At 65.0% G+C, this 56,211-nt stretch carries 51 protein-coding genes (2 of these 51 running past the window's edge); 20 read left to right on the forward strand and 31 right to left on the reverse strand.

The window, feature by feature from the left end; genetic code table 11:
* The 5 genes from ASD76_RS02780 to ASD76_RS02800 form a co-directional block, all read right to left on the reverse strand.
* Nucleotides 1-523: the 5' portion of an AEC family transporter gene (locus tag ASD76_RS02780; RefSeq protein ID WP_055918175.1), read on the reverse strand. The gene continues 425 nt to the left of window position 1, outside the view; the window shows 523 of its 948 coding nt (coding positions 1-523); it begins with the start codon at nucleotides 521-523; its stop codon lies off the left edge, out of view.
* Nucleotides 524-659: 136 nt separating this feature from the next.
* Nucleotides 660-1,397, reverse strand: a complete 738-nt coding sequence (locus ASD76_RS02785; protein ID WP_055918178.1) for a molybdopterin-binding protein — start codon at nucleotides 1,395-1,397, stop codon at nucleotides 660-662.
* Complete coding sequence (locus ASD76_RS02790) at nucleotides 1,384-2,070, reverse strand: cytochrome b/b6 domain-containing protein (protein ID WP_055918181.1); 687 nt, start codon at nucleotides 2,068-2,070, stop codon at nucleotides 1,384-1,386. The genes ASD76_RS02785 and ASD76_RS02790 overlap by 14 nt, the downstream gene beginning before the upstream one ends.
* Nucleotides 2,067-2,831, reverse strand: a complete 765-nt coding sequence (locus tag ASD76_RS02795) for an SDR family oxidoreductase (RefSeq protein WP_055918185.1) — start codon at nucleotides 2,829-2,831, stop codon at nucleotides 2,067-2,069. The genes ASD76_RS02790 and ASD76_RS02795 overlap by 4 nt, the downstream gene beginning before the upstream one ends.
* Nucleotides 2,832-3,062: 231 nt before the next feature.
* Nucleotides 3,063-3,473, reverse strand: a complete 411-nt coding sequence (locus ASD76_RS02800) for a MerR family transcriptional regulator (protein WP_055918188.1) — start codon at nucleotides 3,471-3,473, stop codon at nucleotides 3,063-3,065.
* A 47-nt stretch (nucleotides 3,474-3,520) separates the two neighbouring features.
* Between ASD76_RS02800 and ASD76_RS02805 the strand changes: the two genes are divergently transcribed.
* From ASD76_RS02805 to chrA, 3 genes are all read left to right on the forward strand, one after another.
* Nucleotides 3,521-4,300, forward strand: a complete 780-nt coding sequence (locus ASD76_RS02805; RefSeq protein WP_055918191.1) for a MauE/DoxX family redox-associated membrane protein — start codon at nucleotides 3,521-3,523, stop codon at nucleotides 4,298-4,300.
* 10 nt (nucleotides 4,301-4,310) lie between these two features.
* Nucleotides 4,311-5,735 carry a hypothetical protein gene (locus tag ASD76_RS02810; protein WP_055922846.1) on the forward strand — a complete coding sequence of 475 codons (1,425 nt, stop codon included), beginning with the start codon at nucleotides 4,311-4,313 and terminating at the stop codon, nucleotides 5,733-5,735.
* A gap of 122 nt (nucleotides 5,736-5,857) precedes the next feature.
* Complete coding sequence (chrA, locus tag ASD76_RS02815) at nucleotides 5,858-7,174, forward strand: chromate efflux transporter (RefSeq protein ID WP_055918193.1); 1,317 nt, start codon at nucleotides 5,858-5,860, stop codon at nucleotides 7,172-7,174.
* A gap of 172 nt (nucleotides 7,175-7,346) precedes the next feature.
* Here chrA and ASD76_RS02820 read toward each other — a convergent pair whose 3' ends face one another.
* The 7 genes from ASD76_RS02820 to ASD76_RS02850 all read right to left on the reverse strand — a co-directional run bounded on the left by ASD76_RS02820 (nucleotide 7,347) and on the right by ASD76_RS02850 (nucleotide 16,489).
* Nucleotides 7,347-8,045 carry a hypothetical protein gene (locus ASD76_RS02820; protein WP_055918198.1) on the reverse strand — a complete coding sequence of 233 codons (699 nt, stop codon included), beginning with the start codon at nucleotides 8,043-8,045 and terminating at the stop codon, nucleotides 7,347-7,349.
* On the reverse strand, nucleotides 8,045-8,626 hold the full coding sequence (locus tag ASD76_RS02825; protein WP_055918201.1) for a hypothetical protein: 582 nt from the start codon (nucleotides 8,624-8,626) through the stop codon (nucleotides 8,045-8,047). Before ASD76_RS02825 ends, ASD76_RS02820 begins: the two co-directional genes overlap by 1 nt.
* 137 nt (nucleotides 8,627-8,763) lie before the next feature.
* Entirely contained in the window at nucleotides 8,764-10,791 is a 2,028-nt protein-coding gene (locus ASD76_RS02830; RefSeq protein WP_055922849.1) for an NAD(+) synthase, read from the reverse strand.
* A 551-nt stretch (nucleotides 10,792-11,342) separates the two neighbouring features.
* Nucleotides 11,343-12,554, reverse strand: coding sequence for an amidohydrolase family protein (locus ASD76_RS02835; protein ID WP_055918204.1), 1,212 nt, complete (start codon nucleotides 12,552-12,554; stop codon nucleotides 11,343-11,345).
* 154 nt (nucleotides 12,555-12,708) lie between these two features.
* Complete coding sequence (locus ASD76_RS02840; protein ID WP_156457520.1) at nucleotides 12,709-15,168, reverse strand: PhoX family protein; 2,460 nt, start codon at nucleotides 15,166-15,168, stop codon at nucleotides 12,709-12,711.
* Nucleotides 15,169-15,373: 205 nt separating this feature from the next.
* Nucleotides 15,374-15,748 carry a glycine zipper 2TM domain-containing protein gene (locus ASD76_RS02845; RefSeq protein ID WP_055922853.1) on the reverse strand — a complete coding sequence of 125 codons (375 nt, stop codon included), beginning with the start codon at nucleotides 15,746-15,748 and terminating at the stop codon, nucleotides 15,374-15,376.
* Nucleotides 15,749-15,865: 117 nt separating this feature from the next.
* Nucleotides 15,866-16,489, reverse strand: a complete 624-nt coding sequence (locus ASD76_RS02850) for an FMN-dependent NADH-azoreductase (RefSeq protein ID WP_055918210.1) — start codon at nucleotides 16,487-16,489, stop codon at nucleotides 15,866-15,868.
* A 40-nt stretch (nucleotides 16,490-16,529) separates the two neighbouring features.
* On the opposite strand from ASD76_RS02850, the gene ASD76_RS02855 reads away from it, so the two are divergent.
* Nucleotides 16,530-16,967 (forward strand): winged helix-turn-helix transcriptional regulator, encoded by a 438-nt coding sequence (locus ASD76_RS02855; RefSeq protein ID WP_082553571.1) that lies wholly within the window; start codon nucleotides 16,530-16,532, stop codon nucleotides 16,965-16,967.
* Here the strand turns inward: ASD76_RS02855 and ASD76_RS02860 are convergent.
* Together ASD76_RS02860 and rlmN are read right to left on the reverse strand one after the other, a co-directional pair.
* On the reverse strand, nucleotides 16,906-18,189 hold the full coding sequence (locus ASD76_RS02860) for an SAM-dependent methyltransferase (protein ID WP_055918213.1): 1,284 nt from the start codon (nucleotides 18,187-18,189) through the stop codon (nucleotides 16,906-16,908). The genes ASD76_RS02855 and ASD76_RS02860 overlap by 62 nt on opposite strands.
* Nucleotides 18,190-18,245: 56 nt before the next feature.
* Entirely contained in the window at nucleotides 18,246-19,490 is a 1,245-nt protein-coding gene (gene rlmN, locus ASD76_RS02865; RefSeq protein ID WP_055918216.1) for a 23S rRNA (adenine(2503)-C(2))-methyltransferase RlmN, read from the reverse strand.
* Between the two features lie 232 nt (nucleotides 19,491-19,722).
* Here rlmN and ASD76_RS02870 point away from each other — a divergent pair, with 232 nt between their 5' ends.
* Nucleotides 19,723-20,385 carry an outer membrane protein gene (locus ASD76_RS02870; protein WP_055918219.1) on the forward strand — a complete coding sequence of 221 codons (663 nt, stop codon included), beginning with the start codon at nucleotides 19,723-19,725 and terminating at the stop codon, nucleotides 20,383-20,385.
* Between the two features lie 54 nt (nucleotides 20,386-20,439).
* On the opposite strand, the gene ASD76_RS02875 is transcribed toward ASD76_RS02870, so the two are convergent.
* The gene (locus tag ASD76_RS02875) at nucleotides 20,440-20,964 is read right to left on the reverse strand and encodes a hypothetical protein (protein ID WP_321164415.1); all 525 of its coding nucleotides are present in this window, start codon (nucleotides 20,962-20,964) and stop codon (nucleotides 20,440-20,442) included.
* Between the two features lie 349 nt (nucleotides 20,965-21,313).
* Here ASD76_RS02875 and ASD76_RS02880 point away from each other — a divergent pair, with 349 nt between their 5' ends.
* Both ASD76_RS02880 and ASD76_RS02885 read left to right on the forward strand, forming a co-directional pair.
* Complete coding sequence (locus tag ASD76_RS02880) at nucleotides 21,314-21,928, forward strand: OB-fold-containig protein (RefSeq protein ID WP_055922860.1); 615 nt, start codon at nucleotides 21,314-21,316, stop codon at nucleotides 21,926-21,928.
* Nucleotides 21,929-21,949: 21 nt separating this feature from the next.
* Nucleotides 21,950-23,674, forward strand: coding sequence for a flotillin family protein (locus ASD76_RS02885; protein ID WP_082553572.1), 1,725 nt, complete (start codon nucleotides 21,950-21,952; stop codon nucleotides 23,672-23,674).
* A gap of 64 nt (nucleotides 23,675-23,738) precedes the next feature.
* On the opposite strand, the gene ASD76_RS02890 is transcribed toward ASD76_RS02885, so the two are convergent.
* The 4 genes from ASD76_RS02890 to ASD76_RS02905 are packed head-to-tail and all read right to left on the reverse strand — an operon-like array spanning nucleotide 23,739 to nucleotide 26,600.
* The gene (locus tag ASD76_RS02890) at nucleotides 23,739-23,942 is read right to left on the reverse strand and encodes a hypothetical protein (protein ID WP_055918222.1); all 204 of its coding nucleotides are present in this window, start codon (nucleotides 23,940-23,942) and stop codon (nucleotides 23,739-23,741) included.
* Nucleotides 23,942-24,121, reverse strand: a complete 180-nt coding sequence (locus ASD76_RS02895; protein WP_055918225.1) for a DUF4169 family protein — start codon at nucleotides 24,119-24,121, stop codon at nucleotides 23,942-23,944. Before ASD76_RS02895 ends, ASD76_RS02890 begins: the two co-directional genes overlap by 1 nt.
* Nucleotides 24,121-24,609, reverse strand: a complete 489-nt coding sequence (gene greB, locus ASD76_RS02900) for a transcription elongation factor GreB (RefSeq protein ID WP_055918228.1) — start codon at nucleotides 24,607-24,609, stop codon at nucleotides 24,121-24,123. Before greB ends, ASD76_RS02895 begins: the two co-directional genes overlap by 1 nt.
* A 59-nt stretch (nucleotides 24,610-24,668) precedes the next feature.
* A complete protein-coding gene (locus tag ASD76_RS02905; RefSeq protein WP_235506480.1) occupies nucleotides 24,669-26,600 on the reverse strand; it encodes a lytic transglycosylase domain-containing protein in 1,932 nt (643 codons plus the stop codon).
* Between the two features lie 103 nt (nucleotides 26,601-26,703).
* Between ASD76_RS02905 and dapA the strand changes: the two genes are divergently transcribed.
* The gene (dapA, locus tag ASD76_RS02910; protein ID WP_055918231.1) at nucleotides 26,704-27,585 is read left to right on the forward strand and encodes a 4-hydroxy-tetrahydrodipicolinate synthase; all 882 of its coding nucleotides are present in this window, start codon (nucleotides 26,704-26,706) and stop codon (nucleotides 27,583-27,585) included.
* 6 nt (nucleotides 27,586-27,591) lie between these two features.
* On the opposite strand, the gene ASD76_RS02915 is transcribed toward dapA, so the two are convergent.
* Both ASD76_RS02915 and ASD76_RS02920 read right to left on the reverse strand, forming a co-directional pair.
* A complete protein-coding gene (locus tag ASD76_RS02915) occupies nucleotides 27,592-29,541 on the reverse strand; it encodes an alpha/beta hydrolase family protein (protein ID WP_235506483.1) in 1,950 nt (649 codons plus the stop codon).
* 90 nt (nucleotides 29,542-29,631) lie between these two features.
* Nucleotides 29,632-30,819 carry an acyl-CoA dehydrogenase family protein gene (locus ASD76_RS02920; protein ID WP_055918237.1) on the reverse strand — a complete coding sequence of 396 codons (1,188 nt, stop codon included), beginning with the start codon at nucleotides 30,817-30,819 and terminating at the stop codon, nucleotides 29,632-29,634.
* Nucleotides 30,820-30,909: 90 nt separating this feature from the next.
* On the opposite strand from ASD76_RS02920, the gene ASD76_RS02925 reads away from it, so the two are divergent.
* Nucleotides 30,910-31,329 carry a plastocyanin/azurin family copper-binding protein gene (locus ASD76_RS02925; protein ID WP_055918240.1) on the forward strand — a complete coding sequence of 140 codons (420 nt, stop codon included), beginning with the start codon at nucleotides 30,910-30,912 and terminating at the stop codon, nucleotides 31,327-31,329.
* A 90-nt stretch (nucleotides 31,330-31,419) separates the two neighbouring features.
* On the opposite strand, the gene ASD76_RS02930 is transcribed toward ASD76_RS02925, so the two are convergent.
* Nucleotides 31,420-32,916, reverse strand: a complete 1,497-nt coding sequence (locus ASD76_RS02930; protein WP_200943032.1) for an alpha/beta hydrolase family protein — start codon at nucleotides 32,914-32,916, stop codon at nucleotides 31,420-31,422.
* Between ASD76_RS02930 and ASD76_RS18520 the strand changes: the two genes are divergently transcribed.
* The 10 genes from ASD76_RS18520 (at nucleotide 32,905) to alaS (ending at nucleotide 47,952) form a co-directional block, all read left to right on the forward strand.
* On the forward strand, nucleotides 32,905-33,234 hold the full coding sequence (locus ASD76_RS18520) for a hypothetical protein (protein WP_200943033.1): 330 nt from the start codon (nucleotides 32,905-32,907) through the stop codon (nucleotides 33,232-33,234). The two genes, ASD76_RS02930 and ASD76_RS18520, sit on opposite strands and share 12 nt — an antisense overlap.
* Before the next feature lie 274 nt (nucleotides 33,235-33,508).
* Nucleotides 33,509-33,991: an SsrA-binding protein SmpB gene (smpB, locus tag ASD76_RS02935; RefSeq protein WP_055918244.1), complete on the forward strand. Its 483-nt coding sequence runs from the start codon at nucleotides 33,509-33,511 to the stop codon at nucleotides 33,989-33,991.
* A gap of 107 nt (nucleotides 33,992-34,098) precedes the next feature.
* Complete coding sequence (locus ASD76_RS02940) at nucleotides 34,099-34,680, forward strand: DUF2062 domain-containing protein (RefSeq protein ID WP_055918247.1); 582 nt, start codon at nucleotides 34,099-34,101, stop codon at nucleotides 34,678-34,680.
* On the forward strand, nucleotides 34,677-37,154 hold the full coding sequence (locus ASD76_RS02945) for a response regulator (RefSeq protein WP_055918250.1): 2,478 nt from the start codon (nucleotides 34,677-34,679) through the stop codon (nucleotides 37,152-37,154). The genes ASD76_RS02940 and ASD76_RS02945 overlap by 4 nt, the downstream gene beginning before the upstream one ends.
* A gap of 103 nt (nucleotides 37,155-37,257) precedes the next feature.
* On the forward strand, nucleotides 37,258-38,772 hold the full coding sequence (locus ASD76_RS02950) for a DUF4139 domain-containing protein (protein WP_055918253.1): 1,515 nt from the start codon (nucleotides 37,258-37,260) through the stop codon (nucleotides 38,770-38,772).
* Nucleotides 38,773-38,783: 11 nt separating this feature from the next.
* Nucleotides 38,784-40,388, forward strand: coding sequence for a DUF4139 domain-containing protein (locus ASD76_RS02955; protein WP_156457521.1), 1,605 nt, complete (start codon nucleotides 38,784-38,786; stop codon nucleotides 40,386-40,388).
* 199 nt (nucleotides 40,389-40,587) lie between these two features.
* Entirely contained in the window at nucleotides 40,588-43,011 is a 2,424-nt protein-coding gene (locus tag ASD76_RS02960) for an EAL domain-containing protein (protein ID WP_235506485.1), read from the forward strand.
* 123 nt (nucleotides 43,012-43,134) lie between these two features.
* Nucleotides 43,135-44,199 (forward strand): recombinase RecA, encoded by a 1,065-nt coding sequence (gene recA / locus ASD76_RS02965; RefSeq protein ID WP_055918260.1) that lies wholly within the window; start codon nucleotides 43,135-43,137, stop codon nucleotides 44,197-44,199.
* A gap of 148 nt (nucleotides 44,200-44,347) precedes the next feature.
* Nucleotides 44,348-45,190, forward strand: coding sequence for a class I SAM-dependent methyltransferase (locus tag ASD76_RS02970; RefSeq protein WP_055918263.1), 843 nt, complete (start codon nucleotides 44,348-44,350; stop codon nucleotides 45,188-45,190).
* Nucleotides 45,191-45,282: 92 nt separating this feature from the next.
* On the forward strand, nucleotides 45,283-47,952 hold the full coding sequence (gene alaS, locus ASD76_RS02975) for an alanine--tRNA ligase (protein WP_055918266.1): 2,670 nt from the start codon (nucleotides 45,283-45,285) through the stop codon (nucleotides 47,950-47,952).
* A 9-nt stretch (nucleotides 47,953-47,961) separates the two neighbouring features.
* Here alaS and ASD76_RS18125 read toward each other — a convergent pair whose 3' ends face one another.
* Together ASD76_RS18125 and ASD76_RS02980 are read right to left on the reverse strand one after the other, a co-directional pair.
* A complete protein-coding gene (locus ASD76_RS18125; RefSeq protein WP_156457522.1) occupies nucleotides 47,962-48,135 on the reverse strand; it encodes a hypothetical protein in 174 nt (57 codons plus the stop codon).
* A 98-nt stretch (nucleotides 48,136-48,233) separates the two neighbouring features.
* Complete coding sequence (locus tag ASD76_RS02980) at nucleotides 48,234-49,997, reverse strand: cation:proton antiporter (RefSeq protein ID WP_055918269.1); 1,764 nt, start codon at nucleotides 49,995-49,997, stop codon at nucleotides 48,234-48,236.
* Nucleotides 49,998-50,020: 23 nt separating this feature from the next.
* On the opposite strand from ASD76_RS02980, the gene ASD76_RS02985 reads away from it, so the two are divergent.
* Nucleotides 50,021-51,235, forward strand: a complete 1,215-nt coding sequence (locus ASD76_RS02985) for an FAD-dependent oxidoreductase (protein WP_235506488.1) — start codon at nucleotides 50,021-50,023, stop codon at nucleotides 51,233-51,235.
* A gap of 47 nt (nucleotides 51,236-51,282) precedes the next feature.
* Here ASD76_RS02985 and ASD76_RS02990 read toward each other — a convergent pair whose 3' ends face one another.
* The 7 genes in view from ASD76_RS02990 to ASD76_RS03015 are tightly spaced (at most 57 nt apart) and all read right to left on the reverse strand, a layout consistent with a single transcriptional unit that may run on beyond the window.
* Nucleotides 51,283-52,506 carry an NADP-dependent isocitrate dehydrogenase gene (locus ASD76_RS02990; protein ID WP_055918275.1) on the reverse strand — a complete coding sequence of 408 codons (1,224 nt, stop codon included), beginning with the start codon at nucleotides 52,504-52,506 and terminating at the stop codon, nucleotides 51,283-51,285.
* 47 nt (nucleotides 52,507-52,553) lie between these two features.
* On the reverse strand, nucleotides 52,554-53,672 hold the full coding sequence (locus ASD76_RS02995) for an NAD(P)/FAD-dependent oxidoreductase (RefSeq protein ID WP_055918278.1): 1,119 nt from the start codon (nucleotides 53,670-53,672) through the stop codon (nucleotides 52,554-52,556).
* Nucleotides 53,651-54,337, reverse strand: coding sequence for a methyltransferase domain-containing protein (locus ASD76_RS03000; protein WP_055918281.1), 687 nt, complete (start codon nucleotides 54,335-54,337; stop codon nucleotides 53,651-53,653). Before ASD76_RS03000 ends, ASD76_RS02995 begins: the two co-directional genes overlap by 22 nt.
* Nucleotides 54,327-55,400, reverse strand: a complete 1,074-nt coding sequence (locus tag ASD76_RS03005; protein WP_055918284.1) for a type III polyketide synthase — start codon at nucleotides 55,398-55,400, stop codon at nucleotides 54,327-54,329. The genes ASD76_RS03000 and ASD76_RS03005 overlap by 11 nt, the downstream gene beginning before the upstream one ends.
* Nucleotides 55,401-55,457: 57 nt before the next feature.
* Nucleotides 55,458-55,841 carry a hypothetical protein gene (locus ASD76_RS18450; protein WP_162249633.1) on the reverse strand — a complete coding sequence of 128 codons (384 nt, stop codon included), beginning with the start codon at nucleotides 55,839-55,841 and terminating at the stop codon, nucleotides 55,458-55,460.
* Nucleotides 55,744-56,067 (reverse strand): hypothetical protein, encoded by a 324-nt coding sequence (locus ASD76_RS03010; RefSeq protein ID WP_055918287.1) that lies wholly within the window; start codon nucleotides 56,065-56,067, stop codon nucleotides 55,744-55,746. The genes ASD76_RS18450 and ASD76_RS03010 overlap by 98 nt, the downstream gene beginning before the upstream one ends.
* Nucleotides 56,060-56,211 carry the 3' portion of a hypothetical protein gene (locus tag ASD76_RS03015; RefSeq protein WP_055918290.1) on the reverse strand. Its footprint extends 205 nt past the window's final position, so the window shows 152 of its 357 coding nt (coding positions 206-357); its start codon lies beyond the right edge, outside the window; the stop codon is at nucleotides 56,060-56,062. The genes ASD76_RS03010 and ASD76_RS03015 overlap by 8 nt, the downstream gene beginning before the upstream one ends.

Below are 56,211 nucleotides of genomic sequence, written 5' to 3' on the forward strand. Positions count from 1 at the left end.
CCAGGATCAGCGGCATTTTCAGCAGGTTGACCAGCGTTCTTGACAGGATGACGAGGATTCTGGCGCCGCGGTGTTCGGTCACTTCGGCGACGGCCAGCGCGAGCGGGATCACGATCAGGTTCTCGATCACCATGGTGTGAGCCAGCGCGACGGCGGCAGAGCTGCCGACGAGTTGGAACACGATCGGATAGCCCATGAAAGCGCTGTTGGATGAACTGGCGCCGAGCGCCAGAATGGCGGCGCGACCGGTGTCTTGCCGGGCGGCAAAGCGGATCACGAGGAGCGCCAGCAGGAACATGGCCACTGAGCCCAGACCGTACGCCGCGAGATAGGCCGGCTCGAAAATCTCCGCCAACGGCCTGCGCGCCAGAGTGTCGAAGGTCAGCGCGGGCAACGCGAACTGCAAAACGAACTTTCCCATGCCGCGGAACTGGTCGGCCGAGAACAGGACCGCCCGCCCGGCGCCAAAGCCAAGCGCGACGATGACAAAGACCGGAATTGTTAGGGCGAGGATGGAGAGCACGCAGACCTGAGGGGCAGAGAGGGGGCTGACTTTCGGACGCGATGGAGTCCGAGATAATTGACTATGACACCGGTTACCTAAGAACCTGATCGAGCAATTACAAGGGGCGGTAAGGCAGCGATTTATTGAGAGGGGGTTAGACCCCCGCGTACCACTGGTACCCTTTGTCTTCCCAGTAACCGCCACCGCCGTTGCCGATGCCCTCGAGGGTATCGACGGCTTCGATCGCGGTCAGGTACTTGGCGTGCTTGTAACCCAGCTGGCGTTCGATCCGCATCCTCAGTGGCGCGCCATTGGCCACCGGCAGGGCCTCCCCGTTGAGCTGGTGAGCGACAATGGTTTGCGGATGCATCGCATCGTTGAGGTCGCAGCTCTCGTAGTATGGCGTGTCCCCGAAGCTGTCGGCGCAGCGGAAGACGATGTAGCGTGCCTCCGGCTTGAGCCCGGCCTGTTCGAGGATCGCCGAAAGCTGCGGTCCGGTCCACTGGCCGATCGCGCTCCATCCCTCGACGCAGTCGTGGCGGGTGATCTGGGTTCGTTGGGGCAGGGCGCGAACGTCTTCGAGCGTGAGGCTGAGCGGCCGTTCGACGAGCCCCCCGACGTTCAGCCGCCAGTCGGCGAACCCTGCCGCGAGATGGGCGCGATAATCGTCGCTATCGACTTCGGTATTGCCGTTGCCGCGGAACGAGGGGGAGATGTCGGCGAGGGTATATTCCCGCGCCAGCGCCTGAGCGCCGCCGAGCATCCGTTGCGCGCCCTTGTGAAGCTTCTCGGCGCCATCGACGAGGCCGGTGAAGGTCTCGCTCTTGCTGATCTTGGTGCAGCCCGCGGTAATGAACGCGGCGAGGCCTACGAGGACGTTACGCCGTTCCATCGGCCGTCCCTCCGGTAATCATCTCGCCCACGTTCTTGGCGGGCTTGTTGAGCAGAACCAGTATCACATGCACCACGAAGAATCCGAACAGCGTCCAGGCGATGATGAAGTGGATCGAACGTGCGCTCTGTCGTCCTCCGAACATTTCGCTGAGGAACGACCAGGCGGCGTCCATGCCCGGACTCATCGCCATACCTGTCACGATCATTAGCGGCAGCAGGATGAACATGACCAATCCGTAGGCCAGCTTCTGCAGGAAATTGTACTTCGCCCCGGCGTGGTCGAACTGGAGCCGCAAGTGAGCACGCACGTCGGCCCAGATCGCATTAGGGCGCCAGTCCCTGGGGCGGGTCACGATGTCGCGCCTGAAGTGGCCGTTGAGGACCCCGACCAGCAGGAACAGTAGCAGCGAGATCGAGAAGACCCAGGCGAACAGCACGTGCCATTCCCGCGCGATGGCCAGGCTGTAGTAGCCGGGGATCGTCGCCCAGCCGGGGAACTTGGGGATGAACGCCCAGGCCTGCTCCGGCGCGAAGCCCCATTCGCCCCAGTAAAGGCGACGGTGGGCGTTCGAGATGTTGAGGCCAGACATGAACAGCACGATCACACTGAACGCGTTGACCCAGTGCCACAGACGCGTGCTGAGCAGGTGCCGCTTCCTTGGACGGGTCATGCGGCGGGATCTTCCATGCCGGCCAGATACATCACGTCGCGCGGCTGGGCGAGGAGATGCTGGCCGGAATCGACGAATATCGACTGTCCGCTGGCGAGGGGGCCGGTGGCGAGGAACAGCGCCGCATCCGCGACTTCGCTAGCGTCAGTGCGGCGGCCGAGCAGGTTGAGACGGTGAGTCATTTCGGCCTGGTCTTCGGATTGTTCGTGGCTGGCAAGGATGGCTCCTGGGGCGAGGCCGTAAATGCGGTCGCCCGGTTCGGCGGCCATGGCCAGGATCGGGATGGTGGCGGCGAGAGCATGCTTGCTCATGGTGTAGCTGAAGAAGTCGGGGTTCGGGTTGGCGACTTTCTGGTCGGTGACCTGGATCACGCGCCGGCCGGTCGAAGAGCGGGCGAGGCGAAGGTAGGCTTGGGCCATCATCGTGGGAGTGACGGCATTGACCTGCATCGCTTCCCAGTTGGTCCCTACATCGATCATCGCGACATCGTCTGGCCTGAAGACCGAAGCCGAATTGACCAGCACGCGCCAGTCTTCGAGCCGGGCGGCGAGGTCTTCGATCATGGCCAGGGCCGCGTCGCCATCTGCCAGGTCGCAGCGGACCACTTCGGCGCTTGGCAGTTCGTCAGCCAGCGCTTGCGCCTCCGTCCACGAGCGGCAGCAGTGGATCACCACATGCCAGCCGGCCTCGGCGAAGCGGCGCGAGATCACTGCTCCGATACGCCGCGCGCCGCCGGTTACAAGGACCGCAGGGCGGGTCACCAGCTGGGCTTACGCTTGCTAGGGGTGATGACTTGAAGAGAAGGCCATAACCTTCTGGATTTATATAAGAATGTTCCGAACTTCCGCCGCATGAGAGCAATCAAGCACATCAGGTCGGTGTAGGAAAGCGGAATGGCTGCGTTCTGCCGAAGAGCCGCAACGAGGAAAGGCCCTCTCCCCTTGGGAGACGGTTGGGTGAGGGCGAGTGGCGCAACCCCGCCGACCCTCGCCTTACTCTCGATGTCCCGCGCCCTCGAACGACGCGATGATCGGACAGGGCCCGTCACCTCCGCCAGCGCACTCCTTGGCCAGCTTCGACAACGACTGCCGCGCAGCCTGCAACCGCGCGATCTGCTCATCGAGGGCGGCTATCCGCGTACGGGCCATCTCACGGGCGCGTGGCCGGTCATCGCTGGAATCCAGCCGCAGCAGTTCCCCGATTTCCTCCAGGGTGAACCCGGCGTCCTGCGCCGAGCGGATGAAGCGCAGCCGCCGCGCTTCGTCCGGGCCATAGTGACGGATCCCGCCCGCACCGGTCTTCTGCGGCCGCGGGTCCTCCAGCAGTCCGCGCCGCTGGTAATAACGTACCGTTTCCACGCCGACTCCGGCGCCGCGGGAGAGTTCGGAAATACTCATCGCCATCACGCTTGACTCCGTACCATAGTACGGACCTTATATAGTCATTCATCATGACCGAACAAACCCGAATCCAGGCCGCCGCACCGGCTGGCGGCAGCAAGTTTGCCATTCTCCATCGGATGGTGATGCCCGGGCACGTCTGCCCCTATGGTCTGAAGGCGAAGCACTTGCTCGAAAGCCAGGGCTACGTCGTCAAGGATTGCTGGCTGACGACCCGCGAGGACGTTGACCGGTTCAAGGCTCAGCACGGGGTCAAGACGACCCCTCAGGTCTTCATCCGCGGCGAACGCGTGGGTGGATATGATGACCTGCGGCGGTTCTTGGGCCTCAAGGTCGCGGACCCGAACGCGATCTCCTATACCCCGGTGCTCGTCGTCTTCGCGGCTACGGCTGCGCTGGCCTTGGCTGCGAGCCAGGCGGTCTACGGAACGCCGTTGACGGTTCGTGCCGGCGAATGGTTCGTGGCCTTCTCGATGGTCATCCTGGCCATGCTCAAGCTGCAGGACGTCGAGCGGTTCTCGACCATGTTCCTGGGCTATGACCTGCTGGCCAGGCGCTGGGTGCCCTATGGTCGCATCTATCCCTTTGCCGAGTTCACCGCGGGTGCCTTGATGGCGGCTGGGGTGCTGAACTGGCTGTCGATCCCCGTGGCGCTGTTCATCGGCACGGTCGGCGGCGTCTCGGTGTTCTACGCCGTCTACATCCAGAAGCGCGAACTCAAGTGCGCCTGCGTCGGCGGGTCGAGCCGAGTGCCGCTCGGGTTTTTGTCCCTGACCGAAAATGTGTTCATGGTGGCGATGGCCCTGTGGATGCTCTTCTCCCATGCTTGAAGGATCCCTGATGAAGTCCCTGTTGGTACTGGCCGCGACGGCGCTTTCCACCGGTCTCGCGACCCCGGCCTTCGCGCAGGATCATGCCGGGCACGGCGATCACACGCCGGCCCCTGCGCCCGCTCCGGCACCGACGGAGACGCATGACCATTCGCAGATGGATCATGGGGCCATGGATCACTCGCAGATGGATCATGGCCAGCACCCCGGCACCTATATCGGGCCCGACCCGCGCTTTGTCAGCGGCTGCCGGTCCGCCAGCGGAGTGCTCGAAGATGGCGGTATGGTCGACGGCGTAGTCTGCCGTCCCACGGAAGCTTCAGGCACCTCGCGTCTGCCCGCGGCCGAGGGCATGATGCCCGGCCAGCATTTCGATATCGGCGGCGGCTGGATGGGGATGGCGCACGGCTATCTCTGGGGTGTCTACACCGACCAGACCGGACCGCGCGGCGACGACAAGCTCTACGTCCAGTCGATGGCCATGCTCATGGCCGAAAAGCAGTTCGGCGGCGCGCGCCTGCAGTTCCGCTCGATGATGAGCGCCGAGCCGCTGATGAACAACCGCGGCTATCCCAACCTCTTCGCCACCGGCGAGACCGCTGATGGTGAGCCCTTGGTCGATCGCCAGCACCCGCACGACTTGTTCATGGAGCTGGCGGTGCGGGCGGATGTCGACATTGGCGAGGGGACCAAGGCGTTCTTCTACGGCGGCCCCGTCGGCGAGCCCGCGCTCGGCCCGCCTGCGTTCATGCACCGCGCCTCGGCCAAGTTGAATCCCGAAGCGCCGATCACGCACCACTGGTTTGATTCCACCCACATCACTTACGGCGTGGTGACGGCGGGCGTGGCCGGCAAGGTCTGGCAGCTCGAAGCCTCGGCCTTCCGTGGCGAGGAGCCCGATGAAGACCGTTGGGACATCGAGACCCCGCGCCTCGACAGCTGGAGCGTCCGCGCCACGCTCAACCCGTCAGACAACTGGGCAATGCAGGTGAGTTACGCCCAGCTCGACCAGCCCGAGCCGATGCACCCGGGCCAGGACGAGAAGCGCACTACCGCCAGCGTGCACTACAATTCCGGCAACGGCCTCGCTGCCACGGCGGCATTCTCCGCCAAGGATCGCGTTCCCGGCCCGACGCTGATCGCCTGGTTGGCCGAGGCGAACTGGGACCTGACCGAACACCACACGCTGTTCGGCCGGATCGAAAACGTCGAGAACGACGAACTCTTCCCCGACCACGATGACCCGCTGCACGATCAGCTGTTTCAGGTGACCAAGCTACAGGCGGGTTATGCCTATAGCCTGCCGCTCGGTCCGTTCGGGCTCTCGCTGGGCGGCAGCGTGGCGACGTTCCTCAAGCCTGAGGCGCTCGACGCGGTCTATGGCAACAACCCGATGGGCTACACGGTGTTCGCCAAGTTGAACCTGGTGCGTTGATTTTAAGGTCCCGGTGCAGCTAGAGAAAGCTCACCGGGGCAAAGCAACCTCCCGGTCAGGCCCCCGCGCCCAAGTGTTGCCTTCTCGACCCCGCTACGGCGGGCCAGGAGGTATTGGACGGAATGGCCGACAGTGACTTGCACCACCCCTCATTCTCGGAACTGACGCGCGTTTCGGCGCGGATCGGTTTTCTCAGCTTCGGCGGACCCGCCGGGCAGATCGCGCTGATGCACCGCGAACTGGTCGACGAGCGGCGCTGGGTGGAGGAGGACGACTACCTCCAGGCGCTCAACTTGTGCCACTTGTTGCCGGGGCCCGAAGCGCAGCAGCTCGCCACTTGGATCGGCTGGAAGCTGCACGGCTGGAAGGGCGGCGTGATTGCAGGGGCGCTGTTCGTCATCCCCGGCGCGCTGGTCATGCTGGCGCTGTCGATGCTCTATGCCTTTGCCGCCAACCTCGACTGGTTCGCAGCGCTGTTCCTCGGGATCAAGGCGGCGGTGCTGGCGATCATCGTCCAGGCGCTGCTGCGGATCGCGGGGAGGGCGCTCAAGACGCCGATCCAGAAGGGCATGGCCGTCGCTGCGTTTGCGGCGCTGTTCCTGTTCAACGCGCCGTTTCCGCTCGTGGTGCTGGCAGCGCTGGCGATCGGTGCGTGGATCGGGGCCAAGCGGCCGGACTTGCTCGCGCTCAAGCCGGTGAGCAAGCCGGGCGAGGGACACCCGAGCCCGTGGCGCGCCAGCCTGATCGCGGTCCTCGCCTGGAGCGTGATCTGGGCCGCGCCGATGGTGGCGGTACTCGTATTCCTCGGCCGCGAGCATGTGCTGTGGGATATCGGCGTGTTCTTTTCGCAGCTGGCGGTGGTCACCTTCGGGGGAGCCTATGCCGTGCTCGCCTACATGGCGCAGGAGGCGGTGACAGGTTTCGGCTGGCTTAGCGCGGGCGAGATGGCCGACGGGCTCGGTCTCGCCGAGACCACGCCGGGGCCGCTGATCATGGTGACCCAGTTTGTCGGCTACCTCGCTGCGTTTCGCGCGCCCGAGCCGTTCAGTCCGCTGGTTGCCGGAGTGCTGGGCGCAGTGTTGACCACCTGGGTCACTTTCGCGCCGTGCTTCCTGTGGATCTTCGCTTTCGCCCCGTGGATGGACCGCTTGCAGCGAGCGCCGGCGCTTAAGGGCGGTCTGGCCGGGGTGACGGCGGCGGTCGTCGGCGTCATCGCCAACCTGGCGCTGTGGTTCGCGCTGCATGTGCTGTTCGCGGTGGTCGATCCGGTGGCCTTGGGACCGATCGTGCTGCAGGTGCCCGAATGGGCCACATTCGACTGGCGCGCGGCGCTGATCGCGGTGGTCGCGGCGGCGCTGATCTTCCGTTTCAAGTGGGGCATCATCCGCACGCTCGGCGTGGCGGCGGCGATGGGTTTGGCGCTGGGGAGTTTGGTCTAGGTCCCGCAGCGCTTTGCCAAACGTCCTTTGACAAGCTCAGGACGAACGGGGAGATACAAATCTGACCCGATCATGGTGAGCCTGTCGAACCACGAGCTCAGGACGAACGGGTTTAGAGAAACGTCCGTTCGTGGTGAGCTTGTCGAACCACTTTTGGCGCTGTGGCCGGATCCTAACCCGCCCGCTCTTCCGGCACGACATTGTACCGCCGCACTTCCTCCTGGCTCAGGCAATAGCGCGTGCTCGGATTGTCGGCGGTTTTCACCGCCTGCTGACGGTACATGATGTCGGTCAGCAGCTTGCGGCTGACGCCCATGCGGATGAGGAAGTCGTTGTCCTCGCTCGCCAGCAGCGCGCTCTGCTGCTCGATGTCGGCGATCAGGCGCACGGTTTCGGCCGTGCCTTCCTCGGCGGCGAGGTAGATCGCCTCACGATCACCGGTGTGGGTGAACATGTGGACCATGAAGAACCCGCCATCGTCGACAAACCGGCGGTCGCCGCCCATGAACAGGAAGTTGCAGGCCGAGAAGCAGGTCCAGCCGGCGGGGATGCGGGTGACCATGCCGGGGAACGAGCGGATGATCTTGCCGGCCTCGTTCCCGGCGCGCGCGTCACCGCCCCGCGAGCGCATCCAGACCTCGGCCAACTTGTCGTCCTTGTCGATCGCCGCCTTCAGGCGTTCGGGCAGGGTGGCGTCGATGATCCCTTCGGCGACCAGGACGTGGGTGCCGTCGACAGTGCGCGTGGTAAGAGACATGGCCTTTGCTGGGCCCCAGTCGGGTTCGGCTGGACACGTCGGGTTGCTGGGGTCGGTCGCCCCAACCAGCAAAGCCAGGGCGGTAATCGCAGTCGCAGTACGGGCGAGGCGCATCAGGCGACGATCGCGTAGCGTACCGCAGGCGGCTGGCGGCACATGCGCTTGTCGGCGCGGGTCTCCTCACCTTTGACGATCACAACATCGGACACGGTGATGCACTGACGTTCGCCTTCCGCGGCCTCATCGCGGGCGACCACGGTTGAGCTGCCCGACACGTCCTCGCGCGTGTTGGAAGTCCATTCGGAGGTTGAGCCGACTTCGGCCGCGGTCGTCTCGTCGCCGCCGCGGGTCGCTTCGAGCGTGGCGTTGGCGGCCTGCTCCTGCTCCTTGGGATCGAGCTTGCAGGCGATCGAGGCGGTGATCACGTCGGTGAAGGCGGCTACCGGCACATAGGCGATCAGCCCGCCCGCACTCCCCGCCGCGCTGCCGGCGATCGAGCCCAGGATGCTGCCCGCGATCTGCGAGCCGCTGCTGCGCGACTTGCCCTTGGGGCAGCCACTGGTCTCTCGATCGGAGTTCGACGAGCGCGAAGAGCCCCCGAGCAGGCCGCCGAACTGCGCCTGGACCGGGGCCGACAGCGCCGCCAGCGCCAGCGCGCTCGCGGCAAACCCTGCGAAACGAATTCGAGCGTCCATCAACCCTATCCCCAAGACCGTGGGACCTTTCCGAGGAAGGGCACCACCATGCGCATTCTTCCGCGCAGTTCAAAAATTACGCGCCGGTAGAGGCGAGGTCAATCGCTCCCGGGAAGCTGTCCCAGCCAGGGGCTTGTTTAATCGGGGACTTTTGTGAGCAATTCTTCGAGCCACACATCGGCCACCGCGTCGCTCGGCGCGCGCCAGTCCCCGCGCGGGCTCAATGCGCCGCCTGTGCTGACCTTGGGGCCATTGGGGATCGCGCTGCGCTTGAACTGGCTGAACGCGAAGAAGCGCCGCACGAAACTCTCGAGCCAGCGCTTGATCGTGGCGAGGTCGTATTCGTTCTTCGCCGCGTCGGGGAAGCCAGCCGGCCACGCGCCGCGCGTCTTGTCGCGCCAGGCATGCCAAGCGAGGAACGCGACTTTCGAGGGCCGCTGGCCGTAGCGGACGACGTGGTGAAGATAGAAGTCGCTTAGCTCATAAGGTCCTATCTTTTGCTCCGTCGACTGAACTTCGCCGTTCTCGCCCGGCGGGACCAGCTCGGGGCTGATCTCCTGGCCGAGTATCGCTTCGAGGATCGTATCGGCTGACTTGTCGAACTGGTCGGTGCGGGTGGTCCAGCGGATCAGGTACTGGATGAGCGTCTTGGGCACGCCCGAGTTGACGTTGTAGTGGCTCATCTGGTCGCCGACGCCGTAGGTGCTCCAGCCGAGCGCCACTTCGCTGAGGTCCCCCGTGCCGATCACGAAGCCGTTGTGCTGGCCGGCCAGGCGGAACAGGTAATCGGTCCGCAGGCCTGCCTGCACGTTCTCGAAGGTCACGTCATAGACCGGCTCGCCCTTGCCATAGGGGTGGCCGATATCCTCGAGCATTCGGGTCGCGGCCGGGCGGATGTCGATCTCCTCGGCGGTGATGCCGAGCGCCTTCATCAGCTTCCAGGCGTTGGACTTGCTGCCCTCCGAAGTGCCAAAGCCGGGCATGGTGTAACCGCGGATCGTGGTGCGGGGCAGGCCGAGCCGGTCGCAGACTTTGGCCGCGACGATCAGCGCGTGGGTGGAGTCGAGCCCGCCCGAAACCCCGATCACCATCGAGCCGCCACCGGTCTGCTCGAACCGGCGCATCAGGCCGTCGACCTGGATGTTGAACGCCTCGTAGCAATCGTCGTCGAGCTTGTTCGGCCGGTTGGGGACGAACGGGAAGCGGCGGATCGGGCGGATCAGGCCGATGTCACCCCCGGCGGGCCGGTGGTCGAAGCGGATGGCGCGGTAGTGATCTTCGGGCCGTCCGGCAGCCTCGGCGGAATCGCCAAACGTGGGCAGGCGCAGGCGGTCGCCGAGGATGCGGTCGGTGTCGATGTCAGCGATGGCCAGTTCCGGCCGAAGCGCGAACCGTTCGCTTTCCGCCAGAAGGTCGCCGAGTTCGTAGATTATCCCCTGGCCGTCCCAGGCCATGTCGGTCGTGCTCTCGCCGTGTCCGGCGGCCGAATAGAGATAGGCACTGGCGGTGCGGGCGCTCTGGGCGCGGCAGAGCATGTGGCGTTCGTCGGCTTTGCCGATGACGATGTTGGAGGCTGAGAGGTTGGCGAGGATCGTCGCTCCGGCGAGGGCGCCGGCGGTGGAGGGCGGATTGGCGGCCCAGAAGTCCTCGCAGATCTCCACGCAGAGCTTGAAGCCGGGGATCTGGTTGGAGGCGAACAGGAGATCGACACCGAAGGGGATCTCGGCCTCGCCGACGCGGATCGACTGGCCGCGGATGGTGATGCCCGAGGCGAACCAGCGCTTCTCGTAGAACTCGCGGTAGTTGGGCAGGTAGCTCTTGGGCACCGCGCCGAGCAGCTTGCCGTTCGCGATCGCCAGCGCGCAGTTGTAGATGCGCCCGTTGTGGCGCAGCGGTGCGCCGATCAGCAGGACCGGAGAGAGGCCCGCGCTGGCCTTGGCGATTTCGACCACCGCCGCCTCAGCCGCGTCGAGCAAGGCGGACTGCATGTGCAGGTCGTCGATCGCGTAGGAGGAGACGCAGAGCTCGGGATAGACCAGCAGGTCCACATGCGCGGCGTGCGCGCGGCGGGCCTCCTCGATGATCGCGTCGCGGTTGAAGGATACGTCGGCGGTGCGGACTTGCGGGGTGCTCGTGGCAGCGCGGACGAAGCCGTGGCTGTGCATCGCGTAGAACGGATGCCCGCGGTCGCCGCGCGGGCTTGTCGCGGTGTCTTCGTCGGAGGCAGGGAGCAGCCAGTCCTCGGGTTGGCAGATGCCCAGCTCAGCGAGCCTGCGCTGAGCAGCCGCGCGGGGGACTTTGCCCTTGGCTTCCCAGCCGTAGATCGTGCGGCTTGGCCACGGTCCGGGGGCGCCATAGCGCTCGCCGAATTCGCTCGCGGAAAGCGGTGGGACGTGAGCTTCGCGCCAAGTGCGTATCTTTTGACCGGCCTTATGCATCGCGTGACTGTATCCCTAAAGGATACGACGAGCAAGAAACGTCGCTGCCAAGTGTGGTTTTTACGGCCCTTATCGCAAAGCAAGAGCGTGCACGCGCAACTCTTGTGTCCGAAAAAGGCCAAAGCGCTTGGAGAAGTGCTGCCAAGATCCCAACCCTTCGTCATCCCCGCGAAGGCGGGGACCCAGTCGGCTCTATGCGCCGCTACGCCCTGGGTTCCCGCCTTCGCGGGAATGACGAAGAGAAGAAAGGAATTCAGCGTGCGATGCGCTAACCCGGTTCAGGCCGCTTCCTTGCTCTGCCCGATCGGCAACTTGGCCCGCAGGGTCGCCTTGGTCAGGTCGAGGCCATAGAGCTTGGCCGCGTTACCGCCGACGAGCCCGCGAACCACGTCGGGGTTCATATGCCCCATCGTCTCGCCAATCGTGCGAACACTGTTCGGCCAGATCGAGTCCGGATGCGGATAGTCGCTCGCCCACAGCATGTTCTCCGGCCCCCAGAACTCGAGCAGCCGCATCGCGGTCGGGCTCTGCTGGAAGGTGCCGTAGACCTGGCGCTGGAACACTTCGCTCGGCTTCATCTTGTGCGGGATGCCGCCCTTGTCGGCCCAGTAATCGGCGCATTCCCACAGGCGAAAGTGACGATAGTCGAGTTCTTCGACGACCCAGGGGACCCAGCCAATGCCGCTTTCGGCGATGACGATCTTGAGCTTGGGGTGGCGCTCAAGGATGCCCCAGGCGAACAGGTCGACGAACGGGTCGAGGAACTGTTCGATGAACATCTTGGCGTGGAGGAACGTCGCGCCCGGGCTGCCCTTGTACTTGTCGAACGCGTCGCCGGCCTTGGGGAACACAGTGACGTGGAAGCTGAGCACGATGCCCGATTGTTCGAGCAAGTCGAACAACGGCTCCCACCGCTTGTCCTCAAGCCGCGGTTCGGCGACGGCAATCTGCAGGTTGGCCTGCCGCACGCCGCCCTTTTTGGCGAGGCGCTGAAGCTCCTCAAAAGCCGCTTCGGGGTGGGGCGGGAGCATCGCGACACCGATCAGCCGGTCAGGCGCGACGCTGCAGAAGTCTTCATACAGCCAGTCGTTATAGGCGGCGTAGCAGGCGCGCATGAACGCCTCGTCCTTGGTCTTGATTGAGGTAACCGGCCCGAACACCACGTGCGCCCATACGTTGTCGCGGTCCATGTCCTGCAGCCGCAGGACGGGATTGCCGGCGCGCAGTTCGGTCAGATCCTCGATCCCGCCGCGATCGTAAGCCGTCAGGATCGGCTTGGGCCCATCGCCGAACGGGCTGGGACCCTTCTTGCCCGACCAGAAGCCCCAGCGCTCGCCGTCGGCGATCCACGCAGCCGCTTGCCCCTCGGGCGCCTCGATGTGCGGCGCACGCTCGCCCCATTTCGCGGACATGCGCTTCTGGAGCACGTCGGCGGGCAGCATGTTGAGGTCGAGATGGTCGTCGCAGGAGACGAGGGCGGCTTCGATCATGGGACTCTCCGGGAATATCGTTAGCTTGCTAATAGAATGGCCGGGCCGGTTGGGCAATCCGCTAGCATGCACTTCAATTACCGACGAGAACGAAAAAGGGCGCCTCCCGAAGGAGACGCCCAGAGCTCGCATTTCTAGGGAGGTGCGAGCGGGGTTAGAGTCCGACGACGCCGCCGTCGTTGCGGGTAATGGCCACGATGGCCGAGCGCGGGCGGCCCGAGTTGGTGCCGCCCTGGCTTTGCGGCCAGTTGCTGCTCGGTGTTCCTGCGGTACCGTTCTCGCCCGGGTGCTGGATGCCGACGAACAGCGTGCGGCCGTCTGGTGTGCTGTCGACGCCGGTGAGTTCGCACTCCTTCGGTCCGACGAGGAAGCGCTTGAGTGTCGCAGCGGTGGCGGCGGCACCGACACGGGTGGCTTGCGTGGCCGTGGCGCCGCCCGTGCCGACGTTGGTGATGGTCTTGGTGCCGCCATCGCCGACCGTGCCCGGAAGGGCCGCCAGCATCTGGTTGTTAGTGCGGTCGGTGAAGGCGCCGTCGTCGGTCTGGAGCCACAGCAGCGGCTTGACGAGACCGGCCGGGTTCTGCGGACGTGAGAACCACAGGCCGTCGGGGCTCGAGAAGTCGTTGTCGGCGGTCAGGCCCGAGAGGTTGACGTTGTTCGGGTCGGAGTCGGCAGAGTCAGCCCCGAACAGGTAGATGTCCCACGCGAAGCCGGTTGCCGCCGGATCGTCGCCGTTTTCACGCAGGCGAATGATGTGGCCGTTGGAGTTGCCGAACTGGGCGGTGTTGGCCGCGCCGCGCGGGTCGTTGTAGTGGCGCGGGTTGGCAGCGTCGGTCCCAGTGAGCGGGCGGCCGGCGGCGTTGTTGTTGGTCAGGGTGAGGTAGATTTCGCCGGTGACGTTGTTGGTCGCGGTCCATTCCGGCCGATCCATCGGGGTAGCGCCAACGGCGTCCGCGGCCAGGCGGGTGTTGACCAGAATGTCGATCTGGCTGGCAAACACATACTCCGGCTCCGTCCCCGTGATGGGACGGTTCGGCACGCTGCCGAACACCAGCGGCAACCAGGTACCGGTGCCGTCGGCGCTGAACTTGGCGACGTAGAGCGTGCCGCTGTCGAGGTACTTGTCGCCGATAGCCAGCCGGTCGGTGGCCTGGGCGTCATTCGGATCCCAGTTCGCTGAGGAGACGAACTTGTAAAAATACTCGCGGCGGGAGTCGTCGCCGAGGTAGACCGCCAGCTTCTTGCCGGCGGTGAGCTTGCCGGCCCAAGCTCCCTCGTGGCCCAGACGGCCGAGCGCGGTACGCTTGCGGGGTGCCTTGGCCGGATCATAGGGATCGATTTCGACCACCCAGCCAAACTGGTTGGGCTCATTTCGGTAGTCGGCAAGGGCGTTGGCACCGCTAGCGCGCGCGTCCCAACGGCGGAACATCGGATCCGAGCCAGCGCTGGCCCAGGCGTAGTTGCCGGTCGCGCTGGTGACACCATAGCGGCGCAGCGCGGTCAGTTCGCGGGGCGTACGAGCGGCATCGTCACCGCTGCGGAGGAAGTAGCCCGACCAGTTTTCCTCGCAGGTCAGGTTGGTGCCCCACAGGGTGTGGCCGTTGGCGCAGTTGTTGATCGTGCCGCGCCCGGTCGTGCCATCGGTCGAGGCGATGGTCTTGAGGAAGTCGCTGCCGCGCACAGGGCCGTTGAACACGATCGGGGTGTTCGGGGTGATGCGGCGATTGAACGAGCTGGTCTGATCCCAGGTCCAAGTGCGATTGCCGGTGTCGCGGTACTCGGTCACGCTGACGCCGTGAGCCTCGATCTCCTTGGTCGCTTCCGCCGCGGGGCGGGGGCCGCTCGCCACGTTGGTCGGGCCATTGGGGTGCAAGTACTGGATGTTCAGGTTCTCATGGTTCTGCACCATCAGACCGCGAGTGGAGCTGTTGTCGTCGCGGGTCGCCGTGGCGCTGAGGCCGTACCAGTAGAGCGCGTCGCCATGGTCGCCGATGCGCTGGGCGAAGTTGGTGTCGGTACCGTCGTTGGCATAAGTGGCGACACCCGCGGCAAGCGGATCGCCGAGCCGGGTCATTACCGTGACCGAGTAGCCGGCGGGCACTGTCACGATGTCGTTGAGGTTCTTGGGAACCGCGGTGAAGCCGAGCACGGCAGGGCTGACAGTGACTGTGGTTTCGTCGGCTTTGGTACCGAAGATATCGGAGACCTGGAAGCGAAACACGAGATCGGTCGTTGCGCTGACTGCCGGGGCAATGAAGCTCACCGTGCTGCCGCTGCCGATCAGTTCGACGGGGTTACCGGAGACCTGGGTCCAGCTCGGCCCCGTAGCGGTGCCAGAGGTCGCTGTGCCGGTCAGAGTGACCAGGCGGCCCGTCGTCGTCGTGGCATCGTTGCCCGCGCTCACGGTAGTGGCGCCGCCGCCACCGATAGTGTCCTCGTCGCAAGCGGCGAGCAGGCTGGTGCCGAGCAGGGCCGCGACGGTGGTGGTGAAGCCGCCGATCAAGGTGCCGCGGCGCGAATAGCGATCGGCCACGATCGAGTTGAGATGCCGGTTTTCGGAGCGGTTGGTATCGACGTCGCCGTCCGAATAGCCGTGCGTTAGTTCGGTGCTCATTAGAGAATCCCCCATGCGAGAAGCTGCGAATGGGGAGGGGACTATCGGCCCAGTGTGACCTGCAGAGGCGATTCAGGTGGCGATGTGGTGACCCTGCGGTGACCACCCCGTCAGATCGCCGCCACCAAACTGTAATCATTGGGCCCGAACGCAAAAAGGGCGCCCCATGCGGGACGCCCTTCGCGCTGCGATGCAAGGGCTCGGCTTAGCGGCAGCGCAGGCCGCTGGAATCGATTTCCTTGCCGATCAAGGCACCGCCCGCGGCACCGAGAATGGTGCCGAGCGTGCGGCTCTGGCCGCCATCGAGCGCCCGGCCGAGCAGAGCGCCCGCGGCGCCACCGATGATCAGGCCGGTCGTGCCGTTGTCGCGCTTGCAGTGGTACTGGCCGTCGTTGCCGCGCCAAACGCGATCGTTGGCGCTCAGTCGGCGGGGTTCGACGTAGCGTCCGTAGCGGTCATAACGTGCCGCATCGTGAGCTCGCTTGCCGTGGGCCGGAGCCCAGGGTGGCGGATCAGCCATCGCCGGAGCAGCGGTTACTGCCATCGCGGCGGCAGCGAGGGCGAGCAGTGACTTACGCATTGTGCGAACCTTTCCGTCGTCGTTTTCTTGCCTCAACAACGGAAAGGTTCGTTCAGCGATCCCCAACCTCAGATGAACAAAACGAGGCAAGGGAAAAGGCGCGACGAGTCGCCCCGATCATGCGGCCAAGCGAGGACTGACCCCATCGAGTGTCGCGATCTGCTCATTGGCTGCGGTCAATGACGCCTCTCGTGCTTCGGGACCGAACCCGATCCGACCCGCGCGGACGAAGACCGGATCGGTCACGCCGACGAAGGCGAAGAAGTCGCGCAGCAGGCTTTCGTGATGCTCGAACGGAGCGTCGAGTTGGTAGTCCCCGCCTTGGGAGGAAGCGACGATCACCTTGCGGCCGCCGGCCAGTCCCTGGGGGCCGGCCTCGGAATAGCTGAAGGTCACGCCGGGTACGCCCAGCCGGTCGAGCCAGGCCTTGAGCTGGCTGGGGATGGTAAAGTTGTACATCGGCGCGCCTACCACGACGACATCGGCGGACAGGAACTGGTCGAGCACGGCGCGCTCGGCTGGAGCGGCCGCCTGCATCGCGTCGTCGTGCTTGTCGGCCGGAAGACGGATCGCGCCCATCGTGACCGGGTCGATGTGCGGCAGCGGGTTGGCGGCGAGATCCAGTTCAACGACCTCCGCCTCGGGGTGAAGTGTGCGGAAGTGGTCGGTGATCGATTGAGTCAATTGGCGGCTCACCGAGCCTTCGCCCGTGACGGCGCTGTCTACGCGGAGGATCTTCATCTCTGGTATTCCCTGGTTACGATTGATAACTAGGGGCCATATGGAAACTATCCCCACACCCGCGCAAGAAGGCACATTTTCGTCCGATGGGCACACCGATGTGACCGTGCACGTCCCCTCGGCCTGCCAAACCGTGACCGAGGTGCTGTCGCGCGTGGGCGACAAATGGTCGATGCAAGTGATCATGAGCCTGGGCAATGGCGCCTTGCGCTTCAACGCCTTGCGGCGCGGGATCGCCGGGATCAGTCAGCGAATGTTGACGCGCACGGTCCGCAACCTCGAGCGTGACGGTCTCGTCAGCCGGACGGTAACGCCAACGGTCCCGCCGCGGGTCGACTATGCGCTGACGCCGCTTGGCCGCTCGCTGGTGGCGCCGGTCGGGGTCCTGGGAGCGTGGGCCGTGGCCAACCGCGAGGCTATTTCTGCGGCGCGAATTCGCTTTGATGAACTGGATGCGGCGCAGGCTCAGGCGTTCTGAGTTCGCTTTCGCCGAACCGGGTCTCGTCGTCGAGCATGTAGTTGCGCGTGATCGGGGTCGCTCGGCGATTGCGCAGATACTGCAGCTGGTAGACGACCATTCCGCCATCGGTGAACATGGTCATCGAGGCGGCGAGGTAGAACGCATAGAGCCGCCAGAACCGCTCGTCGTGCAGTTCCACAATCGCGTCGTGGTTGGCCTTGAACCGCTCGTACCAGGCGTGGAGCGTGTAGACGTAGTGCATCCGCAGCGCTTCGCAGTCGGCCATGATCAGCCGCTCGCGCTCGCTCGCCAGGATGATCTCCGACAGGGCAGGGAGGTAGCCGCCGGGGAAGATGTGCTTTTGCATGAAGCGGTCGGTCGTGCCCGGCTTGCCCATGCGGCCCATGGTGTGGATCAACGCCACCCCGTCGGGGGGCAGCAGCTCCTTCACTTTCGCGAAGAAGGTCTGGAAGAAGCGCGTGCCCAGGTGTTCGAACATGCCGATCGAGACGACGCGGTCGAACGGCCCTTCGAGGTCGCGGTAGTCCATCAGCTCGAACTTCACCCGGTCGGACACGCCCGCCGCCGCGGCCCGCTCCCGCGCCACCGCGAGTTGTTCCTTCGACAGCGTCACGCCGAGCACGTCCACGTCGGCCACCCGGTTGAGATAGAGCGCCAGCCCGCCCCAGCCGCAGCCGATGTCGACCACCTTCTGCCCCGGCTGGAGATAGAGCTTCGAGGCGATGTGCGCCTTCTTGTCGAGCTGCGCCTGCTCGATGCTGTTCGAGGGATCGGTGAAGTACCCGCAGCTGTACTGCATGTCCGGGTCGAGGAACTGGCGATAGAGGTCGTTGCCGACATCGTAATGATGGGCGACGTTCTTTCGCGAGTTCACCTTGCGATTGTAGGTGTTGAGCAAGTGGCGCAGGCGGTTGGTCTTCTTGAGGAACCCCGCCGGCCGATCGAGCTCCTCCCACCGCCGGTTGCGGCGAATGAGCAGGCACAAGTCGACGATCTCGCCTTCGACCAGCTGTAGCCGATCGTCCATCCAGGTCTCGACTGTGCCGAGCGCTGGATCGCGAGCAATATCGAAAGCGGCCCTGCCGTCCTTCAGCCAGACTGTAACGGGCTTGAGTTCGGGGTCGGGCGAGCCGTACCGATAGGTTTTCCCGTCATTCCCGACAATAGTCAGCTCCCCGCGCTTGAGGAGCTTTCTAAGCATCGGGTCGAGAAGCCTCATACGGACAGAATATACGTAAAACTACGTAGTGCAACCTGCCGTAATGAAGGGACGTTTCAGCCTAGCGCGGCCTGCTTTTCTTCGGCCAGGCGATCGAGTTCGGCGCGGCTCTTCTTTTCGGCTGCGGTCTTCAGCTGTCCGCAGGCCGCATCGATGTCACGCCCGCGCGGGGTGCGCACGGGGGCGGAGATGCCGGCTTCGAACACGATCTCGGAGAAGCGCCGAATCCGCTCCGGGGTCGAGCATTCGTAGGCGGCGCCGGGCCAGGGGTTGAACGGGATCAGGTTGACCTTGGCCGGCAGCTTGAAGTGCTTGATCAGCCGGACGAGTTCGCGCGCGTCTTCGTCGCTGTCGTTCTTGTCCTTGAGCATCACGTATTCGAACGTGATGCGGCGCGCGTTCGACGCGCCGGGATAGGCCGCGCAGGCTTCGAGCAGTTCCTCGATCCCGTACTTGCGGTTGATCGGCACGATTTCGTCGCGCACTTCCTTGCTCACCGCGTGGAGGCTGACCGCGAGGTTGACCCCGATCTCCTCACCGGCGCGAGCCATCATCGGCACTACACCGCTGGTCGAGAGCGTGATCCGGCGGCGCGAAAGGCCGAGGCCATCGCCGTCCATCACCAGCTTGAGGGCGTCGCGGACGTTGTCGAAGTTATATAGCGGCTCGCCCATGCCCATCATCACGATGTTGGTCAGCAGGCGGCCATCAGCGGTATATTCGGCCGCCGTCTCTTCTTCGGGGATGTCCATCCGGCCCTTCGGCCACTCGCCCAGCGCATCGCGGGCGAGCATGACCTGGCCGACGATTTCGCCCGGCGTCAGATTGCGCACCAGCCGCATGGTGCCGGTGTGGCAGAAGCGGCAGTTGAGCGTGCAGCCGACCTGGCTTGAAACGCACAGCGTGCCGCGGTCCGCATCGGGGATGAAGACCATCTCGAAATCGTGGCCATCCGCCGTCCGCAGCAGCCACTTGCGGGTGCCGTCGGTGCTGTGCTGCGCCTCGATGATCTCCGGCCGGCCTATGACGAAGCGTTCGGTGAGCCACGGGCGCATGGTCTTGGCGATGTCGGTCATCGCCTCGAACTCGGTCACGCCGCGGTGATAGAGCCAGTGGTAGACCTGCTTGGCGCGCAGTTTGGCTTGCTTCGCATCGAGCCCGGCTTCGGCGAACAATTCGGAGATCGCCTGCTTGGGCAAGCCGAGCAAATCCACGCGCCCATCGGCACGCGGTGTGATGTCGCGCGCGACGGGGACGGGATCGATCTGTCCCGGAATAGGCATCAGTGCTGTGTTGGACATTTGCCGCGCATATAGTGCGTATGGAGCAGAAGGGCAAAGCCTCGCGCGAACGGCAAATCGCGCCACGTGTTCCTGCTGTTCGACGGGCTCCCTAAACCGTTCATCGAAGTAACTGTTGCCGAAAATCCTCAGCCTTTTCGTTGTGTTAGGTTCATGAAACCAGCCCGGGGTGCGCACCATTCTACCGGTCCACGGCCATTGTTGCCGTGGTTTGAAGTGAATGGAGCATAAAATGAAAAAGGGTTTCGCAGTCCTGCTTGCCGCCTCGACGGCAGCTTTCGCCATCCCCGCCATTGCGCAAGAGGATTCGGGTTTCTCCGGTCCGTGGGTGGCCGGTGTCGCAGGCTACGACATGAACAACGCGGGTAGCTCCCAAGACGATGGGGTCAACGTCGACCTCGACCAGAACGCTGAAGGATTGGTCTACGGTATCGGCGCGGGTTACGACATGGACCTGGGCAGCGTGGTCGTGGGTGGCGAAGTTGAGCTGACCGACTCCACCGCCGATTCCGACTACACCGATCCGTACACCAACTTCGGGCTCGGAGCGGTCAACACCGGGCGCGACATCTATGTCGGTGCGCGTGTAGGCTTCAAGGCGACGCCGAGCACGCTGGTCTATGCGAAGGGCGGCTACACCAACGCGCGCTTCAACTTCATCGGCACCGACGGCACCACCAACTACGACCAGAACCTCGATACGGACGGTTGGCGCGTAGGTGCTGGTGTCGAGCAGAAGCTCGGCCGCAACGCCTTCGCCAAGGTCGAGTATCGTTACTCTAACTACAGCCGGGGCGAGATCGACTTCGAAGCGAACAATGTCGCCGACAGCGACCGTTTCAACATCGATACCGACCGTCACCAAGTCATGGTCGGCGCCGGCTGGCGCTTCTAACCTCTAGCGAGGTACGTCACGCGGGCCGGAGGGGAAACCTTCCGGCCCGTTTTCCTAGGTCAGCTTGGCGCAACCTACCGTCGCGGCGTCCATTGCGGTCGCGGCACCTGCCAGGTTGTAGCGGTCGGTGAAGCGCCGCCCCGACACATCGCGAGCGGTGACGCTCAAGTTTGGGGCCGAGCGCATGGCAGCCACGACCGCCGCATCCATCTTGCGGTCCTTGGCCCAGGCGTCGCCGCCCGCCCCGATCAGCTCAAAACGCTGACCGCCGATGGTTAGAGAGATGACGGCGTTGGCTGGAACCAGCCGCGACAGTCTGACATGCAACTGACTACGTACCCCGCGCTTCGGCCAAGTTCCGATGCTGGCGAAAGCCGCCTGGGTGGGGCGGTTGGCACGGTTCGAGCGAACTTCGGGCGACGCAGCCGAAATCGCATAGCAGCGCGGCACCTGCCCGTCGCGGAAGGCTCCCCAATCGTCGAACACGCCGAGGCTGTCCTTCGCTGCGGCGGGGGCGGCTAAGACGAGGAGCGGGATGAGCAACAGCGCTAGGCGGCGCATGGCAGGCTCGAATTCCACATAGGGGTGACACGGCTTCGGGAAAGCGCGGGCAAAACTGCCAAATCACAAAAATATCTATATTTCAGTATGTTGTGAGAGGCTTCGTAATGTCCCTTATCGGCAAGGTGAGACTCTCTCACTACCGAGAGCGCAGAGAGCTCTTCCGGATTGTTGAGCGATGGTGCGCCATTGCAGTCGAAGGCAGCGTCAAACTGGGCAGTCATGCAGCGAGCGATAGCAGGCACGGACGATGGAGGAAAATCATCTCCGACATGTCCGGTTGTGCTGGATTCGCAGGCCGTAAGCGGCATGATGGTTCGGGGATTCGATTTGAATGGGGGGCGGCCCAGCGGCCGACTTTGATGCGATGAGCTTGCTGGCCGATCATAACCTGCCGTTCGCGGTGGCCCTGGCGTTGATGCTCCTGCTCGCCCTGTTGCAGGGGTTTGGGCTGGGCGATCTCTTCGGCGATCATGACCTCGATGCCGACCACGATGGCGGGCTGGCCGACGGCCTGCTTCTATTCTTCGGCATCGGGCGCGTTCCGTTCCTGGCTTGGCTGGCGAGCTTGCTGCTGTTGTTCGCCGGCATCGGCGTCGGCATCCAGTCGCTCGCAGATAGCTTGCTTGGTGCTCCGCTCGACACCTGGCTCGCGGCGATCTTGGCCGCTGTCGCTGCCTTGCCGGTGACCGGCATCGTAGTGCGGCCCCTGGCGCATATCCTGCCGGGCGACGAAACGACCGCCGTGAGCCTCGACAGCCTGGTAGGCCGCCGCGCAACGATCGTCACCGGGCGTGCCTCGGCAGGCAATCCAGCGCGGGCGCGGGTCGCGGACCGCTTCGGTCGACCGCATCACGTGATGGTCGAGCCGCACGAGGCCGGATCCGAAATGCTCGAAGGCGATGAGCTTCTGCTCGTCCGCCGCGAGAATGAGACTTTTTATGGAGTGGCCCTGCAGGAACGCCGGCTGTCGCCGGTCTAGCAGGCCCTGGGGAGGAAATAGATGATCGAGTTCGGGAATGCCGTCGACATTGCGATCTGGGCGGGTGCGATCTTTGTCGCGCTGCTCATTTTCGCGCTCACCATCGCGCGGCTCTACAAGCGCGCAACCAAGGAAGTCGGGTTTGTTCGCACCGGCTTCGGCGGTGAGAAGGTGGTGATGGACGGCGGTGCGTTGGTCCTGCCGGTGCTGCACGAAACCATGCCGGTGAACATGAACACCGTGCGTCTGGCGGTCGAGCGCAAGAACATGGATGCGCTGATCACGCTCGACCGGCTGCGGATCGACGTGAAAGCGGAGTTCTACGTGCGCGTGCGGCCCGATTCCGGAGCCATCGCCATGGCCGCACAGACGCTTGGCTTGCGGACCATGCACCCTGACCAGCTCAAGGACCTGGTCGAAGGCAAGTTCGTCGACGCGCTGCGTTCGGTCGCTGCGGGCATGAGCATGAACGAGCTGCACGAAAAGCGCGCGGACTTCGTGCAGAAGGTGCAGCAGGTCTCCTCGAACGATCTGGCCATGAACGGGCTCGAGCTGGAATCGGTCTCGCTCACCGGTCTCGATCAGACCAGCATCGAACACTTCAACGCCAACAACGCCTTCGACGCCGAGGGTCTGACCAAGCTCACCGAGCAAATCCAGCAGCGCAAGAAGCTGCGCAACGACATCGAGCAGGAAACGCGCGTCCAGATCGAGACCAAGAACCTCGAAGCCGACAAGCGTAGCCTTGAGATCGCGCGCGACAACGAGTTCGCCACGCTCGAACAGCAGCGCGAAGTCGAGATGCGCCGTGCTGCGCAGGCGGCCGAAGTCGCCCGCGAACAAGCCGTGCGCAACCAGGAGGCCGAGACGGCGCGGATCGAGGCTAAGCGCGAGATTGACGCTCGCCAGATCGAGGCCGATCGCGCGGTCGAACAAGCCCGCATCGCTCAGGCGCAGGCGGTCGAAATCGCCCGGCAGGAGCAGCAGATCGCGGTGCAGAACAAGAGCCGCGAGGAAAGCCAGGCCAAGGCCGAGGCGGATGCGGCCCGCGCCAAGGCCGTGGCGGCGGAAGAGCAGGTCACCACTTCGCGCCAGACCGAGGTCGCTGAGCGTGACAAGCGCATCGAACTGATTGAAGCAGCCAAGGCGGCCGAACGTGACGCGATCCGCATCAAGGTCGAGGCAGAGGCGGAGAAGGACGCGGCGAGCAACCGTGCTGACGCCGCTCGTCTCGCGGCGGAAGGTGAAGCGGACGCGGCCAAGCTCCGCGCAGAGGCCGATCGAGTGCGCTTCGAAGTCGAGGCCGCCGGTCAGCGTGCGGTCAACGAAGCGGCGAACCTCCTGTCGAACGACCAGGTCTCGCTCCAGACCAAGCTCGCCTTGCTCAAGGTCCTTCCTGAGCTGGTGCGCGAAAGCGCCAAGCCGCTTGAAGCGATCGATTCGATCAAGATCGTCCAGGTCGACGGGCTCACCCAGAAGTCTGGCGGTGGTGGAAACAGTGCGAGCTACGGTGGCAGCACCGGCAACCTGGCGCAGGATGCCGTATCCGCAGCGCTGGCCTACCGCGCGCAGGCGCCGATGCTCGATGGCCTGATGAAGGAGTTAGGTCTCGACGGCAGCTCACTCGAAGGCCTGGTGGCGGCTACTGCCGCGCCATTGGTGCAAGTCGAAGCGAAACCGGCCATCGCGCAGGCCGAGAACGACGATACCGACAAGCCGAAGAAGACGGCCGAAGCGGCCGAGTAGCGAACTGCGCAATTCCTCCCCGAGCTCGCTCGGGGAGGATTGAAGCTGTGAAGCGCCTGGTTCTCTAACCTCCGATAAAATCCAGCCACGCCACCACGTCGTTATCGGTGGCGAGGAACAGTCCGGCCTGGACTTCCTCGGGTTGGTTTTCGGCGATCTGCATCGCCTCACGCAGGGGGCCGTAGAACAGCGTCTCGGCCGCGCCGCCCTCGCTTTCGCCGTCGAGGAAATAGAGCCGCACGGTGGCTTCTTCGTAAGTCGTGCGCATCAGTCGCGCTCCAACTTCGCGCCGTCGAGCTGCCGCGCGGCGCGCGACTTGTCGGCCTGGTGTTGGGTCTTGTCCGCTTTGGTCATGCCGAACTTCGCGCGGTTGGCGGACGCCTCGTTCGCCTTTGCGGAACGCTGCTTTGCCTTGCGCGCCGTTCGCAGGTTGACGATCTCGGCCATCAGTTGGCCTCCGGATAGTCGATCGCCAGCACTTCCCATTCCTTCTCCCCGGCGGGAAGGCGGACGGTGCGCAAGTCGCCGACCGCCGAACCACGCAAGGCGCGGGCTATCGGCGCGCTCCAGCCGATCTTGCCGCTTGAGGCGTCCTGCTCGTCGTCGCCGACCAGGGTGAGGGTGCGTTCGTTGTCGTCATCGTCGGCGATGGTGATGGTGGCGCCGAACCAAATTCGGGCGCGGTCAGGGGCCTGGGCGGGGTCGACCACGCGCGCGGCTTTCATCCGGCGGGCGAGGTGGGCGAGCTCGCGGTCGATCTCGCGCATGCGCTTGCGGCCGTAGAGGTAGTCGCCGTTCTCGCTGCGGTCACCGTTGCCGGCGGCCCAGCTGACGATGGCGACAATCTCCGGCCGCTCGGTGCCGAGCAGGTGATCGTAACGCGCCTTAAGTGCCGAAAGGCCCGCGGGGGTGATGAGGTTTTCGGCCGGCTTCATGGTTGGTCACGTACCCCGGCGCACCGACATCATCAATCTCCCCTCCCGCAAGGGGGGACTTAGCGCAGGAACTCGTTGATCGTGCGCGGGCGGCCGTAAGTGGCGAGCTCCGGGTGCAGCGCTTCGTAGACCACGGCATTCTCTACCACGCGCTGCACGTAGTTTCGGGTCTCGAAGATCGGGATCCGCTCGATCCAGTCGACCCAGCCGATCGAACCGTTACGCGGATCGCCGTTCTGGCGCAGCCACTTGTTCACGTTGCCCGGCCCGGCGTTGTAGGCGGCGACGGCCAGCGGATAGCTGCCGTAAGTGTTGAGCATGCGCCGGAAATAGCCGTTGCCGAGCATGATGTTGTATTGCTGGTCGGTCATCAGCGAGGCCGACATGTAGACCACGCCCAGCTTGCCGGCCTGTTCGCGAGCGGTGCCGGGCATCAGCTGCATCAGGCCTTGTGCCCCGGCGTGGCTGACGCGGTAATCGTCAAATTCGCTCTCTTGCCGAGAGATGGCGTGAACCATGGTCCAGTCAGCGCCTGACGGTGTCTGCACCACGGGGAAGCCCACGGTGGTGAAGCCGGTGAAGCCCTTCTCCGGCGCCGTGCGTCCGACTACGACCGCGAGTTCCGGAAGGTGGAGGTCGCGCGCTGCGTCGCCGACAAGCTGCAGGTCGGCCTCGGTCTGTGCCTGATTGGCGGCCGCGGTGTAGAACTTGCGCTTGGTCTGCCAGGTGTGCCCGCTGCTGGCGAGCGCGATCAGGGCCTGGTTGATCGGGCTGGCGTAATAGGCGTCGCGCTGCAGCTGAGTCGGCTGAACAGGAGCCGCCGCTGCATAGACGGGGGCCGAGCGTCCGAGCTGCTCGAGGGCCAGCAGGCCGTAGAAGTACTCGGGATATTGCGCCGCCATCTCGAAGTAGCGGTTTGCCGCGCCGCGATCGCCAGCCTGTGCTGCTGCGCGACCGGCCCAGAAGAAGCCCTTCGAGCGGGTCTGCGGGGTCTTGGCTGCTGCGCCATAGCGATAGAACAGCGCGGCGGCGGCGTTGCCGTCACCCTGATACCAGAGCGCGTTGGTCCCGCCGAGCCACATCAGCGAGGTATAGTCGTCGCGCAGCTTGTACGGGCCCGTAACGATCTCGTTGACGTCGGCGAACGGCTCGGTGGCGCGCTGGGCGATCTGGACTGCCGAGCTGCCACTTGTGAGCCGGGCGACGGTCAGGTGCTCGGTAATCCAGGCAGTTGCGTCAAATGGCTTCACCGAAAGCGGCGCGTGCGAGGCCAGCATCGACACGGCCTCCTGGTCGCGTCCTTCCTGGCGCAGCTCGCGGCTGCGGTTGTAAAGGTATCCGGGGTCGGTCGTGGCGGATCCGTCGGAAGTGTATCCGTCGCCGCCCTGCAGAATGGCCAAACGCGCCGCGTAGATGCTGGCTTTGCCCGGCGAGACGTAAGGCAGCTGCTGCGCGGCGGCATAGGCGTTACGCTGCCACAGCAGCGCGTCCATCCGCGCGTCGTGGTCCTCAGGCGAGAAGCGGCCGCCGTAGTTGCCGAAGATGACCGCCAGGGCGCCATCGCTCATCTCGCCACCCCGCCAGGCGGCACGGGCGGCGGTCTCGGCCTGGTCGGGCCGCAGCGAGAGCATGGCCACGGCATATTGGGCGCGGCCATTGTTGGTCACCGGCGGATAGCGGTCGAAATAGGCGATCACGCGTTCGGGGCTGACATAGTCGTAGCCCAGCCGCGCCTCGGCATTGGCGCGCAGCTTGTCTTCGTCAGGGAAGCCCGGATAGCTCAGGAGGAAGCCGGCATAGTCCTCAAAGGTATACTGCGGGCTTGCTGCCAGCTGTTCCCAGCGGCTGATGGCGTAAGACATCCCGCCCGACTGCGCGACCAGGCTGCTACGGCCCTGATCCCATCCGGCTTGCGCGAAGGCATGGCCAGGGACTAGGGCGGCGGAAATCGTGAGGGCGGTGACGAGAGCTTTGCTAACCATGCTGGACATTCTGGCGAGCGGCTCCTTATCAAGCGCTGAACGGTTTGATCCCTGCGGCAGCGTGACACGCGCGGCCTTTCTCCGATTAGAATCCACGGCGGGAGCGGTGTAAATGTTTTCTGGCTCAATTCCGGCACTCGTCACCCCGTTTCGTGGGGGGCAAGTGGACGAAGAAGCCTTTCGCCGCTTCGTCGACTGGCAAATCGAAAATGGCACTTCGGCGCTGGTCCCCTGCGGTACCACCGGCGAAAGCGCCACGCTCGATAACGAGGAACATCATCGGATTATCGGCATTTGCGTCGAACAGGCGGCGGGCCGCGCTCCGGTGATCGCCGGCTGCGGCAGCAACGATACCCGCACCGCGCTGTGGCACATGGAAGTGGCCAAGGACCTCGGCGCCGATGCCGCGCTGATGGTCGCGCCCTACTACAACCGCCCGAGCCAGGAAGGGCTGCTGGCGCACTTCTCGTTCCTCGCCGAAAGCTGCGACCTGCCGATCGTGCTCTACAACGTACCCGGGCGCACGGTGACCGACCTGTTGCCGGCGACTGTGGTCGAACTGGCGCGCCGTCATCCGGGTAAGATCGTCGGCATCAAGGACGCGAGCGGCGATCTCCAGCGGGTAACCCAGCACCGGCTCGGCGCGGGGCCGGACTTTTGCCAGCTCTCGGGCGACGACCCGCTGGCGCTGGCAGGCTACGTGCTCGGCCAGGTCGGCTGCATCTCGGTCACCGCCAACGTCGCCCCCAAGCTCTCCGCCGAGTTCCATGCTGCGGCCGCAGCGGGCGACTACGAGACAGCGCGCAAGCTCCACGAGAAGCTGTTCCCGCTACACAAGGCCCTGTTCGCTGACGCCAGCCCCTCTCCGACCAAGTACGCGCTCGCCAAGCTACACAACTGGCTCACTGCCGAGACGCGCCTGCCGATCGCTCCGTGCAGCGAGGCCGGACGCAGGGCGGTTGATGAGGCGCTGGAGAGTGCCGGGCTGGCTTAGCCCGACCTACTCCGCCGGGTTGTACCGCTCCACGAACGCCACCGCCGCGGCCAGCATCTGGTTGCGGGTGTCGGCGCGCGAGAGCCAGTGGTCCTCTTCGCGCAGTTCCAGGAACTCGAACGGCTTGCCGGCATCCTTCAGCGCATCGGCCATCTTGGTGCTCTGCTCGTAGGGAACGACGGTATCGTCGCGGCCGTGGATCAGCAGGATCGGCGCGTCGGCCTGGGCGGCGAACAGGCGTGGGGAGGTTTCCCTGAGACCGCTACGTGGGCCCAATTCCTCGATCAGCGAGTGCTTGATCATCTTGCTGTAGCCGTATTCCGCGTTCTCCGTCCTGAACATCAGATCGAGATCGCTGACCCCAGCGACAGAAACTGCGCAGCGGTAGAGGCCGTGCTGCAGCGTGACACCAGCGAGCGCGACGTAACCGCCGTAGCTTGCTCCGACCACGCAGGCGCGGCGCGGATCGACGATGCCCTGCGCCGCCAGGGCCGCCAATCCGTCCGACACGTCGGACTGCATCTTGCGGCCCCATTGGCCATAGCCGGCGCGCTGGAAGTCCTGGTCGCGGTTGGTCGATCCGCGGAAGTTGGGCTGGAACACCGCATAACCGCGCGAAGCGTAGGCCTGGGCCCACCAGTCGAACCGTTCCTCGTCGTGAGAACCCGGTCCACCGTGCGGGAGGATGACGATGGGTAGGTTCTTGGCCTCGCGCCCCGGAGGCAGCGTCAGGATGCCGTCCAGGTCGAGCCCATCCTGCGCCTTGTAGGCGAAAGTGCTGATCGGCCCGACTTCCTCGGCGAGGATCTGCGGCCGCTCCTCTCCGATGAGCCGAGCCTTCAGCTGAGCGCTGGTGAGCAAGAACCAGCTGCCGCTGTCCTGGTTGCCCGTGGTGTTGACGATGACGTGCGAGAAGTTGGGCGTCCAGGCCATCATCCTGGTCGTGCGGCCCTTGAAAGCCCGGCCGATCTTCTCGGCGAGGGCCTGCTTGTCGGCATCGAAGAAGACCTGCTCGTCCGTCGTGCCACGGCGCAGGTAGCCGATCATCCGATTGTCCGATGGGTCGCGGTAGGTCTCCACCAGGCTCTCGTCGGCAAGGATCTCGGTCGGCGGGCTACCCCCGCCGAAAGGCACTTGGTAGAGCCTTGAATAGCCCTCTTCGTCCTCCGCCCAATAGACCACGCTCGACCCGTCATGCCCGATAGCGGCAAGGCCGACATCGCCGCCGGTGTTGGTTCCGTCGGCCAGGTGGTTGCCGCTGGCGTCGACGATCTGCCATGCCCCGGTATCCTCGCGGATATCGAGCGTCGCGACGACCTTGCCGCCGCCGCCCACCAGCCAACTGCGCCGCTCGCCTTCGCGCGCCGGATCGCTGACAGAACGCACGCGCTCTTGCCCGAAATCGAGCGCGATCAGGGAAGGGCGGGTGTGTTCGAGGTAGTAGTCGTGGTTGTCGTTGCGCTGTCCGAGCCTGATACCCCCGAAGAAGCCGGTCCACCGTCCGTCGACTTCACGAATGCCATAGTCGCCCCGCAGGGCCCTGAGCATCGAACGGTTCTTGTCGAACACGACCCTGACCTCTTCGCCCGCTTTCGCCGGGATGACGACACCGCGTTCGAACTCGGCCTGGTTTGTCGTGAAGCCAAAGCCGAGGTCTTCGGTCTGGCTCGTGACCATCAGCAAGGCCTCGTCGCCGATCCATTCGATGTCGCGGATCTTGGTATCGCCGACGGTCAGCGCGCGCTTGGGCTGCATCGTCGCGGCGTCGAACATGATGACTTTGCGCTGACCGCCCTGAACCGCCAGGACGGCTAGGCTGTTGCCAGTCTGGGATAGCGCGGCATCTTCGAACGAAGGCAGGTTTCCGTAGGCTTCCAGCGGCGGCGCCTCGGCTGCCGATGCCGCAGCGCCAATCAAGGCGCTCGCCACCACGAGCGTCATCCCAATCCGACCCATGTGTCCCCCCATGTCGGTTTTCGAAAGGCTATTACGCGCTTGGCCTTCCGAGCAAGCGGTAAATCGCTTTTCCCGTTTGGGAAGCGGGGTTTAGTAGAGCGGCGAGGGGTGCTCCCGCCCTAGCATCATCGCCCCGTAAGTCTCCACTGCCGGCTGCGCGATAATCATGTGCTGGTTGAGCGTCAGCGCATCGCGGGCGAGGCGTTCGAGCACCGAGCCCTGGAAGATCACATTGGCGCCGATCAGGTCGAACAACTGGCGAGTGACCTCCGCGGCCATGCGAAACGAATTGACGTTGGCGAGGGCGAGGCGGCCCTTGGTCTCGACCTTGGGCGTGCCCGCCTCGAGCTCGGCCCAGAACTCTTCAGCTGCGCGGTGAAGGAAGGCGTGGGCGGCGCCCCAGGCGGTCTCGGCCCTGGCGACAGCCTCTCGCACTTGCGCAATCTCGCCCATCGGGCGGGGCGGGATGCCGGCCTTGCGGGTGGCGATCAGGCCTTTGGCCTCGTCGATCGCGCGGCGCGCGGTGCCGAGTGGGACGGCGGCCATTGTCGTCACCCAGTTGAAGCCGCTTGAGTAGAGCGGTTCACGCCCGGCAAACATCGCCTCTTCGATCCGCAGGGCCTGGTCCTCGGGGATGAACACCCCTTCCGCGCGGTAGTGGTTGCTGCCGCTGCCGCGCAGTCCGTGGGTGTGCCAGGTGTCCTCGATCACCAGTTGGTCCGCGCGGCAGAAGGCGAGGCGGCCTTCGGGGATGCCGCTCGGGCCAATCACCGGTTCGCCGTTCTCCAACAGCGCGCCGCCGCTCATCACCACGTCGGCATGGGTCACGCCGCTGCCGAAGGGGAAGCGGCCGGTGAGGAGATAGCCACCCTCGACGGGCTCGACCTTGCCGTGCGCCGTGGTGAATTGGCCCGCCGTGATCATGTCGGGATCGGGCAGTAGACGCGCCGAAGCGGCTGGAGGCAGGAACTCGGCGAGCAGTCCACTGTCGGCACCGATCTTGACGCACCAACCGACTGAGGGATCGGCATGGGCGAGCACTTCCATCACCCGCAGCTGCTGGGGCAGGCTCATCTGCGGCCCGCCCTTGCCGCGGGATCGAGCCATGCGGAAGAATCCGGCCTTGCGCAGTTCGTCCACCAGGTCGTCGGGCAGGCGGCGCAACGCTTCGATTTCTTCCGACCGTGCGGCGATCGGCGGCGCCATGTCATGCGCGTTCTGCAGGATGCGCTCGGCCGTCAGCGAACCGGCATCGGTGGAACTTAAGGCTGTCGCCATTGCTTTCCCTTCGGTAACCGGCACTCTCCTGCCCCGATGTGTAGGAGCGGTCGGATAGGCTCGTCCAGCCCGGGAACGGAGGACTGACCCATGCGCAAGATTTCGATCATACTTGCCGCCGGCGCGATGGCGTTGTGCACGTCAGGTTATGCCAACCAGCCGCAGGCCGCTGCGCCCTCCGCCGCTTCCGGAGCTGATACCGAACAGCGAGTAGAGCTGTCGAACTTCGACTTCAATCCGAAGGAAATCCACCTGCAGGCGGGGCACGCCTACGCACTCGTCGTGGCCAACCAGGCTTCAGGCGGACACAACTTCGCCGCGCGCGAGTTCTTCGCGGCGGCAAAGGTTGAGCCTGCGGATGCAGCACTCATCACCGACGGCGAGATCGAAGTTCCGGCCATGTCCACGCTCACGGTACACCTCGTACCCGCCGCGGGTTCCTACAAGCTGGTGTGCACTCACGCCGGTCATGCCTTCCTGGGCATGAAGGGCAAGATCGTCGTCGAATAGCAGGTCGGTCGGTTCGGTCTCAGACGGTGCCTGCCCTGTTCTGGACCAAAACGAGATCCGGAACAGGGCTCCAAGCTTGAGGAATGGCAATCAGTCGGCCGGGTTGTACTCCTGGACGAAGGCTACGGCCTCCTCGAGCATCTGCTTGCGGGTGTCGGCGCGGGAGAGCCAGTGGTCCTCGTTGGCTAGCTCGACGAATTTGAAGGGTTTGCCTGCATCCTTCAGGGCATCTGCCATGACGGTGCTCTGGTCGAATGGAACCACCGTGTCGTTACGGCCGTGGATCAGCAGGATCGGAGCGTCGGCTCGGCTTGCGAAGCGGGACGGGGAGATTGCTGCGAACCCTTCACGCGGTCCGAGCTCTTCGAGCAACGATCGCTTGAGCAGTCCGCTTCGCCCGCTGTCCCGGTAGTCGACCGAATACATCCGAGCGATGTCGGCAACGCCCGCCACCGAGACGGCGCAGCGATAGAGCCCCTGCTGCAAGGTAACTCCTGCAAGCGCGGCGTAGCCTCCATAGCTGGCCCCGACGATGCAAGCGCGCTTGCCATCGACGACGCCGCGCCGGACGAGCTCTTCGAGGCCATCGGAAATGTCGCTCTGCATCTTGCGGCCCCACTCGCCGTTGCCAGCGCGCTCGAAGGCCGAATCCCGATTGGTCGACCCGCGGAAGTTGGGCTGAAAGACTGCGTAGCCGCGCGACGCGAAGGCCTGCGCCCACCAATCGAAAGCTTCCTTGTCGTGCGAATGGGGGCCACCATGCGGGAGCATGATCAGCGGCAGGTTCTTCGCTTCCCGACCAGGTGGAAGAGTGAGGATGCCGTCGAGCGCCAGTCCATCGGCCGCGGTGTATTCAACGGTCGAGATCGGGCCGACTTGTTCCGGTTCGATCGTAGGCCGTTCGTTTCCGATCTGATCGGCCTTCATCTTCTTCATGTCGACGATGTACCAGCTGCCGCCGTTACCGTTGCCGCTGGTCCGGACGAGCACGCGGGAGAAGTCGGACGCCCAATCCACCATGCTCATGTCCGCCTGCGGGAAGGCCCGGTGTACCTTGCCCGCCACGGACTGGTGCTCCGGAGCGAAGAACTTGGGCTGCGGCACGGCGCCGCCGGCCAGGTAACCTAGCAGCCTGCCGCTCGCCCGATCGGTGTAGAGCCGATCGATCTCCTCGTCGGGGAGGAACACTTTCGCCGGGGCGCTTCCGTCCAGGGGAACCTGGTACCATTGCGTCTCAGCCTCGGCATCCTCTTGCGAGTAGATCGCGGAGGTCCCGTCCGCGCCGAGCGCGACCAATCCGGCATCGCCCGTCGCAGCGAGACCCGTCGCGAGGACATTCGATCCTGCGCCTCTGATCGTCCACTTGCCGGTACTTTCCTCGATCTGGAAAGTGGCAGCGAGAGTGCCGTCAGCAGCAAGAAGCCAGTCGATATTGTAGGCCGATGCAGAGGGCGGCGCCACGCGAGCGGTCTCGTCCGTTTCGAGATCGATCGAGAACAGGGCGGGGCGAGTATGCGGCGCGAAGAATTCGAAACCCTTCCGCTCCAGTTGAACCCCGCCGAAATAGGCCTTCCAGTGATCGCCCACGAGACGGCGGCCGTAGTGCCGAACACGGCTTTCGCGATGTCCCGCTTTTCGCCGAAGACGAAGCGCGTTTCCTTGGCGGGATCGACCGGCACGATCAAAGCCCGAAAGAACTCGAACTGGTCCTGGGCGAACTCGAAGCTGAGCTTCTCGGTCTGGCTGATCTGCACGACGAGTTGCTCGTCGCCGAACCAGTCGAGCGAACGCACCTTGGCGTCGCCGACCTGGAATACCCGCTCCACCGCCGCTTCGTTGGTCATGATGAGGATCGAGCGTTGGCCGTTGATTGTCCCGAGAACGGCGATGCGTTTGCCGTTGTAGGACAGCGCCATGTCCTCGACGCCAGGAAGATCGCCATAGACTGACAGCGGTACGGGTTCGGCCGAATGGACGCTTGGCGTCAGGCCAAGCAGCATTGCCGCGGCCGCCATGGGCCGAAAGATTGCAGGAATATTCACGTTTGCCCCCCTTTTTGGGTGCTCTTGCCGAGCCTCGCGGGGCTTTGCAAGACGTGCGCGAGCTGTAGTCACAACCAACGGGTTTTACGAGGAAGGGGGTTCCGCTTCTGCGGCGTAATGCCTACATGCCCGGGCTCATGGCCCGTCCCAAACCCTCCCCGTTCGACAAGGTAAAAACCGTCGCCGAGAACCGGCGCGCGCGGTTCGAGTATTTTATCGAGGATGTCTTCGAAGCCGGAATCGCGCTTTCGGGCACCGAGGTGAAGTCGCTGCGCTTCGGCCAGGGCACGATCGCCGAATCCTATGCCGACCTGCGCGACGGAGAGGCCTGGCTGATCAACGCCAACATTCCCGAATTCAGCCACGGCAACCGCTTCAACCACGAGCCGAAGAGGGCGCGTAAGCTGTTGCTGCACGAACGCGAGATCGAAAAGATGATCGGCGCGGTCGAACGCAAGGGTATGACGCTTATCCCCCTGTCGGTTTACTTCAATTCGCGGGGGCGGGCGAAAGTGGAACTGGCGCTCGCCAAGGGCAAGCAGACCCACGACAAGCGGCAAACGATCAAGGACCGCGACTGGAAGCGCGACAAGGCGCGGCTACTGCGTGATCGTGGCTAAAGCCGCCATGCGGTCGGCCTTCATGACCAGCTCAGCGCAAATTGCGGCGGCCTATCCGAAAGCCCGCTTGCAAGCGGCGGATAGGCCGCGCAAGGCGGGTCGGGATCATGGCTAATTTTCGCTCAAAGACTTTCCTCTCCGACTGGCTGCGTGAGAACATGCCCACGCGCCAGCAGATGGAGGGTAACCGCTTCATCAAGCCGTTCGCGCACCGCGTCCTGCGTTCCGAACTGTGGCGATTTACTCGCCGTTCGGTGCCGCGTGGCGTCGCGCTGGGGATGCTCGTCGGGGTCATCGTACCGTTCGCGCAAATCCTGTTCGCTGCTTTGCTGAGCACCACGGTGAAGGCGAATGTCCCGGTTGCGGCGCTCACCACTTTTGTCACGAATCCGTTCACCACTCCGGCCATCTGGGTCGCGGCTTACTGGATCGGCAGTTGGATGTTGCGGGTCGACGCGGCGACGATTGTCGCCCCGGTCAACACCGCCATCGAAGAGACCGAGCTGCAACAGTTCCTCGAGTGGCTTACCGGTGCGACCATGGTCACGGCTTTCGGACTGGTGATCATCGCGATCGTTTCGGCCGCTATTTCCTATCTCCTGGCGGTGTTCCTGTGGCGCTGGTGGATCGCACGCAAGTGGGCCCGCCGAAAGGCTCGCCGGCTCGAGGAAGCGGTGCCCACCGAATGAAGGGCGTGGCAGGAAAGTCGGCCAAGGCGCCTGCCACCAGTCCGGTGGTCGATTCCCTGGCGGTGGCTGCAGCGGTGCTGGCCAGCATCGCCCTGATTTACCTGGTGACTGGTAGTGCGCTCGTCACACTGGCTTATGCCGGCGGGCTGGCGGTGCTGGGACTGATCGCCTTTTCTGCCGCTCGCCGGCGTCCGGCTGCCGCCTTGGCTGCAGAAGCCGGGGTGCCCGATTGGTCAGTAACGGTCGCGGCCATCGAGCAGGCCGGTGTGGCCGTTGCGATAACCGACCGGGCCAACCGGCTGGTTTGCGCCAACGCCGCGTTCGAGCTGTGGTTCGGGTCATCTTACGCCCCGCCGCGTCTGCCGGTTGACGGCGCGTCCGCCGATCTGCTCGCCCGCGCCGCCCATGTGGCCTGGCGCGAGGGCGAGAGCGGTGAGGTGACCATCGCTGACGAGAACCATGCGTGGACGGCCGTGCTCCAACGGGTCGGCCGCGGCGACGAGTATCTCATCTGGCGCTTCACTCCGATCACCCGGACGGAGCCGCTGGCCGGCATCGGCAAGTACATCACCGGCATGTTCGGCAAGATCCTGAGCGCCGCGGGTATCGAGGTCGCTCTAGTCGGACCCGACGGCGCGATCCGCGCCTGCAACCCGGGCTTCGCCCGTCGCGCCGCGGGTGACGAGCACGCGAGCATGGCCGGCCAGGATTTCGTCACGCTGCTCCGTTCAGACGAGCGCGACCGCATCTACTTCGCGCGCGAGGGGCGCAAGGGTTCTCCGCAGACGCTTGTCAGCGTGCCGCTGGCCGATCCCGAAGTCGGCGCCAAGGCGGGCGAGGCGCCATCGCTGATGATGATGTTCGACGCCGGCATTGGCCTCGGCGGTTGGGGCGGGGAAACTCGCGGGCAGGGGGTGCAGCTTCAGGGCTTGCTCGAACAGCTCCCACTCGGCTTGGCGATGACTGACCGCGACGGGCACTTCCTGTTCGCCAATCCCGCTTTCCGCCGCGCTGCCGGTGTCGAAGAGGGCAAGCTGCCGCCCTATCCTTCGGACCTGGTGGTGAGGCAGGACAAGACTGCGATGTCCGACGCCGTGCGCCGGTTCGGCCAGGGCCCCGCCTCAAGCGGGGACATCGCCGTTCGCTTGCGGTCAGAGCCGGATGAGCCGGTCTCTCTCGGCCTTGCCGGAGTGCGGGGGATGGGCGAGGCAGCCGTGCTGCTCAGCCTGGCCGATACGACCGAGGAAACCCGGCTCAAAAGGCAAGTCGCCCAGCAGACCAAGATGCAGGCGATCGGCCAGCTGGCCGGCGGCGTGGCGCACGACTTCAACAACGTGCTCACTGCGATCATCGGCTATTGCGACCTCATGCTGCTGCGTCACACGCCCGGCGACAGCGACTACGACGACATCCAGCAGATCAAGGCCAACTCCAACCGTGCGGCCTCGCTCACGCGGCACCTGCTGGCCTTCAGCCGCCAGCAGACCCTGCAGCCCGAAGTCATCCAGTTGCCCGATGTCATCTCGGAAGTCAGCCAGCTGCTCAAGCGGCTGCTCGGCGCGCGTATTACGCTCAAGACGCAGCACGCCCGCGACCTCGGTCCGATCCGCGCCGATCCGCGTCAGCTGGAGCAAGTCATCGTCAACCTGGCGGTCAACGCACGCGACGCGATCCAGGCGCGCGGTGGCGAACAGGCGACAGGTACGCTTTCGTTCAGCACCCGCCGCGTGGCCGCCCACGACGTGCGGCGCATGGGGTCGGAGATCATCCCTTCGGGCGACTACACCGTGCTCATCGCCGAGGACACCGGCGGCGGCATACCGCAGCCCGCGCTGACCAAAATCTTCGAGCCGTTCTTCACCACCAAGGAACTGGGCAAGGGTACCGGCCTCGGCCTTTCGACCGTTTACGGCATCATCAAGCAGTCGGGCGGGTTCATCTTCGCCGACAATGCCATCAATGCCGACCGCAGCGTCAGGGGCGCGCGCTTCACCATCTACCTTCCGGTCTACCACGCGACAGAGGAAGAGCTGAAGCGGGCGGAGACGCTCGAGGAAGCCAGCGAATGGTCGGGCGGTGGGCGCATCCTGCTGGTCGAAGACGAGGACATGGTCCGCGCCGTCGCCGAACGGGCGCTGACGCGGCAAGGCTACACCGTGGTCACCGCCTCGGACGGCGACATCGGGGTCGAAGCCGTGCGCAAGAACCCAGACTTCGACCTGGTGGTCAGCGACGTGGTCATGCCGAGCCTCGATGGACCGGCGATGGCGCGCGAGATCCGCCAGCTCGTGCCGGGGATGCCGGTCCTGTTCATGTCGGGCTATGCCGAAGAACAGCTGCGCCGCGAGATCGACATGGACGGCATGCACTTCATCGCGAAGCCCTTCAGCGTCGCGCAGATCGCCGCCAAGGTCGGCCAGGTGCTGCGTGTGAACGCGGCCTCGACCCAGAGCCGTCCTGGTCAACGTAAGTAAAACTCCGAATTCCGGCAGCGCGATCAGCGCCTTAACGCTCGTTCACCTTCGGTAAACCTGATTGATACATTGTAACATGAACAAGTGTCATGGGAGACTCTGCATGTCCTTTCGCGCTGCCCTCTTTGCCGCGGCCTCCGCGACGCTGATCGCGCCTGCTGCCGCCCAAGCTCAGGCGATCGCCGATCCTGACGCGACCGCGCAGGGCGACGTGTCGGTGACGATCTACCAGTCAGGCAATTCGCTGGTGCAGGATGTCCGCCAGCTCGCGTTTGCGTCGGGCCGCAACACCATCGCGTTTCCTGACGTTTCGGCGCAGATCAGGCCGGAGACCCTGAGCTTTGCGGCCGCCGGTACTACGATCGTCGAACAGAACTTCGACTTTGACCTGCTGACTCCGCAAAAGCTGATGGAGAAGGCGATCGGCCAGACGGTCACGCTCTTGCGGACCAATCCCGCCACCGGACAGGAAACGCGCGAGCGGGCAACGGTCCTTTCGACGGCTGGCGGAGTGGTGATCCAGGTCGGCGACCGGATCGAGGTGCTGCGCGACGATGGCTTGCCGGTGCGAGTGATCTTCGACCGCGTACCCCCCAACCTTCGCGCTCGGCCAACGCTGTCGGTGACGCTCGACAGCGACCGCGGTGGCTCTCGCCCCGCTTCGATCCGCTACCTGACCCAGGGCCTCGGCTGGTCGTCCGACTATGTCGCGCTCTATGACGAGGGCAAGGGGACGATCGACATGCAGGGCTGGGTCACGCTGTCCAACAGCACCGGCACGACCTTCCATTCGGCCAACACCCTGCTTGTCGCCGGCAATCCCAATACCTTGGACAATTCCCGCGGCTATCGCGGTCGCGTGGCGCCGCCGCAGCCGGGTCGCTCGATGGTGCCAGGAACCGAAACGGCCGATCGGGAGCAGCTCGGGGATTTCTATCTCTATCCCATCGCCGACCGGACCACGATCGCCAACAACCAGACCAAGCAGGTTAGCTTCCTCGATGTCCAGGGAGTGCCGGCTCGCAAGGTCTACGGACGTAGCGTGGGCTGGCTGAGCTCCGACAGCGCGCCGGTCAACGTGCAGAGCCAGATCGCCTTCTCATCTTCGCGCAACGGCGGGTTGGGCGATGCTCTGCCTGCCGGCACCGTGCGGTTCTACCAGCGCGACCGGACGGGCAACCCGCAGTTCATCGGCGAGAATGGCATCGGCCACACGCCAATGGGCAGCGAACTCACCCTGGCCACCGGCGATGCGTTCGACGTGTCGGTCCAGGCCGAGGTCGAGAGCCGCGACAAGATCACCTCTGCCGATTACGAGCGCAGCTCTCGCTATCGGGTGACCATCAACGGCGAAGAAGTCCGTACCATCCAGGTCGACCGGACCGTCGACTACTGGCGCACGACCATGCGCTACACCTTCACCAACGCCAAATCGACGCCGGTCGATGTCGAGCTGGTGCAGGGCGGCCTCGATTACGGTTGGTGGACGCGCGATTTCCGCGTGGTCAGCGAAGACGTTACGGGCGAGCAGCTCAACGCCGATCGCCGCAAGTACGTGGTGACCGTGCCCGCCAACGGAAAGCGCGAGGTGCGCGTCACTTACGAGACACGGTACTGAGGAGGCGCAAGATGCGCTGCCCCTCCAGGATATTGTGCTGGGCGGCCCTGGTGCTCGCCTCCACGCCTGCTGTCGCTCGCGAGACAGTGGAAGCCTCGGCTCCGCAGGACCTCGCGGTCACCCTCTACCGCGACCCGAACCGCTCGCCGGGGGATACCATGGAGCGCGACTGGCCGCGGGGCTTTGCGATGATCACAGAGACCCGCCAGGTCACGCTCCCTCCCGGTGAGTCCACGATCCGCTTCACCGGCGTCGCCGAGGGCATGGTGGCGGTAAGCGCGATCGTGACCGGCTTGCCCGGCGGCACAATCGAGAAGAACCGCAACGCCGATCTGCTAAGCCCCGCTTCGCTGATCGACGGAACGCTTGGCAACCGCGTAACCATCACCCGCACCAACCCGGCAACTGGGCAGGCGTTGGCGGAATCCGCGATCGTCCGCACGCGCGCCGACGGCGGTCTGGTCCTGCAGACCAGCCAAGGGTTCGAGGCGGTGCGCTGCTCGGGCCTGCCCGAAGGGCTCGCCTTTGATCGAGTGCCCGCAGGACTCTCGGCCCAGCCGGTTTTCAGCGTGGATACCCGCAGCCCGTCGGGCGGCACTTATACGGTCGAGCTCACTTACCTCGCCTGGGGCTTCGACTGGCAGGCGAACTATGTCGCGACGCTGCAGGAAGGCGGGCGGGGCGATGCGATGAAGCTGCGGCTGATGAGCTGGCTGACGCTGCTCAACGACAACGGCCAGAGCTTTCCCGATGCCGAGCTTCTCGTGGTGGCGGGCAAGCTCAACGTCGTGAGTGATTTCGAGGACTTGGCAGATCCTCCCGGGGCGCCGCCGTTACGTCTAACCTGCTATCCCTTCGGAAGCACGGCGAGAGGGACGCCCGTTTACGACCTAATGCCCCCACCGCCGCCGCCCCCACCTCCTCCGGCACCCATGATGGCGGCGCGTGCGGAGATGTATGACGCTGCCGAATCCATCGTGGTTACGGGTTCCCGCGTGATGAAAGCCGAGGAAGAAGCGCTGGGCGACCTCAAGCTCTATCGCGTGCCGGTGCCCGTGACGGTCTCCGCCAAGGGGCTCAAGCAGGTCGCGTTCCTTGACCAGGACAGTGTCGAAGGCAGGCTCCTCTATCATGTGGCTTGCTCGCCGTGGAACGCACAAGACGAAGCGGCACGGGCATCGATGCTACTGGTGACCGTGAACGACCGTAAGCATGGCCTCGGGATGGCCTTGCCGATGGGCGGCGTGGCCGTGTTCGAGCCCTCGTCATACGGGGATCAGCTCGTCGCGGAGGACCAACTCCGGGATTATGCCGAAGGGCAGGACATCGAAGTAGGTCTCGGCGAAAGCAGCCAGGTATTCGCCCGCTGCGAGCGAACGGCCGATTTCGACTTCGACGAAGAGCGGACACGTTGGTCGCCAATGCAGGCCACGCTGACCAATGCCAACCGCAATCCGGTCAAGGTGCGGGTTTCGCTCGGGCCATCGGGTGCGTGGCAATTGCGGGGCATCAAGGGCACGCGCGTCAAGGATGGCAACGTGATCGTCGAGGTCACCGTGCCCGGAAACGGACGCCGCGAACTGACCTGGGAATTGCGGCCGCCAGGCGAGGCCTGATCTTAATCGCACGAAAGCGTAAAGCCGGAAAAACCGCCCTGCCAAGGCGTAAATTCCGCGTTCGTTACCGTTATCTAAACCACGCGACTTAACCGAAGCGAAGCGCCTCAGCCCCTAAACCGGATCCGGGTAACAGGGTCTTGGAATGCTTCGCGTCTACTCCTGCATAGTTCAGGAACATGATCTGCGCCTCCTTCTGGTGGCGGGGCTGATTTGCCTTGCCTCCTCGTGCATTGCTTTCGCCGCGTTCGAGCAGGCGGAGCGGGATCGGTCGCGTAAGCTGCTGTGGACCCTGCTGGCGGCGGTGGTCGCTGGCCTCGGCACCTGGGCGACCCACTTCGTCGCCATGCTCGCTTTCAAGCCCGACCTTCCGATGGGCTACAATTTCTCGACCACCCTGCTTTCTGTGGGCGCGGCGATCTTCGTGTCCGGCATCGGCTGGAGCATCGCGCTGTCGAGGCGTCCCGCTGCCGCAATCGTCGGGGGGGCGATTGTCGGCGCGGGCGTCGGCACCATGCACTACATCGGCATGGCCGCGGTCGAGGTCGCGGGGTTCGTCGTCTGGGACCAGGATCTCGCCTTGGCCTCGGTGGTCGTGGGCGTGACGCTGGCAGCTTGTTCGATGTGGGCGGCGCGGAGTGCGACCGCGGCCAGGAAGGCCGCGCCGCTGCTGCTCACGCTCGGCATCTGTGGTCTGCATTTCACCGCCATGGCCGCGGCCTCGATCTATCCGAGCAACGCCATGATCGTGCCGAGCAACTCGGTCGACAGTGGCACACTCGCGATCGTCATCACCGCGGGCGTCATGATGATCTTCGGCGCTGGCTTTGGCGTCATCCACTTCGAACGCCGGCTGGCTCGGGCCCAGTTCGCCGAGGCGAAGGAACGAGCCGCCCTGGCCGACGAGATCCTCGTCGGAGCCCTGGAGCGCGAAGCGCTGACCGCCAGGCTCGAGCGCGAGGTGACGATCAGCAGCGCAGCGCTGGAGAACATGGGCCAGGGCCTGTCGATGTTCGACGAACATGACCGGCTGGTCCGGTTCAACCGGAAGTACGCCGAGCTCTACGGCATTCCCGAGCATTTGCTGACCCCCGGCACCGCGGTGTCGGAAATCCTGCATCATCTCATCGGCACCGGCCTGTTCCCGCAGTCGGCGGAATTCTACGCGGACCTTCTCGGTGTATTGGTCGATGAGGGCGGGCGTCATGAAGTCGAACTGGCCGATGGCCGGATCATCGAGATTCACGTCCAGCCCGCTCCAATGGGCTCCTGGGTGGCGACGCACGAAGATGTGACCGAAGCTCGCCGCACGGCGGACCGGATCGCCTACCTCGCTCAGCACGACACCCTGACGGGCCTGCCGAACCGCTCTGCTTTCGCGGAGAACCTCTCGGCGGCGGCCGGAGAGGCCCGTGAGAACTGCGGCCTGGCAGTGCTTACGATCGACCTCGACCGGTTCAAGGAGGTGAACGACACGCTCGGCCATCCCTTTGGCGACCGCATTCTCGAACAGGCGGCCGCCCGGTTGCGCCAGGTGGTCGGGCCGGACGACGTCCTTACCCGCTTGGGCGGCGACGAGTTCGCGGTGATCCAGAGCGGCACGCCCGATGCCGAGGCGGCCTCCGCTCTCGCGGCCCGGATCGTCGATGCGATCGAACAGCCCTTCAGGTTCGACGGGCATACGGTGGCGATTGGCGCGAGCATCGGTATCAGCGTCAGCCCTCGCGACGGCAAGGATGCCGACGAACTGCTCAAGAAGAGCGACCTCGCGCTTTACCGGGCAAAGGAAGAGAACCGCGGCAGCTTCCGGTTCTTCGAAACCGGGATGGACGCGCGGATGCAGGAACGTCGCCAGCTGGAGGCAGAACTGCGCATCGCCATCGAGCAGGGGCAGTTCGAGGTTCACTACCAGCCGCTGCTCGACACCGGCACCGGGCGCATTGCCAGCTTCGAGGCCCTAGTCCGCTGGAATCATCCGTTGCGCGGGCTCGTCCAGCCGGGCGACTTCATTCCGATTGCCGAAGAGAGCAACCTGATCATCCCGATCGGCGAATGGGTCCTGCGCCAGGCGTGCCACGATGCGCGCGATTGGCCGGAAGACGTGAAGGTCGGCGTCAATCTCTCGCCGGCGCAGTTCAAGCGCGGCGACCTGATCACCGTGACGCTGTCCGCGCTCAGCAACGCCGAGCTCGCGCCGAGCCGCCTCGAACTCGAGATCACCGAATCCGTCCTGCTGCATGACGAGGCCTGGGTCCGCTCGATCCTCGAACGACTGAGCGCTCTCGGCGTGAGCATTGCGATGGACGATTTCGGCACCGGCTATTCGAGCCTCAGCTACTTGCGCACCTTCCCGTTCGACCGGATCAAGATCGACCGCAGCTTCGTCGCCGATCTGGTCGGGGCCGGCGATTCGCTGGCCATCGTCCAGGCCACCATCCAGCTCTCGCAAAAGCTTGGCATGGAGACGACGGCCGAGGGTGTCGAAACCCAGGAACAGCTCGCGATCCTGACTGGCGAGGGCTGCACCCACGCCCAGGGTTTCCTCATCGGGCACCCGGTTCGCGCCGAACAAGCGCGGCAATTGGTCGCGCCACAGGAACAGCGCAAGCGGGCCGCCCGCTAACTCCCTGAAATTCCTAAATCAGAAAAAGTTTTGTTCCGCTCTTGTTCCGATGGAACAAATCAGATACGAAACCGTCAGTGAGGAAATGTCCTGCAACTCTAGGCAACTGACGGAGGCCATGTCATGGCGGCGGAACTTAAGCTCGTAGGAAAGGAGTCCAACGTGGACCGTCAGAAAGCGCTCGAAGCTGCGCTCGCGCAGATCGATCGCGCATTCGGCAAAGGCTCGGCGATGAAGCTGGGCCAGAAGGAAACCATGCAGGTCGAAGTGATTTCGACTGGTTCGCTCGGGCTCGACATCGCGCTCGGCGTCGGCGGGTTGCCGCGGGGCCGGGTGATCGAAGTCTACGGCCCGGAGAGCTCCGGCAAGACCACGTTGGCACTGCATGTCATTGCGGAAGCCCAAAGGGGTGGCGGCACGGCGGCTTTCGTCGATGCCGAACATGCGCTCGATCCGGTCTATGCCAAGAAGCTTGGCGTCGACATTGATGAATTGATCGTCTCGCAGCCCGACACCGGGGAGCAGGCGCTGGAGATTGTCGACACCCTGGTTCGCTCGAACGCGATCGACGTGCTGGTGATCGACTCGGTCGCCGCGCTGGTTCCGCGGGCGGAAATCGAAGGCGAGATGGGCGATTCGCACGTCGGCCTTCAGGCCCGCCTGATGAGCCAGTCGCTGCGCAAGCTGACCGGTTCGATCAGCCGTTCGCGCTGCATGGTGATCTTCATCAACCAGCTGCGCATGAAGATCGGCGTGATGTACGGCAATCCGGAAACCACGACCGGCGGCAACGCGCTCAAGTTCTACGCCAGCGTCCGCCTCGACATTCGCCGCACCGGGCAGATCAAGGAACGCGACGAAATCATCGGCAACGCCACGCGCGTGAAGGTGGTGAAGAACAAGGTCGCCCCGCCGTTCAAGCAGGTCGAATTCGACATCATGTACGGCGAAGGCATCTCGAAGATCGGCGAGATCCTCGACCTCGGGGTCAAGGCCGGCATCGTCGAGAAGTCGGGCAGCTGGTTCTCCTACGACAGTGTCCGCATCGGACAGGGCCGGGAAAACTCGAAACAGTACCTCAAGGACAATCCCGAAGTTTGCGACAGGCTGGAAGCTGCGATCCGCAGCCGCACCGACCAGGTCGCCGAGGAGATGATGGCGGGCCCGGACGCGGAAGACGACATCTGATCCTCTAGAGGCACGGGCCGTTCGCGGCTCGCGCTTCCGAAACCGGAGCCGGCGCGGTCAACCCTACGGGGCCCGCGCCGGCTTCTTCGCATTTGATTTGAGTTAGCCTATCACCACATCGCGGCGGGCGCCTGGTGTAGGACAGCGAATGCAGACGAACAGCACGACGGTCGGTGGCGACGAATGGCAGGGGCGGACTGGCGATAGTTGGGCCGCAGAATGGAAGCGCACCGATCGCAGTTTCGGAGTGCTGACCGAGCGCCTGCTCCATCGTGCGCGCGATCCTGCCAGCGATACGGTGCTGGATATCGGTTGCGGCGCCGGCGAACTCTCGCTGGCTCTGGCTCGCACGCGTCCGGACGCTCGGATCACCGGAATCGATATCTCGCCGCAGCTTCTCGAGATCGCGCGGGACCGCGCTCGCAACCTCCGCAATGCCGCGTTCGAACTCGCCGACGCTGCCGCCTGGCAGCCGGGAGAATCACTTGCGCCCGATTTGCTCGTCTCCCGCCACGGCGTGATGTTCTTCGACGACCCGGTCGCGGCCTTCACTCATCTCGCGGAAATCGCGGCCCCGAATGCCGGCCTTCTGTTCTCCTGCTTCCGGACGTGGGAGGAGAATCCGGTCTTTCGCAGTGTCACTCGGCTGCTCCCAATCGAGGTTCCCCCTCCGGCCCCCGGTGCCCCAGGGCCATTCGCCTTCAGCGATCGGACTTACGTGGAGGGCATCCTCACCGCGGCCGGATGGCGTGACATCGCGTTCGAACCCTATGATTTCGCGATGGTTGTCGGCGCAGGACCCGACCCTGTCGAGGATGCCGCATCCTACTTCACCGCCATCGGAGGTGCGGCCCGTGCCGCCCGGGAGCTCACGCCCGAAGCCCGCGAATCCTTCATCAATCGTGTCAGGGACCTCGCGCGCGCCAACTTGCGCGAGGGCATCGTGTCCCTGCGAGCGGGTGCCTGGATCGTCACTGCACGCCGCCAATAACGCGCTCTTTTCGCACCATCGGCGGACACAGTCTCAGTTAGCGGCTTAATCCGCTTGTTTCGCCCCGCACTGCACCCTAATTCGCAACTCCCATGCACTCGACCAACGACATACGCCGTACGTTCCTCGACTATTTCGCCGCCAACGAGCACACCGTTGTGCCGTCGGCGCCGCTGGTCCCGTACAACGATCCCACCCTGATGTTCGTCAACGCGGGCATGGTGCCGTTCAAGAACGTCTTCACTGGGCTCGAAACTCCACCTGCGCCACGTGCTGCGAGTTCGCAGAAGTGCGTCCGCGCTGGGGGCAAGCACAACGACCTCGACAACGTCGGCTATACCGCCCGGCACCTGACGCTGTTCGAGATGCTCGGCAACTTCAGCTTCGGCGACTATTTCAAGGAACGGGCGATAGAACTCGCCTGGAACCTGGTCACGCGCGAGTATGGCCTGGCGGCCGACCGCCTGACCGTCACGGTCTACCATACCGACGATGAAGCCTGGAACTTGTGGAAGAAGATCGCCGGCCTGCCCGACGACCGCATCATCCGCATCGCCACCAAGGACAACTTTTGGGCCATGGGCTCCGACGGTCCGTGCGGCCCGTGTTCGGAGATATTCTGGGATCACGGCCCGGAAATCGCCGGTGGCCCTCCCGGTTCGCCGGACGAGGATGGCGACCGCTTCGTCGAGATCTGGAACCTGGTGTTCATGCAGCACCTGCAGGAAAACGACCAGATCGTCGCCGACTTGCCGCGTCCGAGCATCGACACCGGCATGGGGCTGGAACGCATTTCAGGCGTGTTGCAGGGCGTCCACTCGGTGTTCGAGACCGACACGTTCCGGCATCTCATCGAAGCCAGCGAGAGCCTCACCGGAACCAAGGCCGAAGGCGCTCAACAGGCGAGCCATCGCGTGATCGCCGACCACTTGCGCTCGACCAGCTTCCTCATCGCTGACGGTGTCATGCCGGCCAACGAAGGGCGCGGTTACGTGCTCCGCCGCATCATGCGCCGCGCCATGCGCCACGCGCACCTGCTCGGCGCCAAGCAACCGCTGATGCACCGGTTGGTCCCGGCGCTGATTGGCGAGATGGGCCTGGCCTATCCCGAACTGCCGCGCGCCGAAGCGCTGATCACCGAAGTGCTCGAGCGCGAGGAAACGCGGTTCCGCCAGACGCTCGATAACGGCCTGCGCCTGCTCGACGAAGCGACCTCCAGCATGCCGGCAGGCGCGAGCCTGCCGGGTGAGACCGCCTTCAAGCTCTACGACACGTTCGGCTTCCCCTACGACTTGACCGAGGACGCCCTGCGCGCTCGCGGCATCGGCGTTGACCGTGCCGGATTCGACGCGGCGATGGCGCAACAGAAAGCCGCTGCCCGTGCTGCCTGGAAGGGCTCCGGCGCCACCGCCGACGGCGAGCTGTGGTTCGACATCGCCGAGCGCGAAGGCGCGACCGAGTTCACCGGCTATGCCTCGACCAGCGGCGAAGGCCAGGTGGTCGCGCTGCTCGTCGACGGCAAGGAAGTCTCCGAGGCCGGCGAGGGCGCCGAGGTTATCGTCCTGACCAACCAGACGCCATTCTACGCTGAAAGCGGTGGCCAGGTCGGCGACTCTGGCACGATCTCGTCCGAGAACGGCCTGCGGATCGAGGTGTCGGACACGACCAAGCCGCTCGGCCGTCTGCACGCGCACCGCGGCACGATCACTGCGGGCAAGCTCGCCGTCGGCGATACCGTGCACCAGGAAGTCGACGTCGCGCGCCGCGATCGCGTTCGGGCCAACCACTCGGCCACGCACTTGCTCCACGCCGCGCTGCGCAACCAGTTGGGTGAGCATGTCACGCAGAAGGGCTCGCTGGTCGCCGAAGACCGCCTGCGCTTCGACTTCTCGCATCCCAAGCCGCTGACGCCTGCGGAACTCGCGTCGATCGAGGCCGAAGTGAACGCCGAGATCCGCCACAACGCGGAAGTCGGCACCCGCCTGATGAGCCCCGACGATGCGGTGGCAGCGGGCGCGATGGCCCTGTTCGGCGAGAAGTACGGCGACGAAGTGCGCGTGCTCTCGATGGGCCAGGGCGACTGGCAGGGTTCGGGCCGCAACTATTCGGTCGAACTGTGCGGCGGCACGCACGTGAGGGCGACTGGCGACATTGGCCTGTTTCGCATCATCTCCGAAAGTGCCGTCAGCTCGGGCGTGCGCCGTATCGAGGCGCTGACGGGCGAGGCCGCACGGCAGTGGGTGGTCGGACGCGAAGAAGCGCTGAAGACCGTTGCAGCCGCGCTCAAGACCGCTCCCGAGGATGTCGAAAACCGCGTCGCGGCTCTGCTCGACGAGCGCAAGCGGCTCGAACGCGAACTGGCCGAGGCGAAGAAGCAACTCGCCATGGGCGGTGGCGGCGGCGCCGCACCGGCTGCTGACGAAGAGGTCGGCGGCGTCAAGTTCTCGGGTCAGGTGCTCGAAGGGCTCGATCCGAAGGAACTTCGCGGCCTGCTCGACGAAGCCAAGAAGCGTCTCCAATCGGGCGTGGCAGCAGTTGTCGCGGTGAACGAAGGCCGTGCGGCCATCGCCGTGGCGGTGACCGATGACCTCGTTGGGCGCGTCAGCGCAGTCGAACTGGTTCAGGCCGGCGTCGCGGCGCTGGGCGGCAAGGGTGGCGGTGGCCGCCCCGACATGGCCCAAGGTGGCGGACCTGACGGCGCTAAGGCCAACGAGGCTCTCGACACCGTTCGCCAGGCGCTCGCCGGCGCCCCGGTCAGCTAAGCCAGGTTACTAGCGCCGCCGCGCAGCTGCTCCGGACTCCGGCTCGCTGCCGCGGGGCATATCGCCGTGGCCCTTGAAGTCGTCCTCAGTGCGCTGACGGCCCTTGATCGTGCCATAGCGCTCGCCGGTCTGGTTTTGCGGCCTCAGGCTCATCGTGTTCTGCGGTTCGTTACCGTCTTTCATCGGACGTCTCCTTCGTGATGGAAACGGCCGTCGAACCCAGTTGGGTCCGGCGAGGTCGATGAACCGGTCAGCCGCCTAGGCCGGCTGAGAGCGCGCGGTCAGCTCTCCGCTACGCGCGTGCGCAGCATGGGCTTTTGCGCCAGTTCACCGCTTTCCATGATCTGCTCGCGGAACTCGTCGCGCTTCTCGTGGATCGAGGCGATGACCGGGCCCATGGCGACGCCGAGGTCGACCAGCACCGCTTCCGACAGCTGTAGCGAGGCTTCCAGCGTTTCCGGAACCGCGGTACTCGCACCGGCGCGATAGAGTTCAGCCGCGTGGATGGTGTCGCGCGCGCGGGCGATGATCGGAAGGTCGGGGTAGGCCGCCCGCAGCTTACGGGTAATGCGCTGCGCCAGGACTGGCTCGTCCATTGTCAGGATCACGGCGGGCGACCTGGGGAGCCCCAGCCTGACCAGCGTCTCCATCCGCGAGGCGTTGCCGAAGATCGCGTGATAGCCCTCGCCGCGGCAGCGATTGACCAGTTCGGAGTCCGCGTCGATCGCGACGTAGAGCTTGCCATGCCGGGTCAGCATTTGCGCCACCAGCCGCCCGACGCGCCCACAGCCGAGGATGATCGCGCGTGGTTCGTCGGTATCGTAGTTGTCCGTCGCGCCGCCTGAGGTTGGTTCCATCCGTCGGGCGACCAAGCGGCCAAGTCCAGCAAGCAACGGCGTGACCGTAAGGCCGATGGCGGTGACGATCTGCCAGAACTGCCCGGTACCCGGCTGGATCAACATTGCCGAAGTCGCCGCAGCCAGGACGATCAAGGTGGTCTCTGACGGGCTCGACATGAGGATGCCGGTTTCGATCGCGGTCGATCGGCGCGCTCCCATGAGGCGCAGGAGTATGCTCGTCACCACGGCCTTGAGGAACAGCACCCCGACCACGGCGATCGTGATCATGGCGAGGTTGTCCCAGATGGTGAACAGGTCGATGCCCATGCCGACTGTGATCAGGAAGATCCCGAGCGCTAGGCCCTTGAAGGGCTCCATGATACCTTCGATCTCGGTGTGATACTCGGTCTCGGCGATCAGCAGGCCGGCGACCAGCGCGCCGACGATGGGCGACAAGCCGATCAAGGCGGTCGCCAAGCTGGCCCCTATCACCACCAGCAGCGAAGCTGCGAGGAATAGCTCCGGGCTCTTGGTCCGGGCCGCCTGCGCGAACAGGCGGGGCAGGGCGAGGCGGCCGATCACCATCATGCCGACGACCACCAGCAGGCCCACCCACAAGGTATGGAACAAGCCATCCATGCCCTCGCTGCCCGCGAACGGCGCTAGCGCGCCGAGCATGAAGATGATCGGGACGATGGCGATGTCCTCGAACAGCAGCATCGCCAAGGCGGCGCGTCCGACCGGGGTGTTTGTTCCTGCGATCGGCAGCACAAGGGCGGTAGATGACAACGCGAGCGCAAGGCCGAGGGCGAGTGCTCCGGTCCAGTACTGGCCCATCATCGAGAGGAAGGCCGCGAGCAGCGCGCCAGTCGCCAGCAACTCCAGTGCGCCGAGCCCGAAGACCAGCTTTCGCATCGCCCAGAGCCGGTTGAACGACAACTCCAGACCGATGGTGAACAGCAGCAGGATGATCCCGAACTCGGCGAAAGGATCGAGCCGCTCGGGATCCGAAATGGTGACGTAGAACAGCCACTCGTGCTGGTAGACCAGGCGCCCAAGTCCGAACGGTCCCACGAGAAGACCGACAAGGATGAAGCCGATGACCGGGGTGATGCGAAAACGCGCAAACACCGGTATGACTATTCCCGCGGCGCCCAGGATCACGAGCGCGTCGGACATTACCGGGGAGATAGCTTCAGCATGCATGAGCTTTGTATGTCAGACGCCCGGTGACTACCGCAACGCACAATCGCGCCGATGTCTTGATCGTCGGTGGAGGACCGGCCGGGATGATGGCCGGGCTCCTGTTCGCGCGGGCCGGGGTGACCGTGCAGGTCTTTGAAAAGCATGCCGATTTCTTCCGCGATTTTCGCGGTGACACGGTTCACCCCTCGACGATGGAAATTCTCGACCAGCTGGGATTTCTGGGCCGTTTTCTCGAGCGGCCGCACGACAAGGTCCAGGGCGCGCAAGTGCGGGTGGCTGGGCATGACTACACGATCGGGGACTTGTCGCATCTCAACACCCCGGCGCCGTTCATTGCGATGATGCCGCAGTGGGAGTTTCTCGACTTCCTGCGCGACGAAGCCGCCGCGTTTCCTGCCTTTGCGCTGGAGATGGAGGCCGAGGTTACCGGTCTTGTCGAGGAGAACGGCTGCGTTGTGGGCGTTCGTCTCGCCGATGGGCGAGAGTTGCGTGCTGGAAAGCTGGTGTTGATGACCGACGGCCGCGGATCACTGGTGCGCCAGCAGTCGCTGCTTCCGGTTACGCAGCTTGGGGCGCCGATGGACATATTTTGGTTCCACCTCGGCAAAGCGGACAACGCCGGCGACAAGCTGCGCGGGGCAGTCGACACGGGACGCATGGCCGTGCTGATCGACCGGCGTACTTACTGGCAGGCGGCTTTCATCATTCCGAAAGGCGCTGCCGAGGAAGTGAAGGCGCGAGGCATCGAGTGGCTTCGGGCGCAGATGCAGGCGTTGTTTCCTGAGCTCGATCTTTCGGGCGGCCTCAAAGGGACCGACGATTTGTTCCTGTTGTCAGTGGCGCTGGACAGGCTTGATCGCTGGTCCCGGCCTGGCCTGCTGGCGATCGGCGATGCGGCGCACGCGATGAGCCCGATCGGCGGTATCGGGATCAACCTCGCGATTCAGGATGCGGTCGCTGCGGCGAATATACTCGCCGGGCCCATCGCTCGCGGAGAGTATCCGGACCCGCTGCTCGCCAAAGTTCAGGCGCGGCGTGAGTTTCCGACGCGAGTGATCCAGGCCGGACAGAAGTTCGCGCAAGACAACGTGATCGGGGCGGTGCTTTCGGGAGAGCCGATCACCGAGGCGCCATGGGTGCTGAAAGTGCTGGAGCGCTTCCCGCTGCTGCGCCGGATACCGGGCCGGATTATCGGCCTGGGTGTGCGGCGGGAGCGGGTGAGGTCACCGGTGGGATGAAATCCTCCCCATGAGCTTGGCTCACAGGGAGGATTGAGCATCGGAAATCAGGCCCAGGTGGCCATTTCGGTTTCGAGGTTCTCGACGATCGCTTCGAAGAACTGCTCGGTGGTCATCCACGCCTGATCGGGGCCGATGAGGAGCGCGAGGTCCTTGGTCATCTTGCCGCTTTCGACGGTCGCGACGCAGACCTTTTCCAGGGTCTCGGCGAAGCGGATCACGTCCGGCGTGTTGTCGAACCGGCCGCGGTAGATCAGGCCCCGGGTCCAGGCGAAGATGCTGGCGATCGGGTTGGTGCTGGTCGCCTTGCCCTGCTCGTGCTGGCGGAAGTGGCGGGTCACGGTACCGTGCGCCGCTTCGGCTTCGACGGTCTTGCCGTCGGGGGTCATCAGCACCGAGGTCATCAGGCCGAGCGAGCCGAAGCCCTGCGCCACCTGGTCGGACTGCACGTCACCGTCGTAGTTCTTGCAGGCCCAGACGAACTTGCCGCTCCACTTGAGCGCGGAGGCGACCATGTCGTCGATCAGGCGGTGTTCGTAGACGATGCCGGCGGCGGCGAACCTTTCCTTGAAGCCTTCGGTCTCGAAGATTTCCTGGAACAGGTCCTTGAAGCGGCCATCATAGCGCTTGATGATGGTGTTCTTGGTCGAGAGGTACACCGGCCAACCGCGGTCGAGGCCGTAGTTGAAGCTGGCGCGCGCGAAATCGCGGATCGAATCATCGAGGTTGTACATCGACATCGCCACGCCCGGCGCCTTGAACTGATAGACTTCGCGGTCGATCGTCTCACCGTTCTCGCCTTCCCAGACGAGGCGCAGCGTGCCCGCGCTGGGGACGAGGAAGTCGGTCGCGCGGTACTGGTCGCCGAACGCGTGACGGCCGACGACGATCGGGTCGGTCCAGCCCGGGATCAGCCGGGGGACGTTCTGGATCACGATCGGTTCGCGGAAGATCGTGCCGCCGAGGATGTTGCGGATCGTCCCGTTGGGCGACTTGTACATGTCGTGCAGGTCGAATTCTTCGACGCGCGCTTCGTCCGGGGTGATCGTGGCGCACTTCACGCCGACGCCGTGTTCCGCGATCGCGTTGGCCGCGTCGACGGTGATCTGGTCGCGGGTCTCGTCGCGCTTTTCGATCCCGAGGTCGTAGTATTTGAGATCGACGTCGAGGTAGGGGAGGATCAGCCGCTCACGGATCCATTGCCAGATGATCCGAGTCATCTCGTCGCCGTCGATTTCGACGATGGGGTTCACGACCTTGATCTTCGCCATACGCGGGGAATCCTGCCTCTATTTGCCCAGTGGGAACGGCGCGACCCTTAGGGAGCGGCAGGCGCCTGCGCAAGCGGCGCATCCGGATGGATACGGCTGGCGTCCATCAACCAGTGCAAGACGGGCGGAAGGCGCTGCGCCAAGGCAACACCTGCCCTGGCGCCGAGCGGGCTTTCGGCGAAGGCGCGGGCCAGGCGGGCGGCGCGCATGGGAGCTTTGGCTCGCCGGGCTAGATCGCGCTGGAAGGCCGGTGCGGTGGCCGGTCCGCCTGTGAGCCAGTGGCGGGCGGCCATTTCCCCGCTCGCGAGGGCAATCGAAATGCCTTCACCTGCGAGGGAAGGTATGACCGCCGCCTGGTCTCCGAGGCGGAACACGCCCGGTTGGCTCGTCTCTGCGATCCAGCCGTAAGGAACGGCCCCGATAGATTCGATCGAGTTGCCCTGCCAGTCGGAGCCGAGCCGTTCGTGCAGAGCCGGCCTTGCAGACGCCAGTTTCGTCAACAGCCGGGCTGGGGTCCACCCACCGGATGCGAGCACCGACTTGCGAACGGCGAGGCACAAATTGGCACTCCCGTCTTCCTGCAGCACGATGCCCGCGTAACCACCGCTGAAGAGATGGAGTTCGATCCGTCCTGACAAGAGCTCATGCCGAGCCGTTGTGGGCGGCAGGCGTAGGCGCAACCCGAGTTCGGGATCGCTGGCAAGGCGTGGACGTGGTTGCCCGCGCACGTCATGTTTGCCCGAGGCCAGGAACAGGCCGTCTCCCACCCAGCGGCGACGTTGTCCGACTACCGTCCAGCCCTGAATCTCGCGCGCGGTGTCGACTTCGAGCGTGGCGCCCAGCACCAGTGCGCGCCGCCTGAGAGCATCGTCGAGTTTCCGGCGCGAGAGTCCCCACGCAGGCGAGGGGAGGGGAACCACGGCCTCCCGACCCCCTGCAAACAGCGCGAGATGTTGGACCGGCTTGGCACCGAGCGCTTCCGGGTCAACGCCCAAGGCGCGAAGTTGCTCGGCCGTCCGCCAACTGAGAAATCCGCCGCAGAGGCAGTCTCGCACTTCAGCATCCCGGTCGAGCAGCACCGGCGCGGCACCCTCGCGGGCCAGGGCGATCGCGGCGGCACAACCGGCCGGCCCAGCGCCGAGGATCAGCGGAGCCGTTCGACGCATAGCCTGAACGGGAACCAGCGGCGCACCCGCGCCTCGGTGATGCCCTCGCGCGCGAGCCGCTCGTGCCACTCGGCGGGGCGGAAGCTGCGGGCGATCGAGGTGTGGCCATCGGCGCGCACGATCGGGTGCCAGCGCATCGCGCCGGAGAGTAGCGGCCAGGTGGTGTAGGCAAAGCCGTGGCGATGGAGGTCGTTGATGAACCAGCCTTCCTTGGCCTCTCCTTCCATGAAGCGCAGGAAAGCGGCCAGCTCGCTCTCGGTCATATGATGGGTGACGAGGCTGGAGATCACGCAGTCGAACCCGGATCCGGCGAGGTCGGCGTAGTCGCCGGTGAGGTAACGGATCGGTGCGCCAGGAGAGGGAACCGCTTCGGCCGCCGCCTTGCTGCGCGAATTGAGGTCGATCCCTGTCAGTTCGGCAACGATGCCGTGCTTCTTCGCCCAGCGCGCGACCTGGCGTAGCATGTCGCCATCGCCGAACCCCACGTCCAGCAGCGTGAAGGGGCTCTTCTGCCCGACCGCGCGGCGGAGGAAGTCGAGTGTCGGGCGATAGGCGAAGGTCGTTCGGTTTACTTTGGCGAGATCGGCCAGGACCGCATGATAGGTAGCGGCGTCCAGGGCCGGATCGTCCATCAGCTCGTCGGCTTGGCGCCTCTCAGCGAGCATCGCTTTCAGTCCAGCCGAAGCGCAGGCCCTCCATGGCGAGGCCAGGCCCGAAGGCGATCGCGATGCCGGTGCGGGGCTTTTCTGCCATCAGCTTCTTGAGCACGAACATGACTGTGGCCGAGGACATGTTGCCGCAGTCCTGCAGCACCTCGCGCGAGGCAGTGAGCTTTTCCGGCGGGAGCTGGAGGCCGCGCTCCACGGCATCGACGATCGACCGCCCGCCGGGGTGAACCGCCCAGGCATCGATCTCGGTCACGGGCTTCCCCTCCGTCACCGAGTTGGCGACGGCTCCATCGCTCAGCGCCTCGGCCAGGCGCCCAGGGACTTCGCCGGATAGCTGCATGTCAAAGCCAGTGTCGCCAATGGTCCAGGTGATAAGCTCATGGCTGTCCTCGAGCGTTAGCGACAGACCTTGTCCGAGAGCCAGCCCCTCACCTTCGGCGCTTACGATCGCCGCGGCCGCGCCGTCGGCGAATTGGGCCATGGCCAGCAGGCGCTCGAGCTTGTCCGTCGGCTGGAGGTGCAGCGTGCATAGCTCGACCGAGATCACCAGGACCCGCGCGCTGGGTTCGGAACGGACGATATGTCCGGCGGTGCGCAAGGCGGTGACGCCCGCGTAGCAGCCCATGAAGCCGACCACGACCCGTTCGACCGTGGGATCGAGTCCCAGGCGGCGGGCGATAACCTGGTCCAGCCCCGGCGCCATGAACCCCGTGCAGCTGGCGACGACCAGGTGGGTTACCCGGCCCAGGTCTCCCAACTCGGCGATGGCCTCGAGCGCAAGCTTCGGTGCCTCGCGCGAGTAGATCTCCATCCGGGCGAGCGTTCCGGGAGCGTCGGCGGTGTCGTAGAAGCTTCCTTCGGCCTGATAGGTCTCGGCAGAGGATAGGACGGTGAAACGCCGTCCGATGCCTGAACGCTGCAGCATCCGTTCCAGCAAAGTGACTTCGCGGCGTCCTTCAAGCTGGCGCAAGGCCCAGGCGTTGTAGGTGGCATCGCATTCGCTAGCCGGCAGAGCGCAGGCAATCGCGTTGATTCGCGGCACTGGTTGGCCGGAGACCATGGCGAAGATGTAGGCGTCCGTCGGGGAAACGAAAGAACCTTTGATAGAATTCCCGAACTAAAAGATTCCAAGCACTTTGGGCCTTGCACCATCAACGGCTTTTCGATCCCGATCTTCGCATCGTTCGACTATCCCGATGGCATCGCTTGCGCGGCCGTTGGCCTTCTCCAGCTGTCCGGTTTGCGCCAGCCCGAACTGCATCCACACTCGGGCGATCTGGTCGGCATAGAGCGCATCGCCGGCCGGGCCGGCCGGATAGTCTGCCCTGGACGTGATCGCAGGCGGGACTGATCCTTCGACGGGCTTGCGCCAGGCTTGCGGGATCAGTTCGGTGCAGGGCGCCTTATTGGCAATAATCGGTGGAGATCCCGCACAGGCCGTTGCGAGCAGCGCTATCGGCAGCGCCAGTGTCGGGCGCGGTGCGAACTTGATCCTGGGCACGGGTAATCTCCTTGTCGAGAGCGTGTTCGGCGGAACCTCGCTCTCCGATGGTGTTGGCGGCGTCGGCCCCGCTGCGGACCGCGGCATCGCCGCGGCTGGCTTCGAAGCGGGCGGTGACCTCGGCCCGGCGGGCTCCGCTCAGAACCCCGGAGAACCAGAGGAGGGCGGCGGCCATCAGCAGCAGGCCGGCCAGCCAGGCGAGGGGCTTGCGGATGAGGTCAGCCATCGGCCAGTCCCGTTTCGCGGGCGACGTCCGCTTCAACGCCGTCGCGGCCCGCCCTGAAGCTCACCCGCCCACCGGCGAGGACGATGATCACCAGCACGGCGAGGCAAAGACCTAGCGTGCCGATGGCGAAGTGACTGTTGAGCG

The sequence above is a fragment of the Altererythrobacter sp. Root672 genome (assembly GCF_001427865.1).
Lineage (GTDB): Bacteria > Pseudomonadota > Alphaproteobacteria > Sphingomonadales > Sphingomonadaceae > Croceibacterium_A.

Bases quoted from the DNA above. Each gene is read 5' to 3' on its own strand.
- ASD76_RS03005 (WP_055918284.1), bottom strand. From the start codon at position 55,400: ATGGTCTCCGGCCAACCAGTGCCGCGAATCAACGCGATTGCCTGCGCT.
- ASD76_RS02870 (WP_055918219.1), top strand. From the start codon at position 19,723: ATGAAAAAGGGTTTCGCAGTCCTGCTTGCCGCCTCGACGGCAGCTTTC.
- ASD76_RS02925 (WP_055918240.1), top strand. From the start codon at position 30,910: ATGCGCAAGATTTCGATCATACTTGCCGCCGGCGCGATGGCGTTGTGC.
- ASD76_RS02835 (WP_055918204.1), bottom strand. From the start codon at position 12,554: ATGATCGAAGCCGCCCTCGTCTCCTGCGACGACCATCTCGACCTCAAC.
- chrA (WP_055918193.1), top strand. From the start codon at position 5,858: ATGGCCGACAGTGACTTGCACCACCCCTCATTCTCGGAACTGACGCGC.
- ASD76_RS02810 (WP_055922846.1), top strand. From the start codon at position 4,311: ATGAAGTCCCTGTTGGTACTGGCCGCGACGGCGCTTTCCACCGGTCTC.
- ASD76_RS02785 (WP_055918178.1), bottom strand. From the start codon at position 1,397: ATGGAACGGCGTAACGTCCTCGTAGGCCTCGCCGCGTTCATTACCGCG.
- ASD76_RS03010 (WP_055918287.1), bottom strand. From the start codon at position 56,067: ATGGCTGACCTCATCCGCAAGCCCCTCGCCTGGCTGGCCGGCCTGCTG.
- ASD76_RS02845 (WP_055922853.1), bottom strand. From the start codon at position 15,748: ATGCGTAAGTCACTGCTCGCCCTCGCTGCCGCCGCGATGGCAGTAACC.
- ASD76_RS02880 (WP_055922860.1), top strand. From the start codon at position 21,314: ATGAGCTTGCTGGCCGATCATAACCTGCCGTTCGCGGTGGCCCTGGCG.
- ASD76_RS02820 (WP_055918198.1), bottom strand. From the start codon at position 8,045: ATGCGCCTCGCCCGTACTGCGACTGCGATTACCGCCCTGGCTTTGCTG.
- ASD76_RS02945 (WP_055918250.1), top strand. From the start codon at position 34,677: ATGAAGGGCGTGGCAGGAAAGTCGGCCAAGGCGCCTGCCACCAGTCCG.
- greB (WP_055918228.1), bottom strand. From the start codon at position 24,609: ATGAAGCCGGCCGAAAACCTCATCACCCCCGCGGGCCTTTCGGCACTT.
- dapA (WP_055918231.1), top strand. From the start codon at position 26,704: ATGTTTTCTGGCTCAATTCCGGCACTCGTCACCCCGTTTCGTGGGGGG.
- ASD76_RS02895 (WP_055918225.1), bottom strand. From the start codon at position 24,121: ATGGCCGAGATCGTCAACCTGCGAACGGCGCGCAAGGCAAAGCAGCGT.
- ASD76_RS02915 (WP_235506483.1), bottom strand. From the start codon at position 29,541: ATGGGTCGGATTGGGATGACGCTCGTGGTGGCGAGCGCCTTGATTGGC.
- ASD76_RS02885 (WP_082553572.1), top strand. From the start codon at position 21,950: ATGATCGAGTTCGGGAATGCCGTCGACATTGCGATCTGGGCGGGTGCG.
- ASD76_RS02995 (WP_055918278.1), bottom strand. From the start codon at position 53,672: ATGCGTCGAACGGCTCCGCTGATCCTCGGCGCTGGGCCGGCCGGTTGT.
- ASD76_RS02920 (WP_055918237.1), bottom strand. From the start codon at position 30,819: ATGGCGACAGCCTTAAGTTCCACCGATGCCGGTTCGCTGACGGCCGAG.
- ASD76_RS02955 (WP_156457521.1), top strand. From the start codon at position 38,784: ATGCGCTGCCCCTCCAGGATATTGTGCTGGGCGGCCCTGGTGCTCGCC.
- alaS (WP_055918266.1), top strand. From the start codon at position 45,283: ATGCACTCGACCAACGACATACGCCGTACGTTCCTCGACTATTTCGCC.
- ASD76_RS02940 (WP_055918247.1), top strand. From the start codon at position 34,099: ATGGCTAATTTTCGCTCAAAGACTTTCCTCTCCGACTGGCTGCGTGAG.
- ASD76_RS02890 (WP_055918222.1), bottom strand. From the start codon at position 23,942: ATGCGCACGACTTACGAAGAAGCCACCGTGCGGCTCTATTTCCTCGAC.
- ASD76_RS02980 (WP_055918269.1), bottom strand. From the start codon at position 49,997: ATGCATGCTGAAGCTATCTCCCCGGTAATGTCCGACGCGCTCGTGATC.
- ASD76_RS02825 (WP_055918201.1), bottom strand. From the start codon at position 8,626: ATGGACGCTCGAATTCGTTTCGCAGGGTTTGCCGCGAGCGCGCTGGCG.
- rlmN (WP_055918216.1), bottom strand. From the start codon at position 19,490: ATGTCCAACACAGCACTGATGCCTATTCCGGGACAGATCGATCCCGTC.
- ASD76_RS18125 (WP_156457522.1), bottom strand. From the start codon at position 48,135: ATGAAAGACGGTAACGAACCGCAGAACACGATGAGCCTGAGGCCGCAA.
- ASD76_RS02905 (WP_235506480.1), bottom strand. From the start codon at position 26,600: ATGTCCAGCATGGTTAGCAAAGCTCTCGTCACCGCCCTCACGATTTCC.
- smpB (WP_055918244.1), top strand. From the start codon at position 33,509: ATGGCCCGTCCCAAACCCTCCCCGTTCGACAAGGTAAAAACCGTCGCC.
- ASD76_RS02990 (WP_055918275.1), bottom strand. From the start codon at position 52,506: ATGGCGAAGATCAAGGTCGTGAACCCCATCGTCGAAATCGACGGCGAC.
- ASD76_RS02805 (WP_055918191.1), top strand. From the start codon at position 3,521: ATGACCGAACAAACCCGAATCCAGGCCGCCGCACCGGCTGGCGGCAGC.
- ASD76_RS02855 (WP_082553571.1), top strand. From the start codon at position 16,530: ATGGAAACTATCCCCACACCCGCGCAAGAAGGCACATTTTCGTCCGAT.
- ASD76_RS02970 (WP_055918263.1), top strand. From the start codon at position 44,348: ATGCAGACGAACAGCACGACGGTCGGTGGCGACGAATGGCAGGGGCGG.
- ASD76_RS02830 (WP_055922849.1), bottom strand. From the start codon at position 10,791: ATGCACAGCCACGGCTTCGTCCGCGCTGCCACGAGCACCCCGCAAGTC.
- ASD76_RS02850 (WP_055918210.1), bottom strand. From the start codon at position 16,489: ATGAAGATCCTCCGCGTAGACAGCGCCGTCACGGGCGAAGGCTCGGTG.
- recA (WP_055918260.1), top strand. From the start codon at position 43,135: ATGGCGGCGGAACTTAAGCTCGTAGGAAAGGAGTCCAACGTGGACCGT.
- ASD76_RS02860 (WP_055918213.1), bottom strand. From the start codon at position 18,189: ATGAGGCTTCTCGACCCGATGCTTAGAAAGCTCCTCAAGCGCGGGGAG.
- ASD76_RS02790 (WP_055918181.1), bottom strand. From the start codon at position 2,070: ATGACCCGTCCAAGGAAGCGGCACCTGCTCAGCACGCGTCTGTGGCAC.
- ASD76_RS02950 (WP_055918253.1), top strand. From the start codon at position 37,258: ATGTCCTTTCGCGCTGCCCTCTTTGCCGCGGCCTCCGCGACGCTGATC.
- ASD76_RS02800 (WP_055918188.1), bottom strand. From the start codon at position 3,473: ATGGCGATGAGTATTTCCGAACTCTCCCGCGGCGCCGGAGTCGGCGTG.
- ASD76_RS02840 (WP_156457520.1), bottom strand. From the start codon at position 15,168: ATGAGCACCGAACTAACGCACGGCTATTCGGACGGCGACGTCGATACC.
- ASD76_RS03000 (WP_055918281.1), bottom strand. From the start codon at position 54,337: ATGCTCGCTGAGAGGCGCCAAGCCGACGAGCTGATGGACGATCCGGCC.